The sequence below is a fragment of the Pseudomonas ulcerans genome (assembly GCF_036324125.1).
Taxonomy (GTDB): Bacteria; Pseudomonadota; Gammaproteobacteria; order Pseudomonadales; family Pseudomonadaceae; genus Aquipseudomonas; species Aquipseudomonas ulcerans.
This window is the reverse complement of the sequence record NZ_JAZDQN010000003.1, coordinates 170,377-226,065: the sequence shown is the minus strand read 5'-3', so window position 1 is coordinate 226,065 and position 55,689 is coordinate 170,377. Positions and strand designations below refer to the sequence as shown.

At 65.1% G+C, this 55,689-nt stretch carries 51 protein-coding genes and 2 pseudogenes (2 of these 53 cut by a window edge); 27 read left to right on the top strand and 26 right to left on the bottom strand.

The genetic code is table 11. The features are described from left to right. From V0R59_RS04570 to V0R59_RS04540, 7 genes are all read right to left on the bottom strand, one after another. A protein-coding gene (locus tag V0R59_RS04570) for a DUF1513 domain-containing protein (protein WP_330073334.1) crosses the window boundary here: on the bottom strand, positions 1-939 show its 5' portion. 159 nt of this gene lie to the left of the window's left edge; only the first 939 of its 1,098 coding nucleotides appear in the window; the start codon lies at positions 937-939; its stop codon lies off the left edge, out of view. Positions 940-941: 2 nt separating this feature from the next. Then, positions 942-2,006 (bottom strand): imelysin family protein, encoded by a 1,065-nt coding sequence (locus V0R59_RS04565; RefSeq protein ID WP_330073335.1) that lies wholly within the window; start codon positions 2,004-2,006, stop codon positions 942-944. A gap of 16 nt (positions 2,007-2,022) precedes the next feature. Beyond that, positions 2,023-3,450, bottom strand: a complete 1,428-nt coding sequence (locus V0R59_RS04560) for a di-heme oxidoreductase family protein (protein ID WP_330073336.1) — start codon at positions 3,448-3,450, stop codon at positions 2,023-2,025. Between the two features lie 224 nt (positions 3,451-3,674). Beyond that, complete coding sequence (locus V0R59_RS04555; RefSeq protein WP_330073337.1) at positions 3,675-5,021, bottom strand: imelysin family protein; 1,347 nt, start codon at positions 5,019-5,021, stop codon at positions 3,675-3,677. 152 nt (positions 5,022-5,173) lie between these two features. Beyond that, positions 5,174-7,255: a putative bifunctional diguanylate cyclase/phosphodiesterase gene (locus V0R59_RS04550; RefSeq protein WP_408005200.1), complete on the bottom strand. Its 2,082-nt coding sequence runs from the start codon at positions 7,253-7,255 to the stop codon at positions 5,174-5,176. Between the two features lie 267 nt (positions 7,256-7,522). Further along, entirely contained in the window at positions 7,523-8,119 is a 597-nt protein-coding gene (locus tag V0R59_RS04545) for a superoxide dismutase (protein WP_330073339.1), read from the bottom strand. 189 nt (positions 8,120-8,308) lie between these two features. Further along, the gene (locus V0R59_RS04540) at positions 8,309-8,908 is read right to left on the bottom strand and encodes a LysE/ArgO family amino acid transporter (protein ID WP_330073340.1); all 600 of its coding nucleotides are present in this window, start codon (positions 8,906-8,908) and stop codon (positions 8,309-8,311) included. A 360-nt stretch (positions 8,909-9,268) separates the two neighbouring features. Here V0R59_RS04540 and V0R59_RS04535 point away from each other — a divergent pair, with 360 nt between their 5' ends. From V0R59_RS04535 to V0R59_RS04525, 3 genes are all read left to right on the top strand, one after another. Next, complete coding sequence (locus V0R59_RS04535) at positions 9,269-10,198, top strand: LysR family transcriptional regulator ArgP (protein WP_330073341.1); 930 nt, start codon at positions 9,269-9,271, stop codon at positions 10,196-10,198. Positions 10,199-10,209: 11 nt separating this feature from the next. Next, positions 10,210-11,205 (top strand): NAD-dependent epimerase/dehydratase family protein, encoded by a 996-nt coding sequence (locus tag V0R59_RS04530; RefSeq protein ID WP_330073342.1) that lies wholly within the window; start codon positions 10,210-10,212, stop codon positions 11,203-11,205. A 90-nt stretch (positions 11,206-11,295) separates the two neighbouring features. After that, a complete protein-coding gene (locus tag V0R59_RS04525; protein ID WP_330073343.1) occupies positions 11,296-12,162 on the top strand; it encodes an ATPase in 867 nt (288 codons plus the stop codon). A gap of 123 nt (positions 12,163-12,285) precedes the next feature. Here V0R59_RS04525 and V0R59_RS04520 read toward each other — a convergent pair whose 3' ends face one another. The 3 genes from V0R59_RS04520 to V0R59_RS04510 are packed head-to-tail and all read right to left on the bottom strand — an operon-like array spanning position 12,286 to position 14,829. Further along, the gene (locus tag V0R59_RS04520) at positions 12,286-13,335 is read right to left on the bottom strand and encodes an alkene reductase (protein WP_330073344.1); all 1,050 of its coding nucleotides are present in this window, start codon (positions 13,333-13,335) and stop codon (positions 12,286-12,288) included. A gap of 10 nt (positions 13,336-13,345) precedes the next feature. Continuing rightward, positions 13,346-14,515 (bottom strand): MFS transporter, encoded by a 1,170-nt coding sequence (locus tag V0R59_RS04515; RefSeq protein WP_330073345.1) that lies wholly within the window; start codon positions 14,513-14,515, stop codon positions 13,346-13,348. Positions 14,516-14,526: 11 nt separating this feature from the next. Continuing rightward, the gene (locus tag V0R59_RS04510) at positions 14,527-14,829 is read right to left on the bottom strand and encodes an ArsR/SmtB family transcription factor (protein ID WP_330073346.1); all 303 of its coding nucleotides are present in this window, start codon (positions 14,827-14,829) and stop codon (positions 14,527-14,529) included. 172 nt (positions 14,830-15,001) lie between these two features. Between V0R59_RS04510 and V0R59_RS04505 the strand changes: the two genes are divergently transcribed. Continuing rightward, positions 15,002-15,604 carry an acyl carrier protein phosphodiesterase gene (locus V0R59_RS04505; protein WP_330073347.1) on the top strand — a complete coding sequence of 201 codons (603 nt, stop codon included), beginning with the start codon at positions 15,002-15,004 and terminating at the stop codon, positions 15,602-15,604. Here V0R59_RS04505 and V0R59_RS04500 read toward each other — a convergent pair. Together V0R59_RS04500 and olsB are read right to left on the bottom strand one after the other, a co-directional pair. Further along, the gene (locus tag V0R59_RS04500) at positions 15,580-16,368 is read right to left on the bottom strand and encodes a lysophospholipid acyltransferase family protein (protein WP_330073348.1); all 789 of its coding nucleotides are present in this window, start codon (positions 16,366-16,368) and stop codon (positions 15,580-15,582) included. The genes V0R59_RS04505 and V0R59_RS04500 overlap by 25 nt on opposite strands. After that, entirely contained in the window at positions 16,368-17,123 is a 756-nt protein-coding gene (olsB, locus tag V0R59_RS04495; protein WP_330073349.1) for an L-ornithine N(alpha)-acyltransferase, read from the bottom strand. The genes V0R59_RS04500 and olsB overlap by 1 nt, the downstream gene beginning before the upstream one ends. Positions 17,124-17,255: 132 nt before the next feature. Between olsB and V0R59_RS04490 the strand changes: the two genes are divergently transcribed. The 6 genes from V0R59_RS04490 to V0R59_RS04465 all read left to right on the top strand — a co-directional run bounded on the left by V0R59_RS04490 (position 17,256) and on the right by V0R59_RS04465 (position 22,070). Then, the gene (locus V0R59_RS04490; RefSeq protein ID WP_330073350.1) at positions 17,256-18,146 is read left to right on the top strand and encodes an acyl-CoA dehydrogenase family protein; all 891 of its coding nucleotides are present in this window, start codon (positions 17,256-17,258) and stop codon (positions 18,144-18,146) included. 162 nt (positions 18,147-18,308) lie between these two features. Beyond that, positions 18,309-19,331, top strand: coding sequence for a serine hydrolase domain-containing protein (locus V0R59_RS04485; RefSeq protein ID WP_330073351.1), 1,023 nt, complete (start codon positions 18,309-18,311; stop codon positions 19,329-19,331). Next, complete coding sequence (locus V0R59_RS04480) at positions 19,328-19,624, top strand: amidase (protein ID WP_330073352.1); 297 nt, start codon at positions 19,328-19,330, stop codon at positions 19,622-19,624. Before V0R59_RS04485 ends, V0R59_RS04480 begins: the two co-directional genes overlap by 4 nt. Before the next feature lie 45 nt (positions 19,625-19,669). Next, positions 19,670-20,251, top strand: a complete 582-nt coding sequence (locus V0R59_RS04475; RefSeq protein ID WP_330073353.1) for a YceI family protein — start codon at positions 19,670-19,672, stop codon at positions 20,249-20,251. A gap of 1 nt (position 20,252) precedes the next feature. Further along, a complete protein-coding gene (locus V0R59_RS04470) occupies positions 20,253-21,410 on the top strand; it encodes a phospholipase D-like domain-containing protein (protein ID WP_330073354.1) in 1,158 nt (385 codons plus the stop codon). Positions 21,411-21,488: 78 nt separating this feature from the next. Continuing rightward, positions 21,489-22,070, top strand: coding sequence for a DJ-1/PfpI family protein (locus tag V0R59_RS04465; RefSeq protein WP_330073355.1), 582 nt, complete (start codon positions 21,489-21,491; stop codon positions 22,068-22,070). 84 nt (positions 22,071-22,154) lie between these two features. On the opposite strand, the gene V0R59_RS04460 is transcribed toward V0R59_RS04465, so the two are convergent. Further along, positions 22,155-23,678 (bottom strand): fumarate hydratase, encoded by a 1,524-nt coding sequence (locus V0R59_RS04460; protein WP_330073356.1) that lies wholly within the window; start codon positions 23,676-23,678, stop codon positions 22,155-22,157. Positions 23,679-23,948: 270 nt separating this feature from the next. Here V0R59_RS04460 and V0R59_RS04455 point away from each other — a divergent pair, with 270 nt between their 5' ends. After that, positions 23,949-24,887: an iron-sulfur-binding ferredoxin reductase gene (locus tag V0R59_RS04455; protein ID WP_330073357.1), complete on the top strand. Its 939-nt coding sequence runs from the start codon at positions 23,949-23,951 to the stop codon at positions 24,885-24,887. A 160-nt stretch (positions 24,888-25,047) separates the two neighbouring features. Here V0R59_RS04455 and pyk read toward each other — a convergent pair whose 3' ends face one another. Next, positions 25,048-26,499, bottom strand: a complete 1,452-nt coding sequence (gene pyk, locus V0R59_RS04450; RefSeq protein ID WP_330073358.1) for a pyruvate kinase — start codon at positions 26,497-26,499, stop codon at positions 25,048-25,050. A 203-nt stretch (positions 26,500-26,702) separates the two neighbouring features. Between pyk and V0R59_RS04445 the strand changes: the two genes are divergently transcribed. The 3 genes from V0R59_RS04445 to sbcB all read left to right on the top strand — a co-directional run bounded on the left by V0R59_RS04445 (position 26,703) and on the right by sbcB (position 29,077). Beyond that, on the top strand, positions 26,703-27,089 hold the full coding sequence (locus tag V0R59_RS04445) for a tetratricopeptide repeat protein (protein ID WP_330073359.1): 387 nt from the start codon (positions 26,703-26,705) through the stop codon (positions 27,087-27,089). Between the two features lie 147 nt (positions 27,090-27,236). Further along, positions 27,237-27,596, top strand: a complete 360-nt coding sequence (locus V0R59_RS04440) for a PilZ domain-containing protein (protein ID WP_330073360.1) — start codon at positions 27,237-27,239, stop codon at positions 27,594-27,596. A gap of 41 nt (positions 27,597-27,637) precedes the next feature. Further along, complete coding sequence (sbcB, locus tag V0R59_RS04435) at positions 27,638-29,077, top strand: exodeoxyribonuclease I (protein ID WP_330073361.1); 1,440 nt, start codon at positions 27,638-27,640, stop codon at positions 29,075-29,077. A gap of 58 nt (positions 29,078-29,135) precedes the next feature. Here the strand turns inward: sbcB and mvaT are convergent, their stop codons facing one another. Beyond that, positions 29,136-29,516, bottom strand: a complete 381-nt coding sequence (gene mvaT, locus V0R59_RS04430) for a histone-like nucleoid-structuring protein MvaT (protein ID WP_330073362.1) — start codon at positions 29,514-29,516, stop codon at positions 29,136-29,138. 313 nt (positions 29,517-29,829) lie between these two features. Between mvaT and purU the strand changes: the two genes are divergently transcribed. Then, positions 29,830-30,681 carry a formyltetrahydrofolate deformylase gene (gene purU, locus V0R59_RS04425; RefSeq protein WP_330073363.1) on the top strand — a complete coding sequence of 284 codons (852 nt, stop codon included), beginning with the start codon at positions 29,830-29,832 and terminating at the stop codon, positions 30,679-30,681. Positions 30,682-30,698: 17 nt separating this feature from the next. Continuing rightward, positions 30,699-30,839, top strand: a pseudogene (locus V0R59_RS31835) (hypothetical protein); the annotation flags it as partial. On the opposite strand, the gene V0R59_RS04420 reads toward V0R59_RS31835, so the two are convergent. The 4 genes and pseudogenes from V0R59_RS04420 to V0R59_RS04405 form a co-directional block, all read right to left on the bottom strand. Beyond that, the gene (locus tag V0R59_RS04420; RefSeq protein ID WP_330073364.1) at positions 30,840-31,829 is read right to left on the bottom strand and encodes a lysylphosphatidylglycerol synthase transmembrane domain-containing protein; all 990 of its coding nucleotides are present in this window, start codon (positions 31,827-31,829) and stop codon (positions 30,840-30,842) included. After that, the gene (locus tag V0R59_RS04415) at positions 31,826-32,599 is read right to left on the bottom strand and encodes a polysaccharide deacetylase family protein (protein WP_330073365.1); all 774 of its coding nucleotides are present in this window, start codon (positions 32,597-32,599) and stop codon (positions 31,826-31,828) included. The genes V0R59_RS04420 and V0R59_RS04415 overlap by 4 nt, the downstream gene beginning before the upstream one ends. Beyond that, a complete protein-coding gene (locus V0R59_RS04410; RefSeq protein WP_330073366.1) occupies positions 32,592-33,716 on the bottom strand; it encodes a glycosyltransferase family 4 protein in 1,125 nt (374 codons plus the stop codon). Before V0R59_RS04410 ends, V0R59_RS04415 begins: the two co-directional genes overlap by 8 nt. Before the next feature lie 144 nt (positions 33,717-33,860). Then, positions 33,861-35,018, bottom strand: a pseudogene (locus V0R59_RS04405) (methyl-accepting chemotaxis protein); the annotation flags it as partial. 144 nt (positions 35,019-35,162) lie between these two features. Between V0R59_RS04405 and V0R59_RS04400 the strand changes: the two are divergent. Further along, positions 35,163-36,638 carry a helicase HerA-like domain-containing protein gene (locus V0R59_RS04400; protein ID WP_330073367.1) on the top strand — a complete coding sequence of 492 codons (1,476 nt, stop codon included), beginning with the start codon at positions 35,163-35,165 and terminating at the stop codon, positions 36,636-36,638. 63 nt (positions 36,639-36,701) lie between these two features. On the opposite strand, the gene V0R59_RS04395 is transcribed toward V0R59_RS04400, so the two are convergent. Then, on the bottom strand, positions 36,702-38,174 hold the full coding sequence (locus V0R59_RS04395) for an inorganic phosphate transporter (RefSeq protein ID WP_330073368.1): 1,473 nt from the start codon (positions 38,172-38,174) through the stop codon (positions 36,702-36,704). Between the two features lie 334 nt (positions 38,175-38,508). Then, positions 38,509-38,709 carry a hypothetical protein gene (locus V0R59_RS04390; protein ID WP_330073369.1) on the bottom strand — a complete coding sequence of 67 codons (201 nt, stop codon included), beginning with the start codon at positions 38,707-38,709 and terminating at the stop codon, positions 38,509-38,511. A gap of 545 nt (positions 38,710-39,254) precedes the next feature. Between V0R59_RS04390 and pcaR the strand changes: the two genes are divergently transcribed. From pcaR to pcaC, 9 genes are all read left to right on the top strand, one after another. Then, entirely contained in the window at positions 39,255-40,130 is an 876-nt protein-coding gene (pcaR, locus tag V0R59_RS04385) for a pca regulon transcriptional regulator PcaR (RefSeq protein ID WP_330073370.1), read from the top strand. Between the two features lie 277 nt (positions 40,131-40,407). Then, positions 40,408-41,754, top strand: a complete 1,347-nt coding sequence (locus V0R59_RS04380; RefSeq protein WP_330073371.1) for an MFS transporter — start codon at positions 40,408-40,410, stop codon at positions 41,752-41,754. A gap of 260 nt (positions 41,755-42,014) precedes the next feature. Beyond that, positions 42,015-42,875 carry a CoA transferase subunit A gene (locus tag V0R59_RS04375; RefSeq protein WP_330073372.1) on the top strand — a complete coding sequence of 287 codons (861 nt, stop codon included), beginning with the start codon at positions 42,015-42,017 and terminating at the stop codon, positions 42,873-42,875. Further along, entirely contained in the window at positions 42,872-43,651 is a 780-nt protein-coding gene (locus V0R59_RS04370; protein WP_330073373.1) for a CoA-transferase subunit beta, read from the top strand. The genes V0R59_RS04375 and V0R59_RS04370 overlap by 4 nt, the downstream gene beginning before the upstream one ends. Next, entirely contained in the window at positions 43,648-44,853 is a 1,206-nt protein-coding gene (gene pcaF / locus V0R59_RS04365) for a 3-oxoadipyl-CoA thiolase (protein ID WP_330073374.1), read from the top strand. Before V0R59_RS04370 ends, pcaF begins: the two co-directional genes overlap by 4 nt. Positions 44,854-44,975: 122 nt before the next feature. Continuing rightward, positions 44,976-46,265, top strand: coding sequence for an MFS family transporter (locus V0R59_RS04360; protein WP_330073375.1), 1,290 nt, complete (start codon positions 44,976-44,978; stop codon positions 46,263-46,265). Positions 46,266-46,311: 46 nt separating this feature from the next. Further along, a complete protein-coding gene (locus V0R59_RS04355) occupies positions 46,312-47,676 on the top strand; it encodes a 3-carboxy-cis,cis-muconate cycloisomerase (protein WP_330073376.1) in 1,365 nt (454 codons plus the stop codon). A gap of 11 nt (positions 47,677-47,687) precedes the next feature. Beyond that, positions 47,688-48,479: a 3-oxoadipate enol-lactonase gene (gene pcaD / locus V0R59_RS04350; protein WP_330073377.1), complete on the top strand. Its 792-nt coding sequence runs from the start codon at positions 47,688-47,690 to the stop codon at positions 48,477-48,479. Between the two features lie 13 nt (positions 48,480-48,492). Further along, the gene (gene pcaC, locus V0R59_RS04345; protein WP_330073378.1) at positions 48,493-48,885 is read left to right on the top strand and encodes a 4-carboxymuconolactone decarboxylase; all 393 of its coding nucleotides are present in this window, start codon (positions 48,493-48,495) and stop codon (positions 48,883-48,885) included. A gap of 55 nt (positions 48,886-48,940) precedes the next feature. Here the strand turns inward: pcaC and V0R59_RS04340 are convergent, their stop codons facing one another. Further along, entirely contained in the window at positions 48,941-49,465 is a 525-nt protein-coding gene (locus tag V0R59_RS04340) for an Mpo1 family 2-hydroxy fatty acid dioxygenase (RefSeq protein ID WP_330073379.1), read from the bottom strand. Positions 49,466-49,556: 91 nt separating this feature from the next. On the opposite strand from V0R59_RS04340, the gene V0R59_RS04335 reads away from it, so the two are divergent. Beyond that, positions 49,557-50,249 carry a Crp/Fnr family transcriptional regulator gene (locus V0R59_RS04335; RefSeq protein ID WP_330073380.1) on the top strand — a complete coding sequence of 231 codons (693 nt, stop codon included), beginning with the start codon at positions 49,557-49,559 and terminating at the stop codon, positions 50,247-50,249. Here the strand turns inward: V0R59_RS04335 and V0R59_RS04330 are convergent. From V0R59_RS04330 to ttgB, 4 genes are all read right to left on the bottom strand, one after another. Continuing rightward, positions 50,152-51,132, bottom strand: a complete 981-nt coding sequence (locus V0R59_RS04330) for a LysR family transcriptional regulator (protein ID WP_330073381.1) — start codon at positions 51,130-51,132, stop codon at positions 50,152-50,154. The genes V0R59_RS04335 and V0R59_RS04330 overlap by 98 nt on opposite strands. 150 nt (positions 51,133-51,282) lie before the next feature. Then, on the bottom strand, positions 51,283-52,536 hold the full coding sequence (locus V0R59_RS04325) for an OprD family porin (protein WP_330073382.1): 1,254 nt from the start codon (positions 52,534-52,536) through the stop codon (positions 51,283-51,285). 359 nt (positions 52,537-52,895) lie between these two features. Continuing rightward, a complete protein-coding gene (adeC, locus tag V0R59_RS04320; RefSeq protein ID WP_330073383.1) occupies positions 52,896-54,329 on the bottom strand; it encodes an AdeC/AdeK/OprM family multidrug efflux complex outer membrane factor in 1,434 nt (477 codons plus the stop codon). After that, a protein-coding gene (ttgB, locus tag V0R59_RS04315) for a multidrug efflux RND transporter permease subunit TtgB (RefSeq protein WP_330073384.1) crosses the window boundary here: on the bottom strand, positions 54,326-55,689 show its end. It continues 1,789 nt past the right edge of the window; the window shows 1,364 of its 3,153 coding nt (coding positions 1,790-3,153); its start codon lies beyond the right edge, outside the window — the gene reads right to left on this strand; the stop codon is at positions 54,326-54,328. The genes adeC and ttgB overlap by 4 nt, the downstream gene beginning before the upstream one ends.

Here is a 55,689-nt window from a genome sequence, read left to right as displayed (position 1 = left end):
CGGCGCATCTAGGCGCACGCTGGCGTCGTCGAGGTTCCAGATGAACAGGCGGTTGGCCCGCGGCGCGGTCATCGCCACCAGGCGCAGCTCGTTGTGCACGGCGACGCTGGCGGTGTACTGGGCCATGGATTGCAACTGGTGTTCCGGTACCGGGAAGGCCTCGAACGGCTGCCCCGGACGCTTGATCGCCAGCAGCTCGGCGGTCTCGTGGGCCGCGCCCATGAACTGCTGGCAGGCGACCACGGTGCCATCGCTGGCGATCGCCAGGTGCCGCACGCTGTTCATCTGCTGGCCGAGGCTTTCCTTGCTGATCAGGCTACCGTCGCGACGCATCAGGACCAGGCTCGGCTCCATGGCGTCGAGGTTCATTTCCACGCGGCTTTCCGCTTCGGTGCGAATGCCGCCGTTGGCCACCACCAGGGTTTCGCCGTCCGGCAGCCAGGACACCTGGTGCGGGCCGATGCCGTGGGTCGACAGCTCGCCGCTGTGCACCAGGCGCTCGCCCTCAAAACGGTAGACGCCGAGCACGCCACGTCCCGGATCAGTGGTGTCGTTCTCGGTGGCGTACAGCCATTCGCCATCCTTGTGGATCACCGCATGGCCGTAGAAATGCCGGTTCGGCTGCGAGGTGATGGTCTGCAGCAGACGCCCGTCGCGCAGGTCGATCAGGTAGCTTTCGGTGCCGGGGCGGCGGGCGACGAACAGGGCGATCGGCTGCTGCGGGTGATTGATGATGTCATGGCAACGCTGGCCGACCCGGGTGGCGAACACCTGGGTGCCGTCCAGGCGATAGCCGACCGCGTAGTGCTGGCCGTCCGCGTCGTCGCGGGCGGACAGCAGGAGGGGCGGCTGATCCTTTCGCCGCAGCAGGGTCCAGCCGCCCAGGGTCAGGGCGCTGAGCAGAACACTACCGAGTTTCAGGGCCTGGCGTCGCAGCATGATCAGTCACCGTCGTTGGCATTGAAGCCGAGCTGGATGTTCAGGGCCTTCGCCAGATCGCCTTCGTGCAGGCGATGGACCACGTTCAGGGCGTCGTAGATGGTGTTCAGTTGCTGGCGGCCGGCGTCGTCTTCGAGCAGTTCGCTCAGCGAGCGCTGGTTGCCCTCAAGTTTCTGCCGGGCGTCGGCGTAGGCCGCGTCGATCTTGTCGGCCAGGGCCTTCTGGTCCTTGCCCAGCAGGCCGCGCAGGCCCTGGTTGTCGACGCCGACCCAGACAGTCTCGGCGGCGGCCAGGCTGGCGGCCAGGCTCTTGAGCGACGACTGGCTGCGCCAGGCTTCGGCCTGCAACGGCTGCGGGATGCCCTTGCTCAGGCGGCCCATCGGCGTGCCGAGCTTTTTCTTCAGGGTGTCCAGGGCGGTGACCTGGGCGCGGAGCAGGTCGGCGATGGCCTCGTGGGAGTCGGCGTAGCGCTGGTTGGGGAACTTGGTCAGCTGGGCGAGCATGCCGTCGGTGCTGTTCCAGTTCTTCAGGATGTCTTCGGCCAGGTTCTTCTGGTAGTCGGCAATGGCCACCAGCAGCGGGCAGTAGCGGGCCTTCTGCTCGTCGTTGGCGATCTCCGGCTTGCTGTCGAAGAGGATGTATTCGTAGGCGGACAGGCCGCGCACCACGACGCTGGACTTGGCCACGGCGTCGGCGTCCACCGGTTTGTCGCCGCTGACCAGTTGCTCGACCTGACGGCCGACCAGGTTCTTCTTGTCTGGCCAGAACTGCACCTGCCAGGCGCGGTTGCCTTCGGCCAGCGGGCCGATCAGCAGTGGTTGCAACTCAGCCCAGGCTTTCTGTGCGTGCAGGAAGTCGGCACGGGCGGTGTCCAGGCTGGCCTTGCCTTCGCAGTAGGCCAGGGCGCTGACGGCCAGCTGGCGGTCGGCCTCGACCCAGCGGCTGTAGGTCGGCATGATCACCTGCTTGGCGATGGCGGCGGAGGTCACTGCCTGCGGGTCTTGCGGCGAGCACGCACCCAGGGCGAGGGCGGCGAGGCTGGTGAACAACAGCTTGGGACGGAACATGTCCGGCTCCTTCTCTTTAGAGTGAGTTCAGGAATGCCAGCAACGCGCTGCGCTGCGTGGCATCGAAGGTCAAGACGCGTTGCCGGGCGGCCTGCGCTTCGCCGCCGTGCCAGAGCACGGCTTCGAGCAGGTTGCGTGCCCGGCCATCGTGGAGAAACTGGGTGTGGCCGCTGACGACCTGGTTCTTGCCGATGCCCCACAGTGGCGGGGTGCGCCAGTCCTGGCCGCTGGCGGCGAACTCGCTGCGCTGGTCGGCGAGGCCCGGGCCCATGTCGTGCAGGAGCAGGTCGCTGTACGGCCAGATGGTCTGGCTGGCCAGTTCCGGTTCGGCGGCGTTGGCCGAGGTGACGAACTTCGGCGTGTGACAACCCTGGCAACCGGCCTGGTAGAACAGGTTCTTGCCCGCCAGCACTTCGGGCGAGTCGACATCCTTGCGCGCCGGCACGGCGAGGTTGCGCGTGTAGTAGGTGATCAGGCGCAGGATGTTGTCGCTGACTTCCTGCTCGCCGTCTTCGCCGTTGCCGTTGGGTGCGGCCAGGCAGTCGACCTGGGCGGCGGTGCAGTCGTCGAACGGACGCAGGGTCGAGGTCAGGCCCATGTCGCCGGACAGGGCGTGGACATTCTGCTGGTTGATGTTCGGTTGCCCGGCCTTCCAGCCGAAGCGGCCGAGCACAGTGCGGTTCTCGGCATCGTCCCAGACCCGGTTGGGCCGGCCCCGGATGCCATCGCCGTTGCGGTCGTCCGGGTCGGCGTTGGCCAGGATAGCTTCCTCGGGAATGGCTTCGAGCAGGCCGAGGCCGATCATCGGCGGGGCGACTCGGGCGGAGAAGCGTGTGTCCGGGTGCATCGGGCCGTAGCCGAGGCGGGTGATCTGCAGGATCGGCTTGCGCAACTCGACCGCGGTGCCGTCCTTGAAGGTCACGGTCAGCGGTTCGTAGTCAACCCGCACCTTGCCTTCCGGGGCGACGCCGGGGATCGCCATGTCCTGCAACTGGGTGCCGTAGACCGGCTCGGGCACCACGCCCATGCGCTCGATGAGCTTGGCGTACTCCGGCTGGTCGGGAATCGACAGGCGCACCAGCATGGATACCGCGTTGGGATCATCGTGCTCGGGCGGGTGGCCGCGGCCGTCGCGGATATGGCAGCTCACGCAGGCGCTGGTGTTGAACAGCGGGCCGAGGCCGTCGCGGGCGGTAGTGGTGGACGGGGCGATGACCCACGGGCTGCGGAAGAAGCTGTTGCCGACGTTGAAGTCCAGGCGCCGGGCCGGGGTCAGGTTGGCCGACGGCATCTGGTAGGCCCCGCGATCGCCGCGGTTCACCGTGGTGTCGCCACCGGCACGGGCTTCACCCGGCTCGGCCTGGGTGAAGCGCGGGGCTTCATCGCAGGCGACCAGGGGCAAGGCCAGCAGGAGAGGCAGGCAGAGGCGAAGCAGCGAGGGCATGCAGAATCCCGGACGGTGTTCGAAAAAACAGCCCGCAAGCTTAACAGGAGCGGGCGGAGTGAATAAGAGGGATTTGCGTTTGCTGGATGAAAACCCTGTCAGCTTTGTGAGTTTTTTGACAGGGAGCAATGTTGTGTCCTCCAGGGCCCCATCGTTGGCAAGGACACCGCAGCAATAAAAAAGGCGACCCGAAGGCCGCCTCTCTTGTCCGTCTCCGGCGCTGATCAGAATTCGTGATCGGCGGTATCCGGGTTCAGGTCGGTGATGCCCAGCTTGGTGGCGGCCTGTTCGATCGCGCCGGTCTGCTTGACCAGCGAAGCGATGGCGTCGCGCACGATCTGGTTGCCGGCAGCGTTGTCGGCGCCGATCAGCTGGTCGTAGTGCTCGCCCTTCAGGGCATGGTCGACGATCACCTGGATTTTCGCCTCGGTGGCGGCCAGATCGTCCTGCAGGGTCTTGTCGGTGGCCGGATCGACCTTGGCTACCAGCGACGACAGGCTCGGGCCGGTCAGCTTGCTGCCGTCGACGCGGGTGTACTCGCCCAGGTAGACGTTGCGGATACCCTTGGCGTCGTAGAAGTGCGAGTAGTGGGTGTTGTCGCTGAAGCAGTCCTGCTCGTCTTCCGGCGAGTTGGCTTCCAGGGACACCTTCATGCGCTCGCCCGCCAGTTCACCCAGGGACAGGCTGCCCATGCCGAACAGCATCTTGCGCAGGCCGTTGGCTACCGGTTCGGCCTCCAGGCTGGCGCGGTAGTTGTCGGTGACGTTCGGGGCCCAGTTCTTGACCATTTCTTCCAGGTCGCTGACCAGCAGCTGGGTGACCGCCTGCAGGTAGGCACGACGACGGTCGTTGTGGCCGCCGGTGGCGCCCTGGCCTTCCAGGTAGTCCGATGCCGGACGCTTGCCGGCGCCCGGGCCGGTGCCGTTCAGGTCCTGGCCCCAGAGCAGGAACTCGATGGCGTGGTAGCCGGTGGCGACGTTGGCCTCGGAACCACCCAGCTCGTTCAGGCTGGCCAGTTTCTCAGGGGTGATGTCCTTGACGTCGACCTTGTCTTCGCCAACCTGGATCTCGGTGTTGGCGATGATGTTGGCGCCGGCCGCCGGGTTGCCCAGGGCGTGCTCGTAGCTCTTGTCGACGTAGTCGATCAGGCCTTCGTCCAGCGGCCACGCGTTCACCTGGCCTTCCCAGTCGTCGATGATGGTGTTGCCGAAGCGGAACGCCTCGCTCTGCAGGTACGGAACGCGGGCGGCAGCCCAGGCAGCCTTGGCGGCGTTCAGGGTTTCGTCGTTCGGCTTGGCGAGGAAGGCGTCGATGGCGGTCTGCAGGGTTTTCGCGGTGCTCAGCGCGTCGCTGTAGGTGGCGTAGACGATCTCGGCGTAGTGCTTGACCACGGCCTGGGCAGCAGCCTCGTCCACGGCGCCAGCGGCGGCTGGAGCGGCCGGGGTGGCGGCAGCTGCCGGAGCCGGTGCCTGGGCTTGTGGCGCGGCAGCCTTGTCCTTGCTGTCGCCGCAACCGGCGAGGGAGATGGCAATGGCCAACAGACTGGCGGTGGCCAGAGGCATACGAATCATGGCGAATTCCTGCGTCGGAGGGTTGAACAGGCGTGCAGAAGGCCGCACGCGAAAAAAAGCTGCGACATAATGCGAAAGATTTGCATTTTATGTAAAGAGGCCATCACGCAATATTTACGGGCGTGTCGTACGTGGACAACCGGGGTGTCGCCTCAGAGTATCGACACCTGGTTGCGCTGCGCCTGCTTGAGGAAAGCAGTGAGTTCGCGGGCCGGCAGCGGCTTGCTGTAGTGGTAGCCCTGGCCCTCGTGACAGCCCTGGGCAACGATGTAGGCCTCCTGCTCGGCAGTTTCCACGCCCTCGGCGATGACCTGCATGCCGAGGCTCTTGCCCAGCTGGATGATGGCCCGGACGATGGTGGCATCGTCGTCGTCTTCCAGCAGGTCCTGAACGAAGCTCTTGTCGATCTTGATCTTGTCCAGCGGCAGCGACTTCAGGTAGCTGAGGGAGGAATAGCCGGTGCCGAAGTCGTCGATGGCGATCAACGCGCCGGAGCGGCGCAGGCTCAGCAGGTGCTGGGCGGCGGTGCTGATGTCTTCCATCAGGCCGGTCTCGGTCACCTCCAGCTCCAGGCTGCGGGGCGGCAGGCGATAGATCTGCAGCAGGTTGTTGACCACCCGCGGCAGCTCGCTATGGTGCAACTGCACGGTGGACAGGTTGACCGCCATGCGCAATTCGCTGAAGCCCTGGTCGTGCCACTCGCGTAACTGGCGGCAGGCCTGGTCGAGCACCCATTCGCCGATCACCACGATATTGCCGTTCTGCTCGGCCAGCGGGATGAACTGGTCCGGCGGGACCATACCCAGTTCCGGGTGCTGCCAGCGCAGCAGCGCTTCGACCCCGACCACGCGCTGGTCGCGGTAGCTGATCTGCGGCTGGTAGACGAGGTACAGCTGGTTGCGCGACAGGGCTTCGCGCAGGTCCTTTTCCAGTTCGCGGCGGCGGCGCATCTCGCTGTCGACGCTGGCGATGTAGAACTGGTAGCGGTTGCGCGAGCGCGACTTGGCCAGGGTCATGGTCTGTTCGGCTTTCTGCAGCAGCTTCTCGGTGCTGTCGCCGTCTTCCGGGAACAGGGTGATGCCGATGGTGGCGCGCAGGCGGATTTCCTGGAGGTCGAGGGCGAACGGTGCCTCCAGGTCGTCGAGAATGCTCTGGGCCAGTTCCGCAGCTTCGTAGGGCTGCTCGATATCGGCCTGGACCAGGGCGAACTGGTCGCCGCCGAGGCGGGCCAGGGCACCGAGACGGCCGCTGTGGGCGCGCAGGCGATCGGCCAGGGCCAGCAGCAACTGGTCGCCGGCCTGGTAGCTGAACTGTTCGTTGATGCCCTTGAAGTCGTCGAGGCCGACGCAGATCACTGCGACCCGGCGTTGCAGGCGCCCGGCGTCGACGAGGATCTTGTCCAGCTGCTGCTGCAACTGCTGGCGGTTCGGCAGGCCGGTGAGGAAGTCGTACTGGGCCATGCGCAGCAGGCTGTTTTCTGCCTCGTGGCGCAGGTGGGTATTGCGCTCGATCGAGGCCAGCAACTGGTTGGCGGTGTTGATCCACAGGCCCAGTTCGTTCTTCTCGTGGCCCTTGAGCAGGGGCAGTTGATGCTGGCTGGGGCGGTCGGGGTTGATCTGGGTGAGGTGCTCGATGATCCGCGACAGCGGCTTGGTCAGCAGCCAGTGATAGACCAGGTACAGCACCAGGCCCATGGCCAGGGCACGCAGGACCCCGGAAATGAAGATGATCACCGAATTGAAGAGAAAGCTCTCGCCGTAGCTGGCGGTGTCGAGGGTGATGTTCAGGTCGCCGTAGTACTCGCTGTAGGCACCGCGGCCGACCAGTTGAGTGGTGAACGAGCGTTCCTGGCCGAGGATCAGGTCGGTCAGCCAGCGCGTGCGGGTGTCCTGCAGCGGGCGGGATTTCTCCGCGAGCATGGTCTCATTGGGGTGGCCGATGGAGGCCATGCGTACCGACTGGTCCTGGAACAAGCCTTCGATGACCTGCATGCCCATTTCCCGGTCGAGGCTGTACACCGCCTGGGTCGACGGGTCGCGGAACATGTCGAGGATGCGCTGGGCATCGCTGGCCACGGCCTGGCGGGTCTTGTAGACGTCGAAGACGATCTGCGCACAGCTGAGCACCACTCCGACGATCAGCGCCGAAAGCAGGACAACCCTGAGCAACTTGACCGATAAGCTGTTCTTGAATTCCAGCTTCAATGGGGTTTCCTTAATCCATGCGCGCGGCATCATTTTGCCATCAATTATGGCAATCCACTATCGGCCTTTGAGCAGGATGTGTGTAGTGGTTTTTCATTTTTCCCGCTGCCTGATCCGTCTTTTCCGGCGGACCCTTGGGCACTGTATCGGTTGACCTGTCATGGGACTTGAGTACCGGTCGGCGAGTTTCCCAAGATTTTTGATGTTAGCGCGCCTTGGGCTGGCGGCAAGGCGAGGGGGCCTTGCCGAGGGCGAAAAAAAACCCGGCGAGGCCGGGTTTTTTCAGAAGCGCGCGACTCAGGCAGTGAAGGTCTTGCCTTCGAACTGCTCGGCGACGAACTTCCAGTTGACCAGGTTCCAGAACGCCTCGACGTACTTCGGACGGACGTTGCGGTAGTCGATGTAGTAGGCGTGTTCCCAGACGTCGCAGGTCAGCAGCGGGGTGTCGCCGCTGGTCAGCGGGCAGCCGGCGCCGATGGTGCTGGCCAGGGCCAGGGAGCCATCAGCCTTCTTCACCAGCCAGCCCCAGCCGGAGCCGAAGGTGCCGACGGACGTCTTGGTGAACTCTTCCTTGAACTTGTCGAAGGAACCGAAGGCGGCGTTGATGGCCTCGGCCAGGGCGCCGGTCGGTTGGCCACCGGCGTTCGGGGCCAGGCAGTTCCAGTAGAAGGTGTGGTTCCACACTTGAGCGGCGTTGTTGAAGATGCCGCCCGAAGAGGTCTTGACGATCTCTTCCAGGGTCTTGCCTTCGAATTCGGTACCTGGGACCAGGTTGTTCAGGTTCACGACGTAGGTGTTGTGGTGCTTGTCGTGGTGGAACTCCAGGGTTTCCTTGGAAATGTGCGGCTGCAGGGCGTCGTGGGCGTAGGGCAGCGGCGGCAATTCAAAAGCCATGGTGAAATCTCCTAATCAGGTCTGGTGCGGTGAACGCAAGGCCGATCACGGGCGGCCGGAATGCGTCGGCGAGTTTGTACTCTTTGCGACGCAGGCTCGGGATCATAGCACCGGGCCTACGTCTAAACCACGCAACAAGTGTATGGACAAGAGGTTCCAGAGCCGTTGCCTGCGGCGGATGAGTGGCCGTCAGTTGAAGATCAGTTGCGCCGCCACGGCGAACATCATCACCGCCACCATCAGGTCGAGCAGGCGCCAGGTGCTCGGACGAGCCAGCCACGGGGCGAGCCAGGCCGCGCCCAGGGCGAGGGTGAAGAACCACAGCAGCGAAGCGCTGGCGGCACCGGCGACATAGGCGCCGGGCACGGTCTGCTGGGCACCGAGCGAGCCGATCAGGAGCACGGTGTCGAGGTATACGTGGGGATTGAGCAGGGTCACCGCCAGGGCGCTGAGCAGCACCGCGCGGCGCGAGCGCAGGCCCTGGCCTTCGCCCTGTTCCAGGCTCTGGCTGGAGCAGGCGCGCATCAGCGCCTTGCTGCCGTACCAGACGAGGAATACCGCGCCACCCCAGCGCGCCACCGCCAGCAGGGTCGGGTTCTGCGCCAGCACAGTGGCCAGGCCGAACACACCGAGGGCGACCAGCACGGCGTCGCAGAACACGCACAGCGCCGCGACCGGCAGGTGGTGCTCACGGCGCAGGCTCTGGGCGAGGACGAAAGCGTTCTGGGTGCCGATGGCCATGATCAGGCCGAAGGCGACGAGGAGGCCGTTGAGGTAGCTTTGCCACATAAGGGATGACTCCGGATTTTCAGTGCTCTGGAGGGCCTCATCGCTGCATGGGTATTTACACAACTTTTGCCGCCAGCAGACCTGGAGCAAAACGCGATTCTGTGGGAGCGGATTCATCCGCGATCGGCGGCGAAGCCGTCGTAAAACCTGAGTCCCGGTTTTGCCTGACTCACCGAGGGGGCAGGTTTTATGGCCGCTTCGCGGCCAATCGCGGATAAATCCGCTCCCACATAGTCCGTGTTGAGCATGGCCGAGATGTGTAGATACCCATGCAGCGATAAGGCCCCAATGACTAGCCATTCTCCGGGGTCTTCGGCTATAAGAAAAACCAATAGAAATCATCCCGCATTAGGAAAAGTGATGTTCGACTACAAGCTGCTCTCAGCCCTCGCCGCCGTCATCGAGCAGGCCGGCTTCGAGCGTGCCGCGCAGTTGCTCGGGCTGTCGCAATCGGCCATTTCCCAACGGATCAAGCTGCTCGAAGCGCGGGTCGGCCAGCCGGTGCTGGTGCGTGCCACGCCGCCCATCCCCACCGAGATCGGTCGGCGCCTGCTCAACCATGTGCAGCAGGTACGCCTGCTTGAACGCGATTTGCAGGGCCAGGTCCCGGCGCTGGACGAGGAAGGCCTGCCCGAGCGCCTGCGGGTGGCGCTCAACGCCGACAGCCTGGCGACCTGGTGGGCCGAGGCGGCCAGCGAGTTCTGTGTCCGGACCCAGGTGCTCCTGGACCTGGTGGTGGAAGACCAGGAAGTCGGGCTCAAGCGCATGCGCGCCGGTGAAGTCGCCGGCTGCCTGTGCGCCAGCGAACGCCCGGTGGCCGGAGCGCGCAGCGTGCTGCTCGGGGCCATGCGCTATCGTGCGCTGGCCAGCCCGGCCTTCATGGCCCGGCATTTCGCCGACGGCGTCGACCCGCGGCGCCTGGCGCGCACCCCGGCCATCGTCTTCGGCCCGGACGATTTCCTGCAGCATCGCTACCTCGCTTCATTAGGCATCAGCGATGGATTCCTGCATCATCTGTGTCCTTCATCCGAGGGCTTCCTGCGCCTGACCGAAGCCGGCCTGGGCTGGGGCCTGGTGCCGGAACTGCAGGCCCGTGAACAACTGGCCAGCGGACGCCTGGTGGAAATCGTCCCGGAGCGGCCCATCGATGTGCCGTTGTTCTGGCATCACTGGCGCAATGGCGGGCAACTGCTCGGCCAGCTCACCGATCATCTGCGGCGCAGTGCCGGCCAATGGCTGGTGCCGTGGGACGCCTCGGCGGCGTCTGCACCCTCGGGAAAAAATAGTTAGCGGAGTGCTTCATGGGAATACTGGTCACCGGTGCAAGCGGCTTCATCGGCGGGCGTTTTGCGCGCTTCGCCCTGGAGCAGGGCCTGGAAGTACGGGTCAACGGTCGCCGGCCCGAGGGCGTCGAGCACCTGGTGCGGCGTGGCGCGCAGTTCATTCCCGGCGACCTGGGCGACCCGGAAGTGGCGCGGCGCCTGTGCCAGGGCATCGACACCGTGGTGCACTGCGCCGGCGCAGTGGGCAACTGGGGCCGCTACCAGGACTTCTACCAAGGCAACGTGGTGCTCACCGAGAATGTGGTCGAAGCCTGCCTCAAGGAGCATGTACAGCGCCTGGTGCACCTGTCGTCGCCGTCGATCTACTTCTCCGGAAACTCGCGCACCGGGATCACCGAGGACCAGGTGCCGCGGCGCTTCTACGATCACTATGGCGCGACCAAGCACCTGGCCGAGCAGAAGGTCTTCGGCGCCCAGGAGTTCGGCCTCGAAGTGCTGGCCCTGCGCCCGCGCTTCGTCACCGGTGCCGGTGACATGAGCATCTTCCCGCGGTTGATGCAGATGCAGCGCAGGAAACGCCTGGCGATCATCGGCAACGGCCTGAACAAGGTGGATTTCACCAGCGTGCAGAACCTCAACGAGGCCCTGCTCAGTGCCATCAACGCCGGCCCCGACGCCTTGGGCCAGGCCTACAACATCAGCAACGGCCAGCCGCTGCCGGTGTGGGACGTGGTCAACTACGTGATGCGCCGGATGTCGCTGCCGCCGGTAACCCGTTACCGTCCGGTGGGCCTGGCGTATACCGCCGCGGCGCTCAACGAAGCGGCCTGCATGCTCTGGCCCGGGCGTCCGCAGCCGACCCTCAGCCGTCTTGGCGTGCAGGTCATGAGCAAGGACTTCAGCCTGGACATCAGCCGCGCCCGGCACTACCTCGACTACCGTCCGCAGGTCAGCATCTGGGCCGCGCTGGATGAATTCTGCGCCTGGTGGCAGGCGCAGCATGGCGGTCACTGAACCTGAATCTTCCTTCATGGTCGATGAGTGCGCCGCGTGAGCGGTTTATACTGGCGCCCATTTTGCTATCACCGTGGTTGAAAACTGCCCATGCGCAACGATGCTCGAGATGATTTTGACGACGTGCCCACCCTCAAGGCCGTGGAGCGCGATGATGATGAGTTCGCGCCGGCGGCTCATCCGCGTGCTGCGCGCAAGCGCACCGCGAAGGCGCCGCTGGTCGGGCCGCTGTGGGCGTTGCTCGGCGCCTCGTTCATTGCCTTGGGCGGCGTTGCCTGGTGGAGCTTCCAGCAGATCTCGCTGATGGAGCAGCAACTGGTGGCTACCCAGGAAAGCTTCGCCCGTATCAGCGAGGAAGCGGCGGGGCGCCTGCAGGTGATTTCCGGCAAGGTCAGTGCCAGCGAGAGCTCGGCCAATACCGAGAACGAAGCGCTGAAGCTGCAGGTGCGGCAGTTGCAGGCCAGCTTGAGCGAGCAGGGCAAGCAGCAGGAAGGTGTGGCCGGTCAGACCGGAGAGCTGGGCAAGCGCCTGGAATCGGCGATGGCCCAGGTCAGCCAGCAGCAGGCGGCCAATGCCCAGTTGCAGGTTGAGTTGCAGACCCAGCTCAAGGCCGTGGCGCAGGAACTGACTGCGCTGAAGGCGGCGCAACTGGATGGCGGCAAGATCGACGGGCAGATCAAGGCCGTGGCCGATGACGTCGCGACGCTGAAGAGCGCTCGCGTCGACGGCAGCAAGATCGATGCGCAACTGAAGAGCCAGGCCGCGGCGACCCAGCGCCTGGAGCAGGACCTGATCGTGCTCAAGAGCGAGCAGGAAAATCGTCCGGTGGCTGCGGCGGGCGGTGGTGGCGCGTCGACGGCGGAGTTCGATGCCTTCCGCGGGCAGATGACCCGCAACATCAATACCCTGCAGAGCCAGGTGCAGAACCTGCAGCAGCAGATCAATGCCCGCAATTGAGGCCTGACGCGATCCGTGTGGGAGCGGGTTCACCCGCGATGCGGTAGTGAATTCACCGACGCAATCGCGGCGGTCCGGCGTCCCGGTGAACCCGCTCCCACATGGACCGTGTCGGCCTATCGATCACAGCCGCGGATAGTCGATGTAGCCCACCGCACCACCACCATGGAAGCTTTCCGGCCGCGGCGCGTTCAACGGCGCATCCGCCGCCAGTCGTGCCGGCAGGTCCGGGTTGGCGATGAACGGTACGCCAAAGGCCACCGCATCGGCACGACCTTGCGCCAGCGCAGCATTGGCATGCTGCTTGTCGAAGCCTTCGTTGACGATGTACGGGCCACCGAACGCCGCCTTGATTTGCGGGCCGATGCTGTCGTCCGCTTCCTTCTCCCGCGAGCAGATGAAGGCGATGCCGCGCTTGCCCAGCTCCCGGGCCACGTAGGTGAAGGTCTCGACCCGGTTGGCGTCGCCCATGTCATGGGCGTCGGCACGGGGTGCGAGATGCACGCCGACCCGTCCGGCACCCCACACCTCGATCACTGCATCGGTCACTTCCAGCAGCAGGCGCGCACGGTTCTCCAGGGAGCCGCCATAGCCGTCCGTGCGCTGGTTGGTGCTGCTTTGCAGGAACTGGTCGATCAGGTAGCCGTTCGCCGCATGGACCTCGACTCCGTCGAACCCGGCAGCCTTGGCGTTTTCTGCGGCCGTGCGGTAGGCGTCGACGATGTCCTCCAGCTCGGCGCTTTCCAGGGCCCGCGGCGTCGGGTAGTCGGTGATCGGCCGGACCAGGCTGACATGTCCCTTGGGCTGGATCGCACTTGGTGCCACCGGCAGTTCGCCATTCAGGTAGCCCGGATGGGAAATCCGCCCCACGTGCCACAGTTGCAGGAAGATGCGCCCGCCGGCGCCATGCACCGCCTTGGTCACGTTGGTCCAGCCACGCACCTGGTCGTTGGACCAGATGCCCGGCGTGTCCGGGTAGCCCACGCCCATCGGTGTCACCGAGGTGGCTTCGCTGAGGATCAGGCCGGCGCTGGCGCGTTGCACGTAGTACTCGGCCATCAGCGCGTTGGGCACCCGCCCTGCGTCGGCGCGGCAGCGGGTCAGCGGAGCCATGATGATGCGGTTCGGCAGTTCGAGGTCGCCGAGGGTGATCGGATCAAACAGAGTCGTCATTGCACAAACCTCAGTGGGTGGCCGGGGCCAGTTCGGCCTTGGGGCCGCCCTGGCTGAAAGTGATGAGGGTGACGATCAGCGCCAGCACGGCCAGCGCCGCCGCAGCCAGGGGCACACGGGTCAAACCCAGGCCTTGCTCGATGACCAGGCCTCCGACCCAGGCGCCGAGGGCATTGCCCAGGTTGAAGGCGCCGATGTTCAGGGTCGAGACCAGGTTTGGCGCGGCCTTGCCGAACATCACCACGTTGACCTGCAGGGCCGGCACTGCGGCGAAGGCAGCGGTGGCCCAGAGGAACAGGGTGATCTCGGTGGGAATCAGGGCGACGCTGGTCCAGCTCAGGACGGTGGACACCACCGCCATGGCAGCGAACACGCCGACCAGGGTCGCACCCAGGCGACGGTCGGCCATCTTGCCGCCGAGGATATTGCCCAGGGTCAGGCCCAGGCCGATCAGCAGCAGGGTCCAGGTCACGCCGCGCGGGGTGACGCCGGTGACATCGCCGAGCAGCGGCGCGACATAGGTGAACAGGGCGAACATCGAGGCGGAGAACAGCACGGTCATCGACAGCGACAGCCAGATGCCGGCGCCCTTGAGCGCAGCCAGTTCGGCGCGCATGTCGAGTTTTTCCTCGTCATGGCGTAGCGGCAGGACGCGGATCAGGCCGATCAGGGCGATGATGCCGATGCCGGTCACGGCCCAGAAGGTCGAGCGCCAGCCGGCGACCTGGCCCAGGGCGGTGCCCAGTGGCACGCCGAGGACGTTGGCCAGGGTCAGGCCGGTGAACATCAGCGCCACTGCCGAGGCCCGGCGATTGGCCGGCACCAGGCTGGCGGCGACCACCGAGCCGATGCCGAAGAAGGCACCGTGGCAGAGTGCGGTGACCACCCGGGCGAACATCAGCAGGTTGTAGTCGCTGGCCACCGCGCAGAGCAGGTTGCCGACGATGAACACGCCCATCAGCGAGACCAGCGCCAGCTTGCGTGGCAGGCGCGAGGTGGCCATGGCCATGAACGGCGCACCGACGGCCACGCCCAGGGCGTAGCCGGTGACCAGCCAGCCGGCGCCGGGGATCGACACGCCGAGGTCGGTGGCCACCTCGGGCAGCAGGCCCATGATGACGAACTCGGTGGTGCCGATGGCGAAGGCGCTGAGCGCCAGGATCAAGAGGGAAAGGGGCATGGGATTCCTGTTCAGAGCTCACGGCTCAATTGCGCGAGAAACGCCTGGATGGTGTCCTCGTTGCGTTTGAAGAAGTTCCACTGCCCGACCTTCTGGCTGCTGATCAGGCCTGCCCGTTGCAGGGTGGCCAGGTGCGCCGAGACGGTGGACTGCGAGAGGCCGCAACGCTGGTCGATCTGCCCGGCGCACACGCCGTTGTCGAGGCTGTGGTGCTGGTCGGGGAAGCAGGTCTGCGGGTCTTTCAGCCAGCCGAGGATGTCGCGCCGCACGGGGTGGGCGAGGGCTTTTATTATTTCGTCGAGATCAAGGGGCATGGTCGGGCTCGTGGGGTGTGTAGCGGTATATCGCGATGGGACGAAATATAAATCGGTATTTCGCGATATACAAATATGAATTGGTTTGGCGGGCAGAAGAAATCGATCTATGGGTGCCTGGGCTGGCGATGAGGCCGGTGAGTACTGGACAAATGCCTTAGACTCACACTCCATGAACTATCTAGCCCACCTCCATCTCGGCGGCGACCAGCCCGAGCAGTTGCTCGGCAGCCTCTACGGCGACTTCGTCAAGGGCCCGCTGGAAGGTCGCTTCCCGCTGCCACTGGAACAGGCGATCCGCCTGCACCGGCGTATCGACACGTTCACCGACAGCCACCCGCTGGTGCTGGCTTCGCTGGCGCGCTTTCCTGCCGAGCGTCGGCGTTTCGCCGGGATCATCCTCGATGTGTTTTTCGACCACTGCCTGGCCCTGCACTGGCAGGACTACGCGCAACAGCCGTTGCCGCAGTTCACCGCGCGGGTCTACCAGGTGCTGATGGCGGAGCAGGCGCTGCCGGGGCGGCTGGCGCATATCGCGCCGCTGATGGCCGCCGACGACTGGCTGGGTTCGTACCGAGAATTCGCCATCCTGGAACAGGTGTTCCGCGGTATCGCCCGGCGCCTGTCGCGACCGGAAGGCATGGCCGGCGCGATGGCGGAGGTGGAAGCCCTGTATCCGTTGCTGCTGGAGGACTTCCGCCAGTTCTACCCGCAGTTGCAGGCCTTTGCCGCCGCTGCCTTGCAGGAGCCTCAGGCCGCCTTGGCGCGGCGCTGAGGCAGGGCTTGCGCGGCTTCCTCGCCAAACAGTGCGCGGCTTATCGCCTGCTGGGCCTGGAAGGCCAGGGCGGCACGTTCCACACCCTTGCTCGGGATAGGCGCCAGCAGATGCACCTCGACGTCGCCGCAAGGCTGGGCGAACAGGCGCATCAGGTGCGACAACAGGTCGTCATCACCAATGAACGGAGCGATCGGATCCGCCTCGCCGTTGCGCAGGTAACGCAGGGCGATGGGTTGCAGCGGCACTTCGCTGTCGATGGCGCTGGCCAGCAGGCGACCATGGAAGGTGCGCAGGCTGCGGCCATCGGTGGTGGTGCCTTCGGGGAAGATCAGCAGGGCGCAGTCCTTTTGCAGGTGCTGGCTGATCTGCCGGCGCAGCAACTGGCTGTCGCCGCCGCCACGACGGATGAACAGGGTCCCGGCCTTGTGCGCCAGCCAGCCGGCCACCGGCCAGGTGCGCACTTCGGCCTTGGACAGGAAGGACAGCGGGGCGAGCATGCCGAGCACCGGGATATCGGTCCACGACACATGGTTGCTGACCCATAGCATCGGCTGTTGTGGCAGTTCGCCGATCACCTTCACGCGAAACGGCAGGGCGTTGACCAGGCGCTGCATGAAGATCCGCGACCAGCGCTGCCGGCGTTGCGCCGAAGCATTGATGCCGAGGCGTTCGAACAGGCCGAACAGCGAGGCCATGCCCAGGCCCAGCAGCACCACCAGCAACACCCGGACGATGCGGGCGAACACCCGCAGGCGCTGCATCACACCGCCGCCTTGAAGTGACGGGCGTAGCGCGGGCAGAGCTCGTCGCGCTTGAGCAGGATGAACACGTCGGCGACCTGGAAGTCCTCGTCCCAGCACGGTTCGCCGCAGATCTTCGCGCCCAGGCGCATGTAGGCCTTGAGTAGTGGTGGCATCTGCGCGATGACGTTGCCCGGCAGGGCCAGGCTGGGCAGCGGATTCTTCGGTTCGGCGCGCAGGTGCTCGGTGCACAGGTGCTGTTCGCGCAGGCGCTGCATGATCGCGTGGGCCTGTACGCCGCCGTCCTGCATGGGGATGCTGGCGCAGCCCATCAGGTAGCTGTAGCGGCCTTCGTTGAGGATCTCGGCCAGTTCGCTCCACAGCACGGCGATGGTGCCACCGTTGCGGTAGGCAGCGTCCACGCAGGTGCGGCCGAGTTCGAGGATCGGGCCTTGCAGGTGGCCGAGGCCATGCAGGCTGAATTCTTCTTCGCTGTAGAAGCGCCCCAGGCTGCTGGCGGCGCGATGGTCGAGCAGGCGGGTGGTGGCCACCAGGCGACCGCTGTTCAGGTCGCGCACGCCGATATGCATGCAGTGCGGGTCGTAGTCGTCCATGTCCAGGCCTTGCTCGGCTCCTTTGAGCTTGGCCTTGAATTCACCACTGAAGACACTGAAACGCAGGGCCTGGGCCTCGCGCAGGGCAGCCGGGCCAACCAGGCGTTCGGCTTGCAGACGGCGTTCAGTGCTGTTGTCGCCAGAGCGAGCGATCTGAGTCATTGCGAGTCTCCATAAGCCAGCCATGGGGTTGCGGCCGGTCGACTTTGTTGTGCAAGCTCAGACTAGGTAGAGGGGGTGTCACCCCCGTGAATGTTTGGTGATGCTTGTATGACAGCCCCCAAGGAGCCTTTCATGAGCTGGTTGGAACGCCTGAATCGACCCCTCGCGCAACCCCTGCTGGAGAACCTTGGCGACACCTGGGCCGGCTTGCTGGATCGCCTGGGGCCGGTGTCGCCGTTCGAGCTGGCGGTCCTCGGTGGCCAGGCCATGCCGACGCCGGGGCTGGCGTTCCTCGCCGGCTACCAGGCGGCGCTGCGGGTGCTCTGGCCCAGCGCGCCGGACAGCCTTGGCGCCCTGTGTGCCAGCGAAAAACGCAGCGTGCGCCCGGCGGACATGGCGATGCGCCTTGATCTGCAAGCCCTGCGCCTGGAGGGCAGCAAGGACTTCGTCACCTGCGGCCCCGATGCCGACTGGCTGTTGGTGGCGGCACGCAGCGAGCTGCCGGGGGACGCGCCGCAGGTGAGCCTGGCGGTGGTCTATCCCGGTGAGCCCGGGGTGCGCCTCGATCCGCTGCCGGCGTTGCCGCTGATGCCGGAAGTCGGGCATGCCCGCCTGCACCTGGAGCAGGCATTGTGCGAGCGGCTGGCGGGGGATGGCTGGGATGGCTATGTGAAACCGTTTCGCTCGCTGGAAGACCTTTATGTGCTGAGTGCCCTGGCGGCTTGGCTGTACGGCATCGGACGTGCCAATGGCTGGGACCAGGGCCTGATGCTGCGTCTGCTGGCATTGCTCGCGGGCTGTGCCGAAGGCAGCCGGCAGAGCGCCGAGTCGCCAGCCTGCCATCTGCTGCTGGGCGGGTTGTTCGCCCAGTTCGGCGGGATGCGTGACGAGATCAACAAGGCGTTGGCGGGCACCGAGGGCGAGTGGGCCAACCTGTGGATGCGTGACCAGGGCATCCTGGAGATTGCCAGTGCTGCACGGGCCAAGCGTCTGGCCAAGGCCTGGAACGGTATCGCAGGCTGACCGCGCATCCCTTGTGGGAGCGGGTTTACCCGCGATTGCAGCAGTGAATCCAGCACCGTAATCGCGGGTGAACCCGCTCCCACAGGGGATGCGTCCGGCTGTTCCACCAGTTGTCACGAACTCGGGCTACGCTTGCCCGGTCACGCTCCCCGGGTACAGACCATGCGCACCGCGCTCCTTGCCATCCTGTTCTTCCTCTCCAGCCCAACCTTTGCCAATGAGGCAGACCTCCGCGCCTACGCCTTCCCGCCGCGCAACGAGCAGACCCGCGAAGGCGTGCGCACCGATGCGCTGCTGGTGATCCAGGACGGCAAGGTGGTCTTCGAGCAGTACGCCTCCCCGACCGGCCCGGACACCCCGCACCTGACCTGGTCCATCAGCAAGAGCGTCCTGGCCACGGTCCTCGGTGTGGCCTACGGCGAAGGCCGCTTCCAGCTGGACGACCCCGCCGCCAGGTTCTACCCGCCGATGCAGGCCCACCCGCAGGTGCGTATCCAGGACCTGCTGCACTGGGCCAGCGGCCTCGGCTGGCAGGAAGACTACGAATACGCACCGCTGAAATCCTCGGTGGTGGCGATGCTCTACACCACGGGCCGCAGCGATATGGCCGGGTTCACCGCCGCTCATGAGCGTGCCGCTGCGCCGGGCGAGCGCTTCCTCTATTCAAGTGGCGACAGCAATGTCCTGGCCGCCGCGTTGCGGCAGATGGTCGGGCCCGAGCGCTATCCCGAGTATCCCTGGCGCGCACTGTTCGAGCCCCTCGGCATCGACAAGGCAGTCTGGGAACGGGACGCCCAGGGCACCTTCGTCGGCTCTTCCTACCTCTACATGACCGCCCGGGAGCTGGCCCGGATCGGCCAGCTGATGCTCGACGATGGCCGCTGGCAAGGCCGCCAGTTGCTCCCGGCGCAGTGGGTGGCCTTCAACCTGCGGCCCTTCGCCGGGGCCGGCGGGCCACCTGGCGAAGCCATGCCCGGCGGCCACTGGTGGCTGAACAGCAACGCGGCCTGGCCCGACGCGCCAGGCGATACCTTCGCTGCCCTCGGCCACTGGGGCCAGGCCCTGTATGTGCTGCCCAGGCAACGGCTGGTGATCGTGCGCTACGCCGACGACCGCGACGGCAGCTTCCAGCACAATACCCTGCTGCGCCAGGTCCTGGCCGCCTTTCCCGGAGAGCAGCCATGAAGCGCCTGCTGTTGTTGATCGTCCTTGGCCTGTTGGTGTGGGGCTGGTCCGAACGGGCGGCGCTGAGCGCCTTTCCCGGCATACTCAGCGCCTACACGGCGAAGGAGTACTGCTCGTGCCGCTATGTCACGGGCTTCGATCCCGAGTACTGCCTGGGCTATGTGAAGCAGTGGCTGCCCCTCAGTGCGCTGCGTGACGATGAGCAGGCCCGGGAGGTGTTTGCCAGTGGCCTGGGGCGTGACGCCCGTGCCCGCTGGCAAGGCCCGCGCGAGGGCTGTCGCTTGCTGCCATGAGGACGGACGGTTAAGGTTGAGCGCCAAAGTGTTTCAGGATTTCGCATGCCCACCTCGCTCCGCCTCCTGCTCGCCGCGCTGGCGATCGTCTGCCTTCCCGCCCAGGCCAACTGGTACCTGGACAACGAGTCATCGCGCCTTTCCTTCATCACCAGCAAGAACGGCGACGTGTCCGAAGTGCACCGCTTCCTGGTGCTGCACGGCAAGGTCGACCGCAAGGGCGCGGCCGAGCTTGAAGTCGAGATGGAATCGGTCAGCAGCGGCATCCCCCTGCGCGACGAACGCATGCGCAAGGACCTGTTCGTCGTCGACACCTTCCCCGACGCGACAATCCGCGCCCAGCTCGACCTGCGCCCGATCAACGACCTGGCCAACGGCGCCCAGCTGGAACTGCGCCTGCCGGTCAACGTCACCCTGCACGGCAAGACCCACAGCTACAACGCCCAGCTCCTGGCGACCCGCCTCGACGAGCGGCGCTTCCAGGTGGTGACCCTGGAGCCGCTGGTCCTGCGTGCCGAGCACTTCGACCTGGCGCCTGGCCTGGAGACCCTGCGCAAGGCCGCCGGGCTGAAGTCGATCAACCTCTCGGTGCCGGTGGGTGCGGTGCTGATCTTCACGGCGCGCTGACATGGCCGGGCCGGTCTTTCCCTGGCGCTCCGGCAATCAATTCGAACTGCTGATCGACGGACCGGCGTTTTTCCCGCTGATGCTCACCGCCATTGCCCGCGCCGAGTTCCAGGTCGACCTGGAGCTGTACCTGGTGGAGGCGGGGGCCTGCGCCGAGGCCATGGTCCTGGCGCTGGTCAGCGCCGCGGAGCGGGGCGTGCAGGTGCGCTGCCTGTTCGATGACTATGGTTCGCTGGCCTTCACCCTGGGCCTGCGCCAGCGCCTGCAGGCGGCCGGGGTCGAGCTGCGCTGGTACAACCGGCTGCGCTGGCGACGGGGTTTGCGCAACCTGTATCGCGACCATCGCAAGATCCTGCTGGTGGACCAGTCCGTTGCCTGGGTCGGTGGTACCGGGGTCACCGACGAGTTCTGGCAGCCAGCCGAGAACACCAGCGAATGGCACGAAGTCATGGTGCAGATCCAGGGGCCGCTGGTGGCCGACTGGCAGATGCTCTTCGACCGCCAATGGCGGGCCAACCCGCGGCGGGTTGCCTGGCGACCGCCGACCCACTTCGGCCTGCCGCGCCTGCCACGCTTGCCGGTCAGTGGCGAAGGGCTGGGCCGGGTGGCCTACGCCGACGCCCGTCAGCACCGCGACATCCTGCAATCGCTGGTCCGTGCCCTGAACAGCAGTCAGCAGCGTATCTGGCTGGCGACCCCGTATTTCCTGCCGACCTGGAAGGTCCGCCGCGCCCTGCGCCGCGCCGCCTCCCGTGGCGTCGATGTGCGCCTGCTGCTGACCGGTCCGCGCACCGATCACCCGTCGGTGCGCTACGCCGGTCATCGTTATTACCCGAGGCTGTTGCGCGCCGGGGTGAGGATCTTCGAATACCAGCCGTGCTTCCTGCACCTGAAGATGGTGGTGGTGGACGACTGGGTCAGCGTCGGTTCGTGCAACTTCGATCACTGGAACCTGCGCTTCAACCTCGAAGCCAATGTCGAGGCCATCGATCCGGGGCTGAACCGGGCGGTGAGCGAAAGCTTCGTCCGCGACTTCGCCTTGAGCAAGGAGGTCAGTCTCGACGACTGGCGTGCCCGGCCGCTGTGGCGACGGGTGCAGCAGCGGATCTGGGGCTGGCTCGACCGGTTGGTGGTGAACCTGCTGGATCGGCGCGACTAACGTCTTGACCCGCAAACCGCTGACAAGGTCTAACGTGTCTGGGTAGATTTTTCCCTGTGCACTAAAGGAGATCATGCGATGGCGGCGAAGAAGATTCTGATGCTGGTGGGCGACTACGTCGAAGACTACGAAGTGATGGTGCCGTTCCAGGCGCTGCAGATGGTCGGGCATACCGTGCATGCGGTGTGTCCGGGCAAGCAGGCCGGCCAGTCGGTGCGCACGGCGATCCATGATTTCGAGGGCGACCAGACCTACAGCGAAAAACCGGGGCACAACTTCGGCCTCAACTTCGATTTCGCCAAGGTCAAGGCAGAGGATTACGACGCCCTGGTGATCCCCGGCGGCCGTGCCCCCGAGTACCTGCGCCTGAACGAGGAGGTGCTGGCGCTGGTCAAGGCCATCGACCAGGCGGGCAAACCGATCGCGGCCGTCTGCCATGGGGCCCAGCTGCTGGCAGCGGCGGGCGTGCTGGAAGGGCGCGAGTGCAGCGCCTACCCGGCCTGTGCGCCGGAAGTGAAGCTGGCCGGTGGTCGCTATGTCGACATCGAGGTGACCCAGGCCCACGTCCAAGGCAATCTCGCCACGGCTCCGGCCTGGCCGGCCCACCCGGCCTGGCTGGCAGGCTTCCTCGGCTTGCTGGGTACCCGCATCACCCTGTGACGGCCGGGCAATAAAAAAGCGGCGTGGGAAAACCCACGCCGCTTTTGCCTTTCACTTCAAGCTTGCCGCTTGAGGCTTGGGACTTTACTTCACTTCCACCGCCAGGCTTTCGGCGATCTTGCTCTGCCAGATCGCAGGACCGGTGATGTGTACCGACTCACCCTTGCTGTCCACCGCGACGGTGACCGGCATGTCCTTGACCTCGAACTCGTAGATCGCTTCCATGCCCAGTTCGGCGAAGGCCAGGACCTTGGATTTCTTGATCGCCTGGGCCACCAGGTACGCAGCACCGCCGACGGCCATCAGGTACACGGCCTTGCTGTCCTTGATCGCGTCGATGGCGGTCGGGCCGCGCTCGGACTTGCCGATCATGCCCAGCAGACCGGTCTGCTCGAGGATCTGGCGGGTGAACTTGTCCATGCGGGTGGCGGTGGTCGGACCGGCTGGGCCAACGACTTCCTCGCGCACCGGATCGACCGGGCCGACGTAGTAGATGAAGCGGCCTTTCAGGTCCACCGGCAGCTCTTCGCCGCGGTTGAGCATCTCGACCATGCGCTTGTGCGCGGCATCGCGACCGGTGAGCATCTTGCCGTTGAGCAGGATGGTCTCGCCCGGCTTCCAGCTCTGCACGTCTTCCGGGGTCAGGGTGTCGAGGTCGACACGGCGGGCCGATGGGCCGGCTTCCCAGACGATTTCCGGGTAGGCGTCCAGCGACGGCGCTTCCAGTTCGGCCGGGCCGGAGCCGTCGAGCACGAAGTGGGCGTGACGGGTGGCGGCGCAGTTCGGGATCATGCACACCGGCAGCGAGGCGGCGTGGGTCGGGTAGTCCATGATCTTCACGTCGAGCACGGTGGTCAGGCCGCCCAGGCCCTGGGCACCGATGCCCAGCTGGTTGACCTTGTCGAACAGCTCCAGGCGCAGTTCCTCGATGCGGTTCTGCGGGCCACGGGCTTTCAGCTCATGGATGTCGATGGATTCCATCAACACTTCCTTGGCCATCACCGCGGCCTTCTCGGCGGTACCGCCGATGCCGATGCCGAGCATGCCTGGCGGGCACCAGCCGGCACCCATGGTCGGGACGGTCTTGAGAACCCAGTCGACGATCGAGTCGGACGGGTTGAGCATGGCCATCTTCGACTTGTTCTCGGAGCCGCCGCCCTTGGCCGCGACGTCCACTTCCACGGTATTGCCCGGGACGATGGAGTAGTGGATGACCGCCGGGGTGTTGTCCTTGGTGTTCTTGCGGGCACCGGCCGGGTCGGCCAGGATCGAGGCGCGCAGGACGTTGTCCGGCAGGTTGTAGGCGCGACGCACGCCTTCGTTGATCATGTCGTCGACGCTCATGGTGGCGCCGTCCCAGCTCACGTCCATGCCGACGCGGACGAACACGGTGACGATACCGGTGTCCTGGCAGATCGGGCGGTGGCCGGTGGCGCACATGCGCGAGTTGATCAGGATCTGGGCGATGGAGTCGCGCGCGGCGGGCGACTCTTCACGCAGGTAGGCCTCGTGCATCGCCTGGATGAAATCGACGGGGTGGTAGTACGAAATGAATTGCAGGGCATCGGCGACGCTCTGAATCAGGTCGTCTTGCTTGATCACGGTCATGCAGCGCGCTCCTCTTAAACACGGGAACATTCAATAAGGTATTCCGACGCGGACAGGCCGAGTTGTCGAAACGACCTTTCAGAAGCGCCGCGACAAAATGTCCGACGCAAAAAAGGCGCGGCAGTATAGCGCGCCTCGGCGGTTGGTACACGCGCCAGTGGTCCAACCATGGTCGGTGATCGCCCGGCATCGTTTTTGCTGTTTGCCCTTGGCCTGTCCAATAGAACAGGCCTAGATTGGCGTACGAATATTTTCTGGAGATGAGCTTCGATGCCCGAACTGCGTGTCGGCGACCAGCAGTGGTCGGTCGCGCCCGGCAGCAACCTGCTCGATGCGCTGAATGCGGCGGGTTGTGGCGTGCCCTACAGCTGCCGGGCAGGGAGTTGCCATGCCTGCCTGGTGCGTTGCCTGGAGGGCGAGCCCGGTGATGAGCGGCCCGAGGCGTTGAGTGCCGCGCAGCGCGAGCGTGGCTGGCGCCTGGCCTGCCAGTGCCGGGTCGACGGGGACCTGCGCGTGGCGCTGTTCGATCCGCGGGTGGATGGCCAGCCGGCACGGGTGGTGGCGGCGGACTGGCTGGGGGGCGAGGTGTTGCGTTTGCGCCTGCAGGCGTTGAACGGCCTGCGTTACCAAGTGGGGCAGCACCTGTTGCTGTGGAACGCCGATGGCGTCGCGCGCCCGTACTCGCTGGCGAGCGTCCCGGGCGAGGATCCGTGGCTGGAGTTCCATATCGATTGTCGGCAGCCGGGGGCGTTTTGCACGCCGGCGCGGCAACTCGCCGTGGGTGCGGAATTGCGCCTTGGCGAACTGCGCGCCGGCGCCTTGCAATACGACCCGGAGTGGCAGGACCGACCGCTCTGGTTGCTGGCGGCGGGCACCGGGTTGGCGCCGTTGTGGGGCATTCTGCGGGAGGCGTTGAGGCAGGGGCATCGCGGGCCGATCCGGCTGTTGCACCTGGCGCGTGATGGCGCGGGGCATTATCTGGCAGATGAGTTGAAGGAGAGGGCGGAGCGCTATCCGCAATTGCAGGTGGAACTGGTGACGCCCGGTGAATTGCCGGCGGCGCTGGCATCGCTGCGGGTGCAGTCGCGGCAGACGGTGGCGCTGGTGTGCGGGGCGCCGGGGAGTGTCGAAGAGTTCTCCCGCCGACTGTTCCTGGCCGGTGTGCCGCGCAACCAGGTGTATTCCGATCTGTTCGTGGGGCATGCCTGATTTCTGAGAGCGACCGCGTGCCCCTGTAGGAGCGGGTTTACCCGCGATTGCTATGCTGAACTCACTACAGTAATCGCGGGTAAACCCGCTCCCACAGGGGCTGTGGTCGCTCAAAAAAAACGCCCGGCTCAAGGCCGGGCGTTTTCATTCACAGCAGCGATCAAACCAGCGGATCACCGACATGCAGGATCTTCATGCCATTGGTGCCACCAATGGTGTGGTAGCTGTCGCCCTTGGTCAGGATGACCCAGTCGCCCTGTTCGACCACGCCGCGCTTGAGCAACTCGTCGACCGCCGCCTGGCTGACCTGCTCCGGTGGCAGCGCCGCCGGGTCGAACGGCACGGTGTAGACGCCGCGGAACATGGCCACGCGCGCCTGGGTCTCGCGGTGCGGGGAGAAGGCGAAGATCGGGATCGAGGAACGGATCCGCGACATGATCAGCGGGGTGTAGCCACTCTCGGTCAGGGCGATGATCGCCTTCACGCCCGGGAAGTGGTTGGCGGTGTACATGGCGGCCAGCGCGATGCTCTCGTCGCAACGGCTGAACTGGGTGCCCATGCGGTGGCTGGAGGTCTTGCTGGTCGGGTGCTTTTCCGCGCCCAGGCAGATCCGCGCCATGGCCTGCACCGCTTCCAGCGGGTAGGCACCGGCCGCACTTTCGGCCGAGAGCATGACGGCGTCGGTGTAGTCCAGCACGGCGTTGGACACGTCGGACACTTCCGCGCGGGTCGGCATCGGGTTCTGGATCATCGACTCCATCATCTGGGTCGCGACGATCACTGCCTTGTTGTGGCGGCGGGCGTGCAGGATGATCTTCTTCTGGATGCCCACCAGCTCGGCATCGCCAATTTCCACGCCGAGGTCGCCACGGGCAACCATCACTGCGTCACTGGCGCGGATCAGGCCGTCGAGGGTCTCGTCGTCGGCCACGGCTTCGGCGCGCTCGATCTTGGATACCAGCCAGGCGCTGCCGCCGGCTTCGTCGCGCAGGCGACGGGCGTATTCCATGTCGGAAGCGTCACGCGGGAAGGACACGGCCAGGTAGTCCAGGTCCATTTCCGCAGCCAGCTTGATGTCGGCCTTGTCTTTCTCGGTCAGGGCCGGCGCGGTCAGGCCGCCACCCTTGCGGTTGATGCCCTTGTGGTCGGACAGCGGGCCACCGATCAGCACCACGCAGTGCAGCGAGTCTGCGGTAGCGGTCTCGACGCGCATGACCACGCGGCCGTCGTCGAGCAGCAGTTCGTCACCGACGCCGCAGTCCTTGACCAGGTCCGGATAGTCGATGCCGACGATTTGCTGGGTGCCGTCGGTCAGCGGGTGGGCGGTGGAGAAAGTGAAGCGGTCACCGACCTTGAGTTCGATACGTTTGTTGGTGAACTTGGCGATGCGGATCTTCGGACCCTGCAGGTCGCCCAGCAGTGCCACGTGACGGCCATGACGCGCGGCGATTTCGCGGATCAGGCGGGCGCGGGCCTTGTGCTCGTCCGGGGTGCCGTGGGAGAAGTTCAGGCGGGCGACATCCAGGCCGGCAAGGATCAGCTGTTCGATCACTTCCGGTGAATTGCTGGCGGGGCCGAGGGTGGCAACGATTTTGGTGCGGCGGATGGTCATGCACAGACTCCTGTAGTGAAGCGCTGCGAAAGGCTACCCCGGAAATAGGCTGTAGTCATTGTTCCTTTGCACTACCTTGGGAGGGGTGTGGCTGGCGTTTGAACGGGTTTGGCGGAAGTTGTGAAGCGCTCGTGGTCAAACCCGGTGTCGACTATAGATTTGTCGGAAAACGCCGATATAGTGCTCAGCAAAGGAGAACCCCCATGCGAGCCCTGATTGTCTTGGCCCTGGCGACCAGTGTCGTCGGCTGCACCCGCTGGTCCATGGACCACCACCTGAACAATGCCTACCGTGCCTATGATCGCGGCGATTGCGAGCGGGTCACCCTGGAGCTGTCGCAGGTCGATCGCACCAGCCGCGCGCGCCCATTCATCTGGCCGGAAGCGGCGATGCTGCGCGGGCAGTGCCTGGAGCGGCAGAAGCTGTTCGTCGATGCGGCGCAGACCTATCAGTACATCATTCAGCAGTACCCGCGGAACGAATATGCCTACCGCGCCCGCGCCCGCCTGCAAACCCTTGAGCAGCTTGGCCACTATCGCGAAGGCGAGGCGGCGGTGCCGCGTCCCGCACCACTGGCGCCGCTGCGCTGATTGACCGTCGGGGCAATTTTCCGCTGGAAGCATTGCCCCGGTGTGCGCTACTCTGAATGCAACAGACTGTGTACAAAGAGCGTGCACCTGTACAAGACGGCACTAGCGCGACCCTGCTCTAAGGGTTATCCATTGCGATCCATTGCCATGTATAACGAGCGCCGAATCGAGCGTCACCTGCTCCCCTATTTCCTCAAGGTCTACAACCGTTTCACCGACCGGCCCATCGGTTACCTGGGCAACGCTTCGGAAGACGGCTTGATGTTGATCAGCACCCTGCCTTTGCTGGTCGGACCCGACTTTGAACTGCAGTTGCGTATTCCCGCCGAGGGCGGCAAATGGGAGCGCATCAGCCTGACTGCCAGCTGCCTGTGGTGTCACGAAGACGAAAGTCCCGGCTTCTATGACTCCGGCTTCATGCTGTTGCAGGCGCCACGAGAGTACGACCAGCTGGTCGGCGCCCTGCGTACCTACTTCAGTTTCCGGCCGTTGCCGACTTCGGCATGAGGTAGACTCCGGCGATTTCATCGTTCAGGACGAAGCCCGCCGTGAGCACCAGCATTTTCTGGCACGACTACGAAACCACCGGCATCAATCCGCGCTGCGACCGGCCCTTGCAGGTCGCTGGCGTGCGTACCGATCTGGACCTCAACGAGATCGAAGCGCCGGTCAATCTGTTCTGCCAGCCCAGCGACGATATCCTGCCGCATCCGGCTGCCTGCCTGATCACCGGGATCAGCCCGGCCCAGCTGGCCCGGGACGGGCTGGCCGAGGCCGACTTCATGACCCGGGTGCATGCCGAACTGGCGCGTCCCGGTACCTGCGGCGCGGGCTACAACACCTTGCGCTTCGACGATGAGGTGACCCGCTACAGCCTGTACCGCAACTTCTTCGATCCCTACGCCCGCGAATGGCAGGGCGGCAACAGTCGCTGGGACCTGATCGACACGGTCCGTACCGCCTATGCGCTGCGCCCCGAGGGTATCCACTGGCCGCGGGTGGACGGCCAGGTCAGCCTGCGCCTGGAACTGCTCAGCGCGGCCAACGGCATCCACCATGGCCAGGCCCACGAAGCGCTGTCCGATGTGCGCGCCACCATCGCCCTGGCCCGTTTGATCCGCGAGAAACAACCGCGTCTGTATGAGTGGTTGTTCGAACTGCGCAGCAAACAGAAAGTCCTCGACCAGGTTCGCTTGTTGCAGCCCCTGGTGCATATTTCCGGGCGCTTCTCGGCAGCGCGTAATTATCTCGGGGTGGTGCTGCCGTTGGGCTGGCATCCGAGCAATCGCAATGGCCTGATTGTTTGTGACCTGCACCAGGATATTGCACCGTTGCTGACGGAAGATTCCGAAGTATTGCGCCAGCGGTTATACACGCGCCGCGAGGAAATGCCTGAAGGACAATTGCCGGTTCCCTTGAAGTTGCTGCACATCAATCGTTGCCCGGTGGTGGCTCCATTGGCGGTATTGCGCAAGGAAGATCAGCAGCGCCTGGGTCTCGACATGTCCGAATTGCTACGCCGTGGTGAACAGCTGATTGCTGCTCGCGAGCAGTGGGAAGATAAATTGACGTCAATTTATTCGGGCTCCGATTTCGCCGCGAGTGAAGACCCGGAACAGCAACTCTATGACGGCTTTTTCGGTGATCGCGACCGGCGTTTATGCGAGCAGGTACGGATGGCCGATCCGCAGCAATTGGCAACGGGGCGCTGGATGTTCGATGACCCGCGTCTGACGGATTTGTTGTTCCGATATAGGGCTCGGAACTTTCCGGCGAGCCTCAGTGAAGCGGAGCAAGTGCAGTGGCGAACATTCTGCCAGCAGCGCCTGACTGATGAAGCGATGGGCGCGCCGCATACCCTGGCAGCGTTCGAGAGTGCTCTGGCTCAGGCCATGACGGGTGTAGAGGGCGCTCAGCGGGGACTGCTGGAGGAGTGGCGCCTACATGCCGCGCAATTGCGGCAGCGCCTTGGAATGGTGCAAATGTAAAGATTGTTTAATAAAAAACGCCGGCAGATGCCGGCGTTCTTTTTGATATGGGCGCAAATTAATCCAGCAGGGTAGCCCAGCCTTCAACCACGTCGCCGCCCCACTTGGCTTTCCACTCTTTCAGCGTCTTGTGGTTGCCGCCTTTGGTTTCGATGATTTCGCCATTGTGCGGGTTCTTGTATTGCTTGACCTTGCGCGCGCGCTTGGTGCCGGTAGTCTTGGCCGGGGCGCCGCGTTGGACCTTGTTCAGTTTTGCATCCGGATCCAGCAGGGCAATGATGTCTTTCAGCGATTTGCTGTAGGTCCCCATCAGCTCGCGCAGCTTCTTTTCGAACTCCAGTTCTTTCTGCAGCTTGTCGTCGGCGGACAGACTCTGCAGACGGGCTTGCAGTTCTTTGATGGCTTCTTCGGTAGCGCGATATTCGTTGATCAGGGACATGAGACGTTCCTTGGAAATTAGGGCATTGGGGATAACAGTGCCGCAATAATAGTCAGACAATTTGCCCAAGTAAACATTCAAGTGCCGTGCTCTTTCAATGTTTATTCCGGGACTGGATTGTGCGACGGGTACTTTACAAGTGCACATAGGCAAAATTCGCAACTAATTTAATGAGCCGCTTACCTCCTGATCTTGCGTCGCCGGGCAGCGCCTCCGGGGGACGGGCGCGGTGCCCGGATGTCACACGGATACTGTAGTTTTGCCGGGCAATCGTTAGAATGTGCGCCTTTGCGAAGTTCTGGAGTCCCCCTGCATGCGTACCTATCGGCTGGTGATCGCCTGTCCCGACCGTGTCGGCATTGTCGCCAAGGTCAGTAATTTCCTGGCCTCCCACAACGGCTGGATCACCGAAGCGAGCCACCACTCCGATGACCTGAGCGGCTGGTTCTTCATGCGTCACGAAATTCGTGCCGATACCCTGCCGTTCGGCATCGAGGCTTTCCGCGAAGCATTCGCCCCGATCGCCGAAGAGTTCTCCATGACCTGGCGGATCACCGACACCGACCAGAAGAAGCGCGTCGTGCTGATGGCCAGCCGCGAGTCGCACTGCCTGGCCGACCTGCTGCACCGCTGGCACAGCAACGAACTGGACTGCGATATCCCCTGCGTGATCTCCAACCACGACGATCTGCGCAGCATGGTGGAGTGGCACGGCATCCCGTTCTTCCACGTTCCGGTCGATCCGAAGGACAAGCAGCCGGCCTTCGCCGAGGTGTCGCGCCTGGTCAAGGAGCACGGTGCCGACGTGGTGGTGCTGGCGCGCTACATGCAGATCCTGCCGCCGCAGCTGTGCGAGGAATACGCCCAGCAGGTGATCAACATCCACCACAGCTTCCTGCCGTCCTTCGTCGGTGCCAAGCCGTACCACCAGGCCTCGCTGCGCGGCGTGAAGCTGATCGGCGCGACCTGCCACTACGTCACCGAGGAACTGGACGCCGGTCCTATCATCGAGCAGGACGTGGTCCGCGTCAGCCACAGCGACAGCATCGAGGACATGGTGCGCTTCGGTCGCGACGTCGAGAAGATGGTCCTGGCCCGTGGCCTGCGCTATCACCTCGAAGACCGCGTGCTGGTGCACGGCAACAAGACCGTGGTCTTCAACTGACCCGAGGGGGCGGTGCGATGAGCGATCCACTCGACAAAGCCACCGCCCATGCCCCGCCCACCCTGGGCGAGGGTTGCCTCAGCCGTTACGACCCGGATGCGCTGGACAGTGAGGACGGCACCGATTTTCCCGGTGCCGCCGAGCTGTGGCAGGCGCAGCTAGCGGCGAGCGGCGATCCGCTCCAGCAAGGGCTTGCCGAGCAGGCAGAGGAACACCGGCCCGCCGGCGACCAGGTAGAAGTAGTAGGTCACCACACGCCAGACCAGGACCGCGGCCGCCGCGGTTGACTTGCCCACCATGGGCGTGAGCAGCGCCGCCGAGGTCAGCTCCGCCGCCCCCGCGCCTCCTGGCAGCAGGCTGAACTGCCCCGCACTCAACGACAGCACCTGGACCAGGAAACTGGAGATCCACTGCAGGTTGCCGCCCAGTCCCAGCAATACCAGGTACAGCACGCTGTAGCGCAGCGCCCAGTGCAGGCAGGTCAGGCCGAATACCAGGGCAAGGATGCGTCGTGGCAGGCGCAAGGTTGTCTGGAACGCGCGGAAAAAATGCAGCAGCCGTCGCGCCCAACGCCGCCGTTTCGTTCCACCCACGCCCACGCGTTTCAGCAACCGCCCGTTCCAGCGCATCAGCCCGCGGCGCCAGCGCAGCAGCGCCACGGCCAGGCCGAGCACGCCGAGCATCAGCAGCGCGCTGCCGAGCAGCAGGCCTTCGAGGCTGCGCCCGAGGCGGTGGAACAGGGTGTAGATGACGATGCCCAGCACCGCGCAAAGAAAGAACAGCAGGTCGTTCAACTGGTCCATGGCGAACACCGCGCCGCTGTGGGCCGGTCGCACGCGGTCGCGTGACAGCAGCGCCATCAGGGTCAGCGGGCCGCCGCTGCCGCCGGGCGTGGTGCAGATGGCGAATTCGGTGGCCATGATCACCCCGAGACTGCGCAGTCGCCCGATCTTCTCTCCCTGGCTGCCCAGCAGCAGACGCAGGCGCAGGGCGTTGATGCCCCAGCAGCAGAGGATCATGGCGAACAGCGCCAGCAGCAGGCCGGGTGGAAAACTGCGCAGGCGCGGCAGCAGGTCGCTGCCGCCGAGCAGGGCTGGCACCAGCGCCGCCAGCAGCAACGCCGCCAGCAGCCAGCCGAGGCGGTTCATGTGCCGGGCCGGCTGGCCAGCCAGGCCAGCTTGGTCATGGGGATGCGCCCGTCCGCCAGCAGGTGCTGCAGGGTCCGTAGCCAATAGAGGCGAGAGAAATCATGGCGCATGTCCACCGGATGCAGGCCGAGGCGAATGGTGCTGGCGTCGCTCATGCGCCGTTCCTGCATTGCGCTGACCACTCTCGACAGGCCGCGCCGCCATGCACTGCGAGCACTCCAGACCAGGCCGGGGGCATCGATCCGGGTGAAGTCCGGCAGGCGATAGAGGTGCTGCGGATCGCTGGTGTAGTGCAGGGGCAACTGGCGCAGTGCCTGGCGCGTGCCCTCGCTCATCAGCCAGGCCGGGGCGACGAAGCCGCTCAAGGGCCAGTCCATGCGCTGGAACAGGTCGATGCCGTCGCCCAGCCGCTGCAGCGCCTGCTGCTGGCTGAGGCCGTAGAACTCGCCTTCCCAGGTGTAGATACGGCGCATGAAAAATTCGCCGGGGCTGCGTGGTGCGGGGCCGTCGTCGGCATGGTAGTAGCCGTGCAGCGCCAGTTCGTCACCGCGCACCAGGCGCTGTTCCATGGTCCGGCGGAAGATGCCGTCCCGCGCCACGGCACTGCGGTGGTGAAAATCCGGCACCACCAGCATCGTCATGGGGATATGCCCGAGGGCGTCCACGGCTTCGACGAAGGGCTGGTAGTCCGGCCAGGTTTCCGGGGCGACGTCATGCAGCACCAGCAGCACGCTGCGACCGGCGCTCGGACAGGCGTAAGGCTCAGGCATGGGCGCGCACCGGCAGGTCGTTGTAGCCGAGCACTGCGTGATAGTGGTCGAGCAGGCCGCTGACCACGCTGTCCCAGCTGTAGTGCTGCTCGACGTGCCGGCGCGCCTGGCGGCCGAGGTTTTCGCTACCGCGCTCGAAGACTTCCTGCACCGCCCTGGCCATGGCCGCGCCATCCCCCGGCGTGCACAACTGGCCGCAGGCCGGGTCGACGATCTCGGTGAAGGCCCCGGCCGCCACCGCCACCACGGGGGTGGCGCTGGCCATGGCTTCGAGGATGACCAGGCCGAAGGTCTCCTGGTCGCCGGCGTGCACCAGCAGGTCGGCACTGGCCAGCAGGCGCGCGACTTCGCTGGCGGGACGGAATTCGCCGAACACCGTGACGTTGTCCGGCACGTTGGCGGGCATGTGCGAGCCCACCAGCAGCAGGTGCCAGGGCTTGCCCAGGCGCTGGATGCAGTCCAGCAGCACCGGCAGGTTCTTCTCCCGCGAGCCGCGTCCGGCGAACACCAGCAGGCGCGTGTCGTCGGCCAGGCCCAGTTCGGCGCGCAGGTTCGGGTCGCGGCGCTCCGGGTGGAAGGTATTGAGGTCGACGCCGAGGCGCTGCACATGGACGTTGCCCACGCCGAGGCTGCGCAGCTTGTGGGCCATGACCTGGCTTGGCGCCAGGACCCGGTCGAAATTGCCGTAGAGCTTGCTGACATAGGCCTCGACGTTCGGCGTGAACCAGTTGCCCATGCGATTGCTGACCAGCAGCGGCAGGTCGGAGTGATAGAAGCCGATCACCGGCACGTCGAGGCGGCGCCGTGCGCCAAGGGCGGCCCAGGCGGTGAGGTAGGGATCGCCGACCTCGATCAGGTCGGGTTGCAGCTCGTGCAGTACGTTGCACCAGGGCGCCAGGCGCAGCGGGAAACGGTAGCCGTTGCCGAAGGGCAGGGGCGGTGCCGGTACTTCGTGGACTCCATTCTCGTGACGGGCGACAGGGCCGGGGATCAGCAGGCTGTGACGGACATTGGGGGCGAGGCCGAGGCGGCGGTGTTTGGCATCAAGGTAGGTACGCACACCGCCGCTGGCGGGGGCGTAGAACATGGTGATGTCGGCGATATGCACGATCAGCATCCCTCCGGGATCGTCTTCTGGACAGTCACGCGGTGTTCTGCGGCCGCGGTGACGCGCCTTAAGGTTGACCTACGGAAAGAATAGTTTGTTCGATTTGTAACAGCCGCACCCGGCGGCATGCAGCCGCCAGGTGGGTAGGGACATTTAGATGCGGAAGCTGCCGACCAGATGCTTCAGGCGGCCGGCCTGTTCTTCCAGGTCTGCGCAGGCGCGCAGGGTCGATTGCAGGTTCTCGACGCCTTCCTGGTTGAGCATGTTGATTTCGTTGATGTCCATGTTGATCGAGTCGACCACGGCGGTCTGTTCCTCGGTGGCGGTGGCCACCGACTGGTTCATGCCGTCGATCTCGCCGATGCGCTGGGTCACGCTGTTCAGGCGCTCGCCCGCCTGGTTGGCGATGTTCACGCTGTCGTGGCTGTGGCGCTGGCTCTGGCCCATGGTTTCTACCGATTCGCGGGCACCGACCTGCAGTTCCTCGATCATGTTCTGCACCTGCTGCGCCGACTCCTGGGTGCGGTGGGCCAGGTTGCGCACCTCGTCGGCGACCACGGCGAAGCCGCGACCGGCCTCACCGGCACGGGCCGCCTCGATGGCGGCGTTCAGTGCCAGCAGGTTGGTCTGCTGGGAAATGCTGGTGATCACTTCGAGGATCTGACCGATATTCACGGTCTTGCTGTTCAGCGTCTCGATATGGGTGCTGGAGGTGGAGATCATGTCCGACAGGCGATTCATCGCCTGGATGCTGCGATCCACCACCTGCTGGCCTTCCTCCGCCAGGTGCCGCGCCGAGCTGGCCTGTTGCGAGGCCTGGGCGGCGTTATGAGCGATTTCCTGGGCGGCGGCGCCAAGCTGGTTGATCGCCGCAGCGACGCTGTTGGTGCGGTTGCTCTGCTCGTCGGAGTTGACCATCGACGAGTTGGAGGCGCTGACCACCCGCAGGGCCACTTCATTGACATGCTCGGTGGCCGAGGCCACTTCGCGGATCGACTCGTGGATACGCCCGACGAAGTGGTTGAAGGCCTTGCCGAGCATGCCGAATTCGTCGTGGTTGTGGATGTTGAGGCGGCGGGTCAGGTCGCCTTCGCCCTGGGCGATGCCTTCCATTGCGCGGATCATGGTGTGCAGCGGACGCAGCAGGACGTTGATCAGCAGGCCCAGCAGGCCAATGATGATGGCAACGGCAATCACCGTGGCAATCACCGCCGACGTGCGGAACTTGCTCAGCATCGAGTAGGCTTTGTCCTTGTCTACTGCCAGGCCGATATACCAGTTGGCCGACGGCAGACCTTTCACCGGGGTGAAGCTGAGGATGGTCGGCTTGCCGTCCATTTCCACTTCGACCGGTTTCTTGTCCAGGCGCGGGGTGTTGTTCGGGAACAACTCGCCCATGCCCTTCATGGTCAGGTGCGGGTTCATACAAAAGCTTTATATGGAGGATGAAAAAACATGGTGGATTCCTCGCAATTCGTTCTTGGCGCCGACCTGGGTGGACAGCCGGTTTCCCAGGCCCTGCGCCTGGCCAATCGTCATGGCCTGGTGGCCGGCGCCACCGGCACCGGCAAGACCGTGACCCTGCAGCACCTGGCCGAGGCGTTCAGCGATGCCGGCGTCGCGGTTTTCGCCGCCGACGTCAAGGGCGACCTGTGCGGCCTGGGCGCGGCGGGCAATCCGCAGGGCAAGGTGGCCGAGCGTATCGCCGGCATGCCCTGGCTGAATCATCATCCCCAGGCGTATCCGGTGACCTTGTGGGATATCCACGGGCAGTCCGGCCATCCGTTGCGCACCACCCTCAGCGAAATGGGGCCGCTGTTGCTGGGCAACCTGCTGGAACTCAACGACAGCCAGCAGGCCGCGCTCTATGCGGCGTTCAAGGTGGCCGATCGTGAAGGCCTGCTGCTGCTGGACATCAAGGACCTCAAGGCGCTGCTCGGGCACCTCAAGGACAATCCGCAAGTGCTTGGCGAAGACAGCGCGCTGATGACCAGCGGTTCCAGCCAGGCCCTGTTGCGGCGCCTGGCGACCTTGGAGCAGCAGGGCGCCGAGGCGCTGTTCGGCGAGCCGGCGCTGCAACTGCAGGATCTGCTGCAACCGGCCAGCGACGGGCGCGGGCGTATCCATCTGCTGGATGCCAGCCGCCTGGTCCACGAGTCGCCAAAGGTCTATGCCACCTTCCTGCTCTGGCTGCTGGCCGAGCTGTTCGAGCAGTTGCCGGAGCGCGGCGATGCCGACAAGCCGTTGCTGGCGCTGTTCTTCGATGAGGCGCATCTGCTGTTCAGCGGCACGCCCAAGGCCTTGCAGGACCGCCTGGAACAAGTGGTGCGGCTGATCCGTTCCAAGGGTGTCGGGGTGTATTTCGTCACCCAGTCGCCAGGGGACCTGCCGGACGATGTCCTGGCCCAGCTCGGCCTGCGGATCCAGCACGGGCTGCGTGCATTTACCGCCAAGGAGCAGAAGTCGCTGCGGGCAGTGGCCGACGGCTTCCGCCCCAACCCGGCGTTCGACACCCTGGCGGTGCTGACCGAACTGGGGATTGGCGAGGCGCTGGTGGGCACCCTGCAGGACAAGGGCACGCCGGGGATGGTCGAGCGTGTGCTGATTGCGCCGCCGAAGTCGCGGATCGGGCCGTTGAGCGATGCCGAGCGGGCAGCGCTGGTGGCGGCTTCGCCGTTGGCCGGGCGCTACGACAAGCCGATCGACCGGGAGTCTGCCTATGAAATGCTGACCGCGCGCAAGGGCGAGGTGGCCGAGAAGCCGGCGGAGGCGGAAAAGGACGAGGAAAGCCTGGCGGACAAGGCCGGGGAGTTCCTGCAGAGCGCGGCGGGGCAGGCGATCAAGTCGGCGGTGCGGCAGGCGGCCAACCAGTTGGGGCGGCAGTTGGTGCGGGGGTTGATGGGGTCGTTGCTGGGTAGCAAGCGTAAATAGTGGCGCTGTCCCACCAAAAGCAGAAAAGGCGCCCGAAGGCGCCTTTTCTCATTGCTGCATCACTCAGTTGACGAACCGCGTGGAAATCCAGAACAGCCCCGCCGCCAGGCCCATCGACGCCGGCAGGGTCAACACCCAGGCCAGCAGGATGGTGCGCACGGTGCCGCCTTGCAGGCCGCTCTTGTTCGCCACCATGGTGCCCGCCACGCCGGACGACAGCACGTGGGTGGTGGAGACCGGCAGGCTGAAGATGTTGGCCATGCCGATGGCGCATGCCGCGGTGATCTGTGCCGACATGCCCTGGGCGTAGGTCATGCCCTGCTTGCCGATCTTCTCGCCGATGGTCAGCACCACCCGTTTCCAGCCGACCATGGTACCCAGGCCAAGGGCCAGGGCGACGGCGAGGATGACCCAGAACGGCGCGTACTCGGTGGTCGCGGTCAGGTCCTTGCGCAGCTTGTCGAGGTCGGCTTTCTCGCGGGCCTGCAGGCCTGGCAGCTTGCCGACTTTCTTCGCGGTGTCGTCCAGGCAGAGCAGGTAGCGGCGTACTTCGACGCGGGTTTCGGGGCTCAGTGCGCGGTAGTCGACGACGCCCGCCAGCGACTGCTGCAGCGCGGCGATGGTCGGCTCGGTCTGCTCCGGCTTGCAGCTGAACTGCTCTGGCAGGTCGCCCTTGGCCGCCTTGCCCAGGGCCAGGAACTCGCCCAGGGTCTCGTGGTTGCGCTCGTAGAACTGGCTCAGGTGCAGGGTCGCGTCGCGGGTCCGCTCGATCTGGTAGGTGGTGCTGTTCAGGTCGAGGACGAACTGCTGCGGCACGATGCCGATCAGCACCAGCATGATCAGGCCGATGCCTTTCTGGCCGTCGTTGGAACCGTGCACGAAGCTCACGCCCATGGCCGACATGATCAGCACCAGGCGGTTCCAGAACGGCGGGTGCTTCTTGTCGTCGAGCATGCGGCGCTGTTCCGGCGTCTTGTGCATCTTCGACAACGGGCGCCACCATTTCAGGCCGAGCAGTACCAGCGCGGCCACCAGGAAACCGGCCATCGGCGACAGTACCAGGGACATGCCGATATCGATCGCTTTCTGCCAGTTGACCCCATCACCCAGAGGGATGTCGTTGATCAGCGCGTTGGCCAGGCCGACACCGAGGATCGAGCCGATCAGGGTGTGCGAGCTGGACGCGGGGATGCCGAAGTACCAGGTGCCGAGGTTCCAGGCGATGGCTGCAGCCAGCAACGAGAAGACCATGGCCAGGCCGTGCCCGGTGTTGACGTTGATCAGCAGTTCCACCGGCAGCAGGTGGACGATGGCGTAGGCGACACCGACGCCGCCGAGCAGCACACCGAGGAAGTTGAAGACACCCGACGCGAAGACCGCCAGTTGTGGCGGCATGGCTTTGGTGTAGATGACAGTCGCGACCGCGTTCGCGGTGTCATGAAAGCCATTGATGAACTCGAAGGCGAGTACGAAGGTCAAGGCGAGGATGAGACTCACCAGTACCCACGCATCAAGTCCGCTGAATAATTCGATCATGAAGGTTTTCTGGCCCGGTCATAAGGGGGCGCGATTATGCCAGAAATCCCCCGTAATCAATGCACTGGCTGCTGACCAATGGACGGACCGGAAATGCCGTCTGCTCACCTGCATGGACGGGCCATGTTGCGAAAAAAGCGGCTAAAAACCACGAGAATGTGGATTTTTGAAGACAAAATCGCGAATTCTTCGTGTCGGAAAAATTTCAAACGACCGTATTAAATTTGTGAAAAACCATTACGGTTTCATCATCAAGGCGCAAGAACGGGGGGCGGGGTACCTGTTGTACGCAGGTACCGAAGCGATCCCGAACAAGGTCGAAGCGCTGTCGCCGTCAAGGCTCCTCGGGCTTGAGGTCCTGTTCCATCTTGCGCAGCTCTTCGGCGAAGACCTGGTCCATTACGGTGGCTCGCTTGCGCCACGGCTTGCGTTCCGGCTCGGGTTGCGCGGCATAGGTGGTTACTTCGCCGCCATAGACATCCTTGAAGCGTTGTTCCTGGCGCTCAAGTTCCGCGCGCAGTTCATCTTTCGTCACAGTGCTACCTGTCGATCAAAGTTACGCTGGCTTTTCGCGAAGGCGTTGTTGCGGGAGTTGCGTAACGCGCACGCGGCTACGGTTGCCAGGGTATTAATGGCTGTCGCAGCAACAGACTTTGGCTTGTGTCGACCTTTGCCTGGGTCTACACGGGGATCCGGAGCATTCGGACCTGGATCCCGAATGATGTGGCCCTTGGCGGGCGGCATCAGGTTTGGAGTATAGCAAGTGCCATCCGGATTCATACGCTCAATTAAGCAGCATGAGATATACGACATTAAAGCAAGGGATTTTGTTTCCCTCTTTTCCAGCAGGGAATATATCCAGGCAACAATCGCCGGACCGGCTTTTTAATCAGTTGAATAAAAAACGGCCTCGCTGGTGGGCGAGGCCGTACCCGGGACTTCACGGTGGGTACCTGACCAGTCTCTCCAAGAAGCCACAAGGGCGGAGGAAAGGTATAAGCAATTGTGGTCATTGGTCAATTGCGATTATCGGTCGATGGTTCGATAATCGCACCCGTGAGTGTGTGACCGAGGTGAGTCATGAGTGAAGAAACAACCCCCAAGGGATCTGGATTGAACGACAACGTGCGCAGTTCGTTTGCGTCGCTGGCGCCGCCCATCGTCGCGTCGCCGGCCAAGCGCATCCAGGCGTTCACCGGCGATCCGGACTTCATGACCTCCCTGGCCCGCGGGCTGGCGGTGGTGCAGGCGTTCCAGGAGCGCAAACGGCACCTGACGATCGCGCAGATCAGCCACCGCACCGAGATTCCCCGGGCGGCGGTGCGCCGTTGCCTGCATACCCTGATCAAGCTGGGCTACGCCACCACCGACGGGCGTACCTATTCGCTGTTGCCCAAGGTGCTGACCCTGGGGCATGCGTACTTGTCCTCGACGCCGCTGGCGGTCTCCGCCCAGCCGTACCTGGACCGTATGAGCGACCAGCTCCACGAGGCCTGCAACATGGCCACCCTGGAGGGCGACGACATCCTCTATATAGCCCGCTCGGCCACGGTGCAGCGGCTGATCTCGGTGGACCTGTCGGTGGGTGGGCGATTACCGGCCTATTGCACGTCCATGGGCCGCATCCTGCTCGCCGCGCTGGACGATGCCACCCTGCATGAATACCTGGAGCACGCCGACCTCCAGGCCAAGACCAGTCGCACCATCAACGACCCGCAGGCGCTGCTGGAATGCCTCCAGCTGGTACGCCAGCAGGGCTGGTGCATTGTCGATCAGGAGCTGGAGCAGGGCCTGCGCTCCATCGCCGTGCCGGTGTACGACGCCTCGGGCCAGGTGCTGGCTGCGCTCAATGTCAGCACGCATGCCGGGCGGGTCAGCCGCAGCGAGCTGGAACAGCGTTTCCTGCCGATCATGCTCGCCGCCAGTCGTGACCTGAGCACCCAGCTGTTCGCCTGATCGCGCAATCCTGTTCGATAAACGCACACAGATGCGTTTATCGAATTGCGCCGCCGCTGCGGCCTTATTAATGTCGCTCGCAACGGTCGGCCTGCCCCGACCGTCAATAATAATGAGCGAGAGGCAAAGTCCCATGACCCGCACGTCCTTCTACAGCCGTTCGTCCCCGCACCGACGACGCGCTGGCTAGTTTCACCTTCTCCGCCTTACTGATTCGTCTTTGCCTCGACGCGCGCGCGTCCGCTCGCTCCTGCGCGTCCATATCCGGATAACAATAATGAACAGCCCGCACGCTGCTATCGGAACACCCCTGGACGTCCAATCCTTCATCAACGCCCAGCCCCTGTCGCGTTATCAGTGGCGAGTGGTGATCCTGTGTTTCCTCATTGTCTTTCTCGACGGCCTGGATACCGCGGCCATGGGGTTCATCGCCCCGGCGCTGTCCCAGGACTGGGGTATCGACCGCGCCAGCCTCGGCCCGGTGATGAGTGCCGCGCTGATCGGCATGGTCTTCGGCGCCCTCGGTTCCGGTCCGCTGGCTGACCGCTTCGGGCGCAAGGTGGTGCTGGTTGGCGCGGTGCTGCTCTTCGGTGCCTTCAGCCTGGCTTCGGCCTACGCCACCAACGTCGACCAGTTGCTGGTGCTGCGCTTCCTGACCGGCCTGGGCCTCGGTGCCGGCATGCCCAATGCCACCACGCTGCTCTCCGAGTACACTCCGGAACGCCTCAAGTCGCTGCTGGTGACCAGTATGTTCTGCGGCTTCAACCTGGGCATGGCTGGCGGCGGTTTCATTTCTGCCAAGCTGATTCCGGCCTACGGCTGGCACAGTCTGCTGTTGATCGGCGGCCTGCTGCCGTTGCTGCTGGTGGTGGTGTTGATGGTGTGGCTGCCGGAGTCGGCGCGTTTCCTGGTGGTGCGCAACCGCGGTGTCGACAAGATCCGCAAGACCCTGGCGCCCATCGAACCGAACATCGTCGCCCAGGCCAGCAGCTTCAGCGTGCCCGAGCAGAAGACCGTCAAGAGCCGCAACGTACTGGCGGTGATCTTCTCCGGCACCTACAGCGTCGGCACCTTGCTGCTGTGGCTGACCTATTTCATGGGCCTGGTGATCGTCTACCTGCTGACCAGCTGGCTGCCGACCCTGATGCGTGACAGCGGCGCAAGCATGGAGCAGGCGGCGTTCATCGGCGCGCTGTTCCAGTTCGGTGGCGTGCTCAGTGCAGTGGCGGTGGGTTGGGCCATGGACCGCTTCAATCCGCACAAGGTCATCGGCACCTTCTACCTGCTGGCCGGAGTGTTTGCCTACGCGGTAGGGCAGAGCCTGGGCAACATCACCCTACTAGCGACGCTGGTACTGATCGCCGGCATGTGCGTGAACGGTGCGCAATCGGCGATGCCGTCGCTGGCCGCGCGCTTCTATCCGACCCAAGGGCGCGCCACCGGCGTGTCGTGGATGCTCGGGATTGGTCGTTTCGGCGCGATTCTCGGTGCCTGGATGGGCGCGACCCTGCTGGGTCTGGGCTGGAACTTCGAGCAGGTGCTGACGGCGCTGGTGATTCCCGCTGGCCTGGCGACCGTGGCGGTGATCGTCAAGGGTATGGTGAGCCATGCCGATGCGACCTGATTGATTTGCAGTGACCTTGTGGGAGCGGGTTCACCGGAACGCCGGACCGCCTCGATTGCGTCGGTGAATTCACTGCCGCAATCGCGGGTGAACCCGCTCCCACAAGGTCGGCATTACACGCTAACAATCCGTTCGATAATCGAACGCTATGCCGATTATCGGATTGAACCGCCCCTATCCCCGCCGTAATCTCAAGTCCATACCGGCGCCGCTCCAGGCGCTCCGAACCGACCCCGACTCAGCACATCCAGGAGTCTTCCATGGCTGAAATCCTCTCGCTCCACGACGCCGTGAAGCAGTTCGTCCACGACGGTGACAGCGTTGCCCTTGAAGGCTTCACCCACCTGATCCCGACTGCCGCCGGCCATGAAATCATCCGTCAGGGCAAGAAAGACCTGACCCTGGTGCGCATGACCCCCGACCTGATCTACGACCAGCTGATCGGCGCCGGTTGCGCGAAGAAGCTGATCTTCTCCTGGGGCGGCAACCCGGGTGTCGGCTCCCTGCACCGCCTGCGCGATGCCGTGGAAAAGCAATGGCCACACGCAATGGAAATCGAGGAACACAGCCACGCCGACCTGGCCAACGCCTACGTCGCCGGTGCCTCCGGCCTGCCGTTCGCAGTGCTGCGTGCCTACGCCGGCTCCGACCTGCCCAAGGTCAACCCGCTGATCAAGAGCGTCACCTGCCCGTTCACCGGCGAAGTCCTCGCTGCCGTGCCATCGGTGCGCCCGGACGTCACCGTAATCCATGCGCAAAAGGCCGACCGCAAGGGCAACGTCCTGCTCTGGGGCATCCTTGGCGTGCAGAAGGAAGCGGCCCTGGCAGCCAAGCGCTGCATCGTCACCGTGGAAGAAATCGTCGACGACCTGAACGCACCGATGAATGCCTGCGTCCTGCCGACCTGGGCCCTGTCCGCGGTGTGCCTGGTGCCGGGCGGCGCCCACCCGTCCTACGCTCACGGTTACTCCGAGCGCGACAACCGCTTCTACCAGGCCTGGGACCCGATCGCCCGCAGCCGTGAAACCTTCACCGCCTGGATCGACGAGTACGTCCGTGGCACCGCCGACTTCAACGAATTCAAGGCAAAACTGGCCAGCACCGCGGAGGCTGCACAATGAGCTACTCCACCAATGAAATGATGACCGTCGCCGCCGCCCGCCGCCTGCAGAACGGTGCCGTGTGCTTCGTCGGCATCGGCCTGCCGTCCAAGGCCGCCAACCTGGCCCGCCTGACTTCTTCGCCAGACGTGGTGCTGATCTACGAATCCGGCCCGATCGGCGCCAAGCCGAGCGTGCTGCCGCTGTCCATCGGTGACGGCGAGCTGGCCGAGACCGCCGACACCGTGGTGCCGACCGGCGAGATCTTCCGCTACTGGCTGCAGGGCGGGCGCATCGACGTCGGCTTCCTCGGCGCGGCCCAGGTCGACCGCTTCGGCAACATCAACACCACCGTGGTCGGCGACTACTTCTCGCCCAAGACCCGCCTGCCGGGTGCCGGTGGCGCGCCGGAGATCGCCGGTTCCGCGAAGAAAGTGCTGATCATCCTCAAGCAGTCGCAGCGCGCCTTCGTCGACAAGCTGGACTTCATCACCTCCGTCGGCCATGGCGAGGGCGGCGATTCGCGCAAACGCCTGGGCCTGCCTGGCGAAGGCCCGGTCGGCATCATCACCGACCTGTGCATCATGGAGCCGGAAGCCGGCACCAACGAATTCGTCGTCACCTCGATCCACCCGGGCGTGACCCGCGAGCATATCGTTGCCGCCACCGGCTGGGCGATCCGCTTCGCCGACGACGCCCAGGTCACCGCCGAGCCGACCGAAGTAGAGTTGGCCGCCCTGCGCGACCTCGAAGCCCGCACCGCCAAGGCCCACGGCCAGGCACCAGGAGAAGCGTGATGCGTGACGTATTCATCTGCGACGCCATTCGTACCCCTATCGGCCGCTTCGGCGGCGGTCTTGCCGCCGTACGTGCCGACGACCTGGCCGCAGTGCCGCTGAAGGCGCTGATCGAGCGCAACCCGAGCGTGCAATGGGACCAGATCGACGAAGTCTTCCTCGGCTGCGCCAACCAGGCCGGTGAAGACAACCGCAACGTTGCGCGCATGGCCCTGCTGCTGGCCGGCCTGCCGGAAAGCGTGCCGGGCGTGACCCTCAACCGCCTGTGCGCCTCGGGCATGGACGCGGTGGGCACCGCCTTCCGCGCCATCGCCAGCGGCGAGATGGAGCTGGCCATCGCCGGCGGCGTCGAGTCGATGTCCCGCGCGCCGTTCGTCATGGGCAAGGCCGACAGCGCCTACTCGCGCAACATGAAGCTTGAAGACACCACCATCGGCTGGCGCTTCATCAACCCGTTGATGAAGGCCCAGTACGGCGTCGATGCCATGCCGCAGACCGCCGACAACGTGGCGGACGACTACAACGTCTCTCGCGCCGACCAGGACGCCTTCGCCCTGCGCAGCCAGCAGCGCACCGCCGCGGCCCAGGCCGCCGGTTTCTTCGCCGAAGAGATCGTGCCGGTGCGCATCGCCCACAAGAAGGGCGAAACCGTGGTCGAGCAGGACGAGCACCCGCGTGCCGACACCACCCTCGAAGCCTTGACCAGGTTGAAGCCGGTCAATGGCCCGGACAAGACCGTCACCGCCGGCAACGCCTCGGGCGTCAACGACGGCGCGGCGGCGATGATCCTCGCTTCCGCCGAAGCGGTGAAGAAACACGGCCTGACCCCGCGCGCTCGCGTGCTGGGCATGGCCAGCGCCGGTGTGGCGCCACGGGTGATGGGTATCGGCCCTGTGCCGGCGGTGCTCAAGCTCACCGAGCGCCTGGGCCTGGCGGTCAGCGATTTCGATGTCATCGAGCTCAACGAAGCCTTCGCCAGTCAGGGCCTGGCCGTGCTGCGCGGTCTCGGCCTGGCCGATGACGCGCCGCAGGTCAACCCGAACGGTGGCGCCATCGCCCTCGGCCATCCGCTGGGCATGAGCGGCGCGCGGCTGATCCTCACTGCCCTGCACCAGCTGGAGAAATCCGGCGGTCGCAAGGGCCTGGCGACCATGTGCGTCGGCGTCGGCCAAGGCCTCGCCCTGGCCATCGAGCGCGTGTAAAACCAGTCACCCCGGATGGGCGGCCTCCACGCAAGGCCAAGCGTCCGGGGTGATTGTCGTGTGGAACGAGGGTGTTACCAAGTGTGTCTAGACTCACTGATACCCTCCAGGAGTATGCAGTCATGACCTCAAGCTATTACACCGGCGAAGAACGCAGCAAACGCATCTTCGCCATCGTCGGTGCGTCCTCGGGCAACCTGGTCGAATGGTTCGACTTCTACGTCTATGCCTTCTGCGCCATCTATTTCGCCCCGGCGTTCTTCCCCTCCGACGACCCCACGGTGCAATTGCTCAATACCGCCGGCGTGTTCGCCGCGGGCTTCCTCATGCGCCCGATCGGTGGCTGGCTGTTCGGCCGCATCGCCGACCGTCATGGCCGCAAGAATTCGATGATGATCTCGGTGCTGATGATGTGCGCCGGATCCCTGGTGATCGCCTGCCTGCCGACCTACGCCAGCATCGGCGTGATGGCCCCGGCGCTGCTGCTGGTGGCGCGGCTGTTCCAGGGCCTGTCGGTGGGTGGCGAGTACGGCACCACCGCGACCTACATGAGTGAAGTGGCCCTGCGCGGACAGCGCGGCTTCTTCGCCTCGTTCCAGTACGTGACGCTGATCGGCGGCCAGTTGCTGGCCGTGCTGGTGGTGGTGATCCTTCAGCAGTTGCTCACGGAAGACGAGCTGCGCGCCTACGGCTGGCGCATCCCCTTCGTGGTCGGTGCCTGCGCCGCGCTGATCTCGCTGTTCCTGCGCCGTTCGCTGGAAGAAACCAGCAGCGCCGAGACCCGCAACGACAAGGAAGCCGGCAGCATTGCCGGGCTGTTCCGCAACCACACCGCGGCCTTCATCACCGTGCTCGGCTACACCGCCGGCGGCTCGCTGATCTTCTACACCTTCACCACCTACATGCAGAAGTACCTGGTGAACACCGCCGGGATGAGCGCCAAGACCGCCAGCTTCATCATGACCGGCGCACTGTTCCTGTACATGTGCATGCAGCCGCTGTTCGGCATGCTCTCGGACCGTATCGGCCGGCGTAACTCGATGCTGCTGTTCGGCGCCCTGGGCACGATCTTCACCGTGCCGATCCTGATGGCGCTGAAGACTGTCACCAGTCCGTTCCTGGCGTTCGTGCTGATTACCCTGGCCCTGTGCATCGTCAGTTTCTACACCTCCATCAGCGGCCTGGTGAAAGCCGAGATGTTCCCGCCGCAGGTGCGTGCGCTGGGCGTCGGCCTGGCCTACGCGGTGGCCAACGCCGCCTTCGGCGGCTCGGCGGAATTCGTTGCCTTGAGCCTGAAGGCCGCGCAGATGGAAAACGCGTTTTACTGGTACGTTACCGCGATGATGGCGATTGCCTTCCTGTTCAGCCTGCGCCTGCCGAAACAGGCCGCCTACCTGCACCACGACCATTGACCTGCCGGCGCGCCACGATGGGCGCGCCTCGTTTCAAGGACCTGTCATGACGCCACGACCGGGCAACCAGTTGTTCGATGCTTATTTCACCGCGCCCGACATGCGCGAGATCTTTTCCGACCGGGGCCGCATCCAGGGCATGCTCGATTTCGAAGCCGCGCTGGCCCGCGCCGAAGCCGCGGTCGGGGTGATCCCGGCGGTGGTGGTGGCGCCGATCGAGATGGCCTGCCAGGCCGAGCGCTACGACTTCGCCGCGCTGGCCGAAGCCATCGGTATTGCCGGCAACTCGGCGATCCCGCTGGTCAAGGCGCTGGGCAAGGTGATCGCCAGCGGCGTCGCCGAGGCCGAGCGCTACGTGCACCTGGGCGCCACCAGCCAGGATGCGATGGACACCGGCCTGGTTCTGCAACTGCGCGATGCCCTGGTGCTGATCGACGACGAACTGGCCCAGCTCACCGAGACCCTGGCCAGGCAGGCGGCGGCCTACGCCGACACGCCGCTGGCCGGACGCACCTGGCTGCAACACGCGACGCCGGTGACCCTGGGCATGAAGATCGCCGGCTGGCTCGGCGCCCTCGACCGCAGCCGCGAACGCCTGCGTGAACTCAAGCCGCGTCTGCTGACCCTGCAGTTCGGCGGCGCTTCCGGCACCCTGGCGGCACTGGGCGAAAAGGCCCTGCCGGTGGCCGAGGCGCTGGCCGAGCAGCTCAAGCTGAGCCTGCCGGAACAGCCCTGGCACACCCAGCGCGACCGCCTGGTGGAATTCGCCGCGGTGCTCGGCCTGGTGGCCGGCAGCCTGGGCAAGCTGGGGCGCGATGTCAGCCTGCTGATGCAGACCGAAGCCGGTGAAGTCTTCGAGCCGTCAGCGCCGGGCAAGGGCGGTTCCTCGACCATGCCGCACAAGCGCAACCCGGTGGGCGCGGCGGTGCTGATCGGTGCCGCGACCCGCGTGCCCGGCCTGATCGCCACCCTGTATGCCGCCATGCCCCAGGAGCACGAGCGCAGCCTCGGCCTGTGGCACGCCGAATGGGAAACCCTGCCGGAGATCTGCTGCCTGGTCTCCGGCGCGCTGCGCCAGGCGCGGATCATCGCCGAAGGCCTGGAAGTGGATGCCGAGCGCATGCGCCGCAACCTTGACCTGACCCAGGGCCTGGTCCTGGCCGAGGCGGTGAGCATCGTCCTCGCCCAGCGCCTCGGTCGCGATGCGGCGCACCACCTGCTGGAGACCTGCTGCAAGCGCGCGGTCGCCGAACGACGTCACCTGCGCGCCGTGCTCGGCGATGAGCCGCAGGTGACTGCCGAACTCTCAGCGGACGAACTCGATCGTCTGCTCGACCCGGCCCACTACCTCGGACAGGCCAAGGCCTGGGTCGAGCGTGCGTTGGCCGAACACAACCGGATCAAAGCCTGAAGGAGGCTGCTGTGGGAAGCGTACAACTCGCCGATGGCGTTCTGAATTACCAGCTCGACGGACCTGAAGATGCGCCGGTGCTGGTGCTGTCCAACTCGCTGGGCACCAACCTGCACATGTGGGACACCCAGGTCTCGGCTTTCGCCGCGCACTTCCGGGTGCTGCGCTACGACACCCGTGGCCATGGCGCCTCGCTGGTCACCGAAGGGCCGTACAGCATCGAGCAACTGGGCCGTGACGTGCTCTCGCTGCTGGATGCCCTGCAGATCGACAAGGCGCATTTCTGCGGCCTGTCCATGGGTGGCCTGATCGGCCAGTGGCTGGGCATCAATGCGCCCGAGCGGCTGGACCGCCTGGTCGTGTGCAACACGGCGGCGAAGATCGGTTCGCCCGAGACCTGGAACCCGCGCATCGAGATGGTCCTGCGCGACGGCGCGGCGGCCATGGCCGGCCTGCGCGATGCGTCCATCGAGCGCTGGTTCACCCCGGCCTTCTCCGGCACCCAGCCCGAGCAGGTCAAGCGCATTACCGACATGCTCGCCAGCACCTCGCCGCAAGGCTACGCGGCCAACTGCGGGGCGGTGCGCGATGCCGATTTCCGCGACCAGCTGGGCGAAATCAAGGCGCCGCTGCTGGTGATCTCCGGCAGTGCCGACGCAGTGACGCCACCGTCGGGCGGGCTGTTCATCCAGGAGCATGTGGCCGGCGCCGAGTACGCCGAGTTCCAGGCTGCGCACCTGTCCAACGTCGAAGTGGGCGAGCCGTTCAGCCGCCGCGTCATCGATTTCCTGCTGGCCCGTTGAGGAGCTGATTCCCGTGGACGAGAAACAACGTTACGACGCCGGCATGCAAGTGCGTCGCGCGGTGCTGGGCGATGCCCATGTCGACCGCAGCCTGACCAACCTCACCGAGTTCAACAGCGAGTTCCAGGAAATGATCACCCGGCATGCCTGGGGCGATATCTGGACCCGTCCGGGCTTGCCGCGGCATACCCGCAGCCTGATCACCATCGCCATGCTGATCGGCATGAACCGCAACGAGGAACTGAAGCTGCACCTGCGGGCGGCGGCCAACAACGGCGTGACCCGTGAAGAGATCAAGGAAGTGCTGATGCAGAGCGCGATCTACTGCGGGATTCCGGCGGCCAATGCCACCTTCCACCTGGCGGAGTCGGTGTGGGATGAACTGGGAGTCGAGTCCCGGAAGTAAGGGCAACGCAGCCTCTGTGGGAGCGGGTGAACCCGCTCCCACAACTAGTAAGTGATCAGGCAGTCGCCTTCTTCTGCCGGATGCAGACCGGCCCCGCATTCCGCTCCACCGCCGCCTTCAACTCCGGCAACAGCCCGAGCATGAACGCCAGCTCCGCCACCACGAACAACGGCCCGACAATCAACCCGCTGACATCGTCGACGAACGCCGGCTTGCGCCCCTCGTAGTAGTGCCCGACGAACTGGATCACCCAGCCCACCACGAACAGTCCCAGCCCTGCGCTCAGCCAGACCATGGTCGTCTGCACCGCCAGCGCCGCTCCGGCCCACAGGCAGGTACCCAGCAAGGCCGACATGAGCACCCCCAGCCGCGTATCCAGGCGCAGGTAGAACCACGCCGAGGCCAGCGCGACGGCGAATGCCGGTGACAACCACAAGCCGCCGGCGGCCATGCCCGGTCGTGACAGCAGCACGGTCACCGCCACCACGATCATCGGGATCCCCACGAAGTGCGTGGCGATGTTGCGCGGATCACGGTGGTAGCTGGCATATTGACTCAAATGTTCCACGAGGTTTTTCATTGTTATTCCTCCGGTTGGGATGACCCAGCATGCCCCGCCGATCAGCCCACGTCTGTCGCCTGCCCGACAGTCTCCGTTTCGAGGCCCATGGATGAACGAGTCGAACGCCTGGCGCGAACAGTTGCTGCATGGTCATTGGTTCCGCCAGCTGTCGCCGGCCTTGCAGGAACGCCTGCTGGCCGCCGCCCGGCCGCGCGCCCTGGCCGCCGGCGAATGCCTGTTCCAGCGCGGCGATGCGCCCTGCGGTCTGTATGCGGTGCTGTCCGGGGCGATCCGCATCGGTGCGGTCAGTGCCGAGGGCAAGGAGGCGCTGCTGACCCTGGTGGAGCCCCCGCACTGGTTCGGCGAGATCTGCCTGTTCGATGGCCAGCCGCGGACCCATGATGCCTTTGCCGAAGGCGCCACGCGGCTGTTGCTGGTGCCGCAGGCGGCCCTGTTGGCACTGCTGGAGGCCGAGCCTGCGTACTGGCGCGAATTTGCCCTGTTGATGAGCCACAAGCTGCGCCTGGCCTTCGTCGCCCTGGAGCAGCAGAGCCTCAAGGGCGCTGCGCCCCGGCTGGCATTCCGCCTGTTGCAGATGGCCGATGGCTACGGCGAGGTGGACGGGGCGCGGCGGGTGTTGCAACTGTCCCAGGAGCAGTTGGCGTTGATGTTGTCGCTGTCGCGGCAGACCACCAACCAGATCCTCAAGGCGCTGCAGCAGGAAGGGGCGTTGCGCCTGAGCTATGGCGAGATCGAGATTCTCGATGTGGCGCGGCTGGAGGCGCTGGCGGGTCGAGGCTGACCAGGGTCTCGATCATCGCCCGGGCTGCCGGGGACAGGCGATACCCGGCGCGACTGACGATGCCGCAGCGGGCGCTGAAGCTGTCGAGGTTGGGCGGCAGGTTGCGCCAGTGCAATTGCACCAGCTCGCCGCGGGCCAGTTGTTCGGCGTGGGCTTCCTCGCTGCCGATGCCGATGGCGTCGCTGTCCAGCACCACCTTGACCAGGGTCGGCAGGTGCTCGGTCTGTACCTGCGGCGAGAAGTCGGTCTTGCCGCTGAGGTTGGCCAGCACCTTGCGCACCCCCGGGGGGATCAGCGAGGTGGCCAGGGGATAGTTGAACAGGTCGTTGGTCGACAGGCTGTCCTTGGCCAGCAGCGGGTGGCCAGGGCGGCAGAAGAACAGGCCGCGGCGCGGCACGAGGGCGCGGGTGTGGAAGTTCGGATCGGCTTCGAAATGGCGGATATCGGCGACGAAGAACTCGATTTCCTCGCGGTTCAGCGCGCGGCTCAGGCTTTCCCAGTCATTCACCTGGAAGCGCGTGCGCACGCCCGGATGGGCCTTGACGAAGTGCGCCAGCGCCTGCGGCACCAGGTGCGCTGCCGGCACCGGCCCGCTGCCGAAATGCAGTTCGCCGGCGTCCAGCTTGGTCATCTGCAGCACCTCGCTGCTCAACTGCGCGGCGCCCTGGACCAGGCGCAGGGCATGCTGCAGCACCACCTGGCCTTCCGGAGTGGGGCGCAGGTCCTTGTTGCCGCGGTCCACCAGCACGCAGCCGAACTCCTGCTCCAGGCCCTGGATGCTGCGGCTGAACGCGGGCTGGGTGATGCCCATGGCCTCGGCTGCGCGGACGAAGCTGCGGTGGTCGTTGAGCGCGATGAAGTAGCGCAGTTGGCGGAGGTCCATGGGATGTACCGGTTTGCGGAAATGCGGAAGGAAACCGGCTTTGTAAATCCAGGCGCTTATTTCGTCCAAGAATCGATTCTTGGATTGTTAGCGCTTGATCGAATAAGGAAAAGAGGCAGCGATGGAGAGGGCACCGCCACCCCGAAAGGCTCAGAGCAGGCTGAACGGATAGCTGACGATCACGCGGTTCTCGTCGAACGAGTTGGTGCTGAAGTCGCGGCGCATGTTGGAGTTGCGCCACTTCAGGGTCAGGTTCTTGAAGGTGCCGGACTGGATCACGTAGGCCAGCTCCGATTCCCGTGCCCATTCCTTGCCATCGTCGACCGTGGCGGTGTGCACGTTGTCACCCTTGATGTAGCGGTTCATCAGGGTCAGGCCGGGCACGCCGAGGGCGGCGAAGTTGTAGTCGTGGCGCAGCTGCCAGGAACGTTCCTTGGCGTTGTCGAAGCTGGAGTTGTAGCTGTCGTTGGCCAGGGTGCCGCCGCTGGTGCCGTTGACCCGCATCCACAGGTCGTCGCCGCTGACCTTCTGCAGGCCGACATAGAAGGTGTTGCCGCCGTACTTGGCCGAGAGCATGGCCGAGGCGGTGCGGTTGTCGAGATCGCCGGCGCGGGCCGAGCCGTCTTCCTTGCCCAGGAAGTAGCCGAGGTTGGCGCCCAGGGTCCAGTCGCCCACGGGTTGGCTGTGGGTCAGGTTGATGTACTGCTGCTGGTAGATGTCCTTCAACTGCGCGTTCCACAGGCCGACCATGGTGCGCTTTTCGTTGAAGGTGAATTCGCCGCCGGCGAAGTTGAAGCGGTCCGACTTGAACGCGGTTTTGCCGTTCATGAACATGTCTTCCATGCTCGCGTCGTTGCGCGGGCTGTTGCCGCGGAACTGGCCGGCATACAGGGTCAGGCCGTCGATCTCCTGGGAGGTGACCTGGCCGCCGCGGAAGGTCTGCGGCAGCGAGCGGCCGTCGTCGGAGCGCAGGATCGGCAGCACCGGCATCCACTCGCCGACCTTCAGTTCGGTCTTCGACACCTTTGCCTTCAGGGCCACGCCGAGGCGGCCGAAATCGTCGGCGGGACGGCCGTCGTCATGCACTGGCAGCAAGTGCGTGCCGGCGGTGCCCTTGCCGCCATCGAGCTTGACCGAATACAGGCCGAGCACATCGACGCCGAAGCCGACGGTGCCTTGGGTGAAGCCCGATTTCGCATCGAGGATGAAGCTCTGGGTCCATTCCTCGGCCTTGCCCTGGGCGTTGGCCGGATCGACGAAGTTGCGGTTGATGTAGAAGTTGCGCAGGTTCAGCGTGGCCTTGGCGTCCTCGACGAAGCCACCTTCGGCGGCAATGGCGGGGAGGGCGCAGGTCAGTGCGATAAAGCCGGGAAGCAGGTGTCGTGCAGTGTGCGGAGTGTTCATCGTCGGTGTGTCTCTTGTTTTTATGTAAGCCGAAACCATCCGCTGCGACGGGAAAGGGTCACAGGCCGGGTTGCGTGCTTTTGGGGTGTGCTTGGGGACAAGCGGCAGGAGGATGGTGCTGTGAGCGGTGGGGGTGAATCAATTCGTTACAGGCGGAAGTGGGCGATAATCGAACGTTAACTGAATGGTTAGTTCTATTTTCCTGGCAAGCGCCGACCCCTGTGGGAGCGGGTTTACCCGCGATGACGGTGGTGGATTCACTGATGTCATCGCGGGTGAACCCGCTCCCACCGAGTCCACAGTGTTCACCATGAAAAAGCCCACCATGAAGGTGGGCTCTTGTTCACGGCTCTACAGCATCAGCGCGAAGCCTGGGCCTCGCCAGTGCGCTCGTACCAGCCGCCACCCAGCGCCTTGTACAGGTTCACTTCGCTGACCAGTTGCGACAGGCGATCGGTGATCAGCGATTGCTGCGCGCTGAACAGGTTGCGCTGGGCATCGAGGAACACCAGGTTGCTGTCGACGCCGATGCGGTAGCGCCGCTCGGCCAGGCGATAGTAATCCTGGTTGGCGGCGACCAGGTCGCGCTGGGCCTGCAGCTGCTGGCTGTAGGTCTGGCGCGCGGCGAGGCCATCGGAGACTTCCTGGAAGGCGGTCTGGATGGTCTTCTCGTACTTGGCGACGTTGATGTCCTTCTGGATCTTCGAGTAGTCCAGGCTCGCCTTCAGCGCGCCGGCATTGAAGATCGGCAGGCTGATCGACGGCTGGAACAGCCAGGTGCCGGAGCCGCCCTTGAACAGGCCGTCCATGTCCGGGCTCAGGGTCCCGGCGTTGGCGGTCAGGCTGATGCGCGGGAAGAACGCCGCGCGGGCCGCGCCGATATTGGCGTTGGCCGCTTTCAACAGGTGCTCGGCTTCCATGATGTCCGGACGCCGGGTCAGCAGGTCCGACGGCAGGCCGGCGGGCATCTCGGCCAGTACGTCGCCATCCAGCGGCATGGCCGCCGGCAGGTTGCCCGGCAGGCCGGCACCCACCAGCAGGGTCAGGCTGTTGAGGTCCTGGGCCACCAGGCGCTGGTACTGCGCCAGCTTGACCCGCGCGCCTTCGACGGCGGTACGGGCTTGGCTCAGGTCGAGGGCCGAGGACACGCCGACGTCGCTGCTGCGCTGGGTCAGCTTGAAGCTTTCCTCGTAGGTTTTCAGGGTCTCGCCGGTCAGCTTGAGCAGGGCCTGGTCGGCCTGCCAGGTGTAATAAGCGTTGGCGACGCTGGCCACCAGGGCGATCTGCGTCGAACGGCGCGCCTGTTCGCTGGACAGGTAGGTTTCCAGGGCCTGCTCGCTGAGGCTGCGGACCCGGCCGAACAGGTCCAGTTCGTAGGCGCTGACGCCCACGGTGGCCGAGTACTGGCTGCTGATGGTGGACTGCCCGGTCTGCGACATGTCCGCCGGGGTGCGCTGGCGCGAACCGCTGGCGGTGGCCGAGACGGCCGGGAACAGGTCGGCGCGCTGGATGCGGTACTGCGCGCGGTAGGCGTCGATGTTCAGCGCCGCGACGCGCAGGTCGCGGTTGTTTTCCAGCGAGCTCTGGATCAGTTGCTGCAGCGCCGGGTCATGGAAGAACTGGCGCCAGCCTTGCTCGGCCGCGGCGACCTGGGCCGACTCGGTCGGCGAGTACGCCGGGCCGGCCGGCCACTGGGCCGCCACCGGCGACTCAGGGGTCTTGTACTCGGGGATCAGCGAGCATCCACCCAGGATGAACGCGGTGACCGCCAGGGATAACAGGGACTTGGTCATTGCCCAGCCTCATAGCGTGGAGTTTCAGGTGTGACGTCCTTTTCCGGCTGCTTGCTGCCGAACCACGACGACACGCTAACGAAGAACAGCGGTACCCAGAAGATGGCCAGGACGGTCGCGGTGATCATGCCGCCGATCACCCCGGTACCGATGGCGTGCTGGCTGCCCGAACCGGCGCCGCTGGCGATGGCCAACGGTACCACGCCGAGGATGAACGCCAGCGAGGTCATGATGATCGGCCGCAGACGCATGCGGCACGCCTCGATCGCCGCGTCGATCAGGCTGCGCCCCTGCTCGTGCAGTTCCTTGGCGAACTCGACGATCAGGATCGCGTTCTTCGCCGCCAGGCCGATGGTGGTCAACAGGCCCACCTGGAAGTACACGTCGTTGGACAGTCCACGCAGGCTGGTGGCCAGCAGCGCACCGATGATCCCCAGCGGCACCACCAGCATCACCGCGATCGGGATCGACCAGCTTTCGTACAGCGCCGCCAGGCAGAGGAACACCATCAGCAGCGACAGGGCATACAGCGCCGGCGCCTGGGAGCCCGACAGGCGCTCCTCGTAGGACAGGCCGGTCCAGGAGTAACCGACACCCGCCGGCAGTTGCCCGGCGATGCGCTCGACTTCGGCCATGGCCTCGCCGGTACTGTAGCCGGGAGCCGGCGCACCGAGGATTTCCACCGCCTCGACGCCGTTGTAGCGCGACAGCTTGGGCGAGCCGTAGATCCACTCGCCCTTGGCGAAGGCCGAGAACGGCACCATCTCGCCGGAGGCGTTGCGCACGTACCACTTCTGCAGGTCTTCAGGGCTCATCCGCGACGAGGCTTCGCCCTGGATGTAGACCTTCTTCACACGGCCGCGGTCGATGAAGTCGTTGACGTAGCTGGCACCGAGGGCGATCGACAGGGTGTTGTTGATGTCGGCGATGGTCACGCCCAGGGCACTGGCGCGCTCGTCGTCGACGGTCAACTGGTACTGCGGCTCGTCGTTCAGGCCGTTCGGACGCACGGCGGAGAGGATCTTGCTCTGCGCGGCCATGCCGAGGAACTGGTTGCGTGCTTCCATCAGCTTGGCGTGACCGACGCCGGCGCGGTCCTGGAGGAACACGTCGAAACCGGTGGCGTTACCCAGCTCCAGTACTGCAGGCGGAGCGAAGGCGAACACCATCGCGTCGCGGAAGCTGAAGAAGTGCTGCTGGGCACGCGCCGCCAGGTTGAACACGCTGTTCTCGGCGGAGCGCTCACCCCATGGCTTGAGCATGATGAACGCCATGCCCGAGCTCTGTCCGCGACCGGCGAAGTTGAAGCCGTTGACGGTGAACACCGAAGCCACGGTGTCGGCTTCCTTGTCCAGCAGGT

What these genes read in the sequence shown, in the direction of transcription:
- V0R59_RS04565 (WP_330073335.1), bottom strand. Translation starts at nt 2,006, where the DNA reads ATGTTCCGTCCCAAGCTGTTGTTCACCAGCCTCGCCGCCCTCGCCCTG.
- V0R59_RS04560 (WP_330073336.1), bottom strand. Translation starts at nt 3,450, where the DNA reads ATGCCCTCGCTGCTTCGCCTCTGCCTGCCTCTCCTGCTGGCCTTGCCC.
- V0R59_RS04555 (WP_330073337.1), bottom strand. Translation starts at nt 5,021, where the DNA reads ATGATTCGTATGCCTCTGGCCACCGCCAGTCTGTTGGCCATTGCCATC.
- V0R59_RS04550 (WP_408005200.1), bottom strand. Translation starts at nt 7,255, where the DNA reads ATGCCGCGCGCATGGATTAAGGAAACCCCATTGAAGCTGGAATTCAAG.
- V0R59_RS04545 (WP_330073339.1), bottom strand. Translation starts at nt 8,119, where the DNA reads ATGGCTTTTGAATTGCCGCCGCTGCCCTACGCCCACGACGCCCTGCAG.
- V0R59_RS04540 (WP_330073340.1), bottom strand. Translation starts at nt 8,908, where the DNA reads ATGTGGCAAAGCTACCTCAACGGCCTCCTCGTCGCCTTCGGCCTGATC.
- V0R59_RS04535 (WP_330073341.1), top strand. Translation starts at nt 9,269, where the DNA reads ATGTTCGACTACAAGCTGCTCTCAGCCCTCGCCGCCGTCATCGAGCAG.
- V0R59_RS04530 (WP_330073342.1), top strand. Translation starts at nt 10,210, where the DNA reads ATGGGAATACTGGTCACCGGTGCAAGCGGCTTCATCGGCGGGCGTTTT.
- V0R59_RS04525 (WP_330073343.1), top strand. Translation starts at nt 11,296, where the DNA reads ATGCGCAACGATGCTCGAGATGATTTTGACGACGTGCCCACCCTCAAG.
- V0R59_RS04520 (WP_330073344.1), bottom strand. Translation starts at nt 13,335, where the DNA reads ATGACGACTCTGTTTGATCCGATCACCCTCGGCGACCTCGAACTGCCG.
- V0R59_RS04515 (WP_330073345.1), bottom strand. Translation starts at nt 14,515, where the DNA reads ATGCCCCTTTCCCTCTTGATCCTGGCGCTCAGCGCCTTCGCCATCGGC.
- V0R59_RS04510 (WP_330073346.1), bottom strand. Translation starts at nt 14,829, where the DNA reads ATGCCCCTTGATCTCGACGAAATAATAAAAGCCCTCGCCCACCCCGTG.
- V0R59_RS04505 (WP_330073347.1), top strand. Translation starts at nt 15,002, where the DNA reads ATGAACTATCTAGCCCACCTCCATCTCGGCGGCGACCAGCCCGAGCAG.
- V0R59_RS04500 (WP_330073348.1), bottom strand. Translation starts at nt 16,368, where the DNA reads ATGCAGCGCCTGCGGGTGTTCGCCCGCATCGTCCGGGTGTTGCTGGTG.
- olsB (WP_330073349.1), bottom strand. Translation starts at nt 17,123, where the DNA reads ATGACTCAGATCGCTCGCTCTGGCGACAACAGCACTGAACGCCGTCTG.
- V0R59_RS04490 (WP_330073350.1), top strand. Translation starts at nt 17,256, where the DNA reads ATGAGCTGGTTGGAACGCCTGAATCGACCCCTCGCGCAACCCCTGCTG.
- V0R59_RS04485 (WP_330073351.1), top strand. Translation starts at nt 18,309, where the DNA reads ATGCGCACCGCGCTCCTTGCCATCCTGTTCTTCCTCTCCAGCCCAACC.
- V0R59_RS04480 (WP_330073352.1), top strand. Translation starts at nt 19,328, where the DNA reads ATGAAGCGCCTGCTGTTGTTGATCGTCCTTGGCCTGTTGGTGTGGGGC.
- V0R59_RS04475 (WP_330073353.1), top strand. Translation starts at nt 19,670, where the DNA reads ATGCCCACCTCGCTCCGCCTCCTGCTCGCCGCGCTGGCGATCGTCTGC.
- V0R59_RS04470 (WP_330073354.1), top strand. Translation starts at nt 20,253, where the DNA reads ATGGCCGGGCCGGTCTTTCCCTGGCGCTCCGGCAATCAATTCGAACTG.
- V0R59_RS04465 (WP_330073355.1), top strand. Translation starts at nt 21,489, where the DNA reads ATGGCGGCGAAGAAGATTCTGATGCTGGTGGGCGACTACGTCGAAGAC.
- V0R59_RS04460 (WP_330073356.1), bottom strand. Translation starts at nt 23,678, where the DNA reads ATGACCGTGATCAAGCAAGACGACCTGATTCAGAGCGTCGCCGATGCC.
- V0R59_RS04455 (WP_330073357.1), top strand. Translation starts at nt 23,949, where the DNA reads ATGCCCGAACTGCGTGTCGGCGACCAGCAGTGGTCGGTCGCGCCCGGC.
- pyk (WP_330073358.1), bottom strand. Translation starts at nt 26,499, where the DNA reads ATGACCATCCGCCGCACCAAAATCGTTGCCACCCTCGGCCCCGCCAGC.
- V0R59_RS04445 (WP_330073359.1), top strand. Translation starts at nt 26,703, where the DNA reads ATGCGAGCCCTGATTGTCTTGGCCCTGGCGACCAGTGTCGTCGGCTGC.
- V0R59_RS04440 (WP_330073360.1), top strand. Translation starts at nt 27,237, where the DNA reads ATGTATAACGAGCGCCGAATCGAGCGTCACCTGCTCCCCTATTTCCTC.
- mvaT (WP_330073362.1), bottom strand. Translation starts at nt 29,516, where the DNA reads ATGTCCCTGATCAACGAATATCGCGCTACCGAAGAAGCCATCAAAGAA.
- purU (WP_330073363.1), top strand. Translation starts at nt 29,830, where the DNA reads ATGCGTACCTATCGGCTGGTGATCGCCTGTCCCGACCGTGTCGGCATT.
- V0R59_RS04420 (WP_330073364.1), bottom strand. Translation starts at nt 31,829, where the DNA reads ATGAACCGCCTCGGCTGGCTGCTGGCGGCGTTGCTGCTGGCGGCGCTG.
- V0R59_RS04415 (WP_330073365.1), bottom strand. Translation starts at nt 32,599, where the DNA reads ATGCCTGAGCCTTACGCCTGTCCGAGCGCCGGTCGCAGCGTGCTGCTG.
- V0R59_RS04410 (WP_330073366.1), bottom strand. Translation starts at nt 33,716, where the DNA reads ATGCTGATCGTGCATATCGCCGACATCACCATGTTCTACGCCCCCGCC.
- V0R59_RS04400 (WP_330073367.1), top strand. Translation starts at nt 35,163, where the DNA reads ATGGTGGATTCCTCGCAATTCGTTCTTGGCGCCGACCTGGGTGGACAG.
- V0R59_RS04395 (WP_330073368.1), bottom strand. Translation starts at nt 38,174, where the DNA reads ATGATCGAATTATTCAGCGGACTTGATGCGTGGGTACTGGTGAGTCTC.
- pcaR (WP_330073370.1), top strand. Translation starts at nt 39,255, where the DNA reads ATGAGTGAAGAAACAACCCCCAAGGGATCTGGATTGAACGACAACGTG.
- V0R59_RS04380 (WP_330073371.1), top strand. Translation starts at nt 40,408, where the DNA reads ATGAACAGCCCGCACGCTGCTATCGGAACACCCCTGGACGTCCAATCC.
- V0R59_RS04375 (WP_330073372.1), top strand. Translation starts at nt 42,015, where the DNA reads ATGGCTGAAATCCTCTCGCTCCACGACGCCGTGAAGCAGTTCGTCCAC.
- V0R59_RS04370 (WP_330073373.1), top strand. Translation starts at nt 42,872, where the DNA reads ATGAGCTACTCCACCAATGAAATGATGACCGTCGCCGCCGCCCGCCGC.
- V0R59_RS04360 (WP_330073375.1), top strand. Translation starts at nt 44,976, where the DNA reads ATGACCTCAAGCTATTACACCGGCGAAGAACGCAGCAAACGCATCTTC.
- V0R59_RS04355 (WP_330073376.1), top strand. Translation starts at nt 46,312, where the DNA reads ATGACGCCACGACCGGGCAACCAGTTGTTCGATGCTTATTTCACCGCG.
- V0R59_RS04340 (WP_330073379.1), bottom strand. Translation starts at nt 49,465, where the DNA reads ATGAAAAACCTCGTGGAACATTTGAGTCAATATGCCAGCTACCACCGT.
- V0R59_RS04335 (WP_330073380.1), top strand. Translation starts at nt 49,557, where the DNA reads ATGAACGAGTCGAACGCCTGGCGCGAACAGTTGCTGCATGGTCATTGG.
- V0R59_RS04330 (WP_330073381.1), bottom strand. Translation starts at nt 51,132, where the DNA reads ATGGACCTCCGCCAACTGCGCTACTTCATCGCGCTCAACGACCACCGC.
- V0R59_RS04325 (WP_330073382.1), bottom strand. Translation starts at nt 52,536, where the DNA reads ATGAACACTCCGCACACTGCACGACACCTGCTTCCCGGCTTTATCGCA.
- adeC (WP_330073383.1), bottom strand. Translation starts at nt 54,329, where the DNA reads ATGACCAAGTCCCTGTTATCCCTGGCGGTCACCGCGTTCATCCTGGGT.